Source organism: Pantoea septica, from assembly GCF_002095575.1.
In the GTDB taxonomy this organism is placed as follows: domain Bacteria; phylum Pseudomonadota; class Gammaproteobacteria; order Enterobacterales; family Enterobacteriaceae; genus Pantoea; species Pantoea septica.
The window spans coordinates 115343-164058 of sequence record NZ_MLJJ01000004.1 but is presented as its reverse complement, the minus strand read 5'-3'; the positions used below and the strand labels follow the sequence as shown (position 1 = coordinate 164058).

Annotated in this window: 51 protein-coding genes and 1 tRNA gene; 12 read left to right on the top strand and 40 right to left on the bottom strand. The window is 54.4% G+C overall.

The genetic code is table 11. The features are described from left to right. Nucleotides 1-7 precede the first annotated feature (7 nt). The 7 genes from HA46_RS03630 to tam all read right to left on the bottom strand — a co-directional run bounded on the left by HA46_RS03630 (nucleotide 8) and on the right by tam (nucleotide 6772). Nucleotides 8-100, bottom strand: a tRNA-Ser gene (locus tag HA46_RS03630). A gap of 305 nt (nucleotides 101-405) precedes the next feature. Further along, nucleotides 406-591 carry a carbon storage regulator CsrA gene (gene csrA / locus HA46_RS03625; RefSeq protein WP_004155916.1) on the bottom strand — a complete coding sequence of 62 codons (186 nt, stop codon included), beginning with the start codon at nucleotides 589-591 and terminating at the stop codon, nucleotides 406-408. A gap of 250 nt (nucleotides 592-841) precedes the next feature. After that, nucleotides 842-3469 (bottom strand): alanine--tRNA ligase, encoded by a 2628-nt coding sequence (gene alaS / locus HA46_RS03620; protein WP_084882199.1) that lies wholly within the window; start codon nucleotides 3467-3469, stop codon nucleotides 842-844. Between the two features lie 135 nt (nucleotides 3470-3604). Next, nucleotides 3605-4117, bottom strand: coding sequence for a regulatory protein RecX (locus HA46_RS03615; protein ID WP_084882198.1), 513 nt, complete (start codon nucleotides 4115-4117; stop codon nucleotides 3605-3607). 112 nt (nucleotides 4118-4229) lie between these two features. After that, nucleotides 4230-5303: a recombinase RecA gene (gene recA / locus HA46_RS03610; protein WP_084882197.1), complete on the bottom strand. Its 1074-nt coding sequence runs from the start codon at nucleotides 5301-5303 to the stop codon at nucleotides 4230-4232. Nucleotides 5304-5398: 95 nt separating this feature from the next. Next, a complete protein-coding gene (pncC, locus tag HA46_RS03605; RefSeq protein WP_033752054.1) occupies nucleotides 5399-5893 on the bottom strand; it encodes a nicotinamide-nucleotide amidase in 495 nt (164 codons plus the stop codon). Between the two features lie 99 nt (nucleotides 5894-5992). Further along, the gene (gene tam / locus HA46_RS03600; protein WP_084882196.1) at nucleotides 5993-6772 is read right to left on the bottom strand and encodes a trans-aconitate 2-methyltransferase; all 780 of its coding nucleotides are present in this window, start codon (nucleotides 6770-6772) and stop codon (nucleotides 5993-5995) included. A 145-nt stretch (nucleotides 6773-6917) separates the two neighbouring features. Here tam and HA46_RS03595 point away from each other — a divergent pair, with 145 nt between their 5' ends. Continuing rightward, entirely contained in the window at nucleotides 6918-7805 is an 888-nt protein-coding gene (locus HA46_RS03595; protein ID WP_084882195.1) for a dihydrodipicolinate synthase family protein, read from the top strand. Nucleotides 7806-7838: 33 nt separating this feature from the next. Here the strand turns inward: HA46_RS03595 and HA46_RS03590 are convergent, their stop codons facing one another. Together HA46_RS03590 and mltB are read right to left on the bottom strand one after the other, a co-directional pair. Then, nucleotides 7839-8177: a zinc ribbon domain-containing protein YjdM gene (locus HA46_RS03590; RefSeq protein ID WP_033752063.1), complete on the bottom strand. Its 339-nt coding sequence runs from the start codon at nucleotides 8175-8177 to the stop codon at nucleotides 7839-7841. A 77-nt stretch (nucleotides 8178-8254) separates the two neighbouring features. Beyond that, nucleotides 8255-9337 (bottom strand): lytic murein transglycosylase B, encoded by a 1083-nt coding sequence (gene mltB / locus HA46_RS03585; protein WP_084882194.1) that lies wholly within the window; start codon nucleotides 9335-9337, stop codon nucleotides 8255-8257. 290 nt (nucleotides 9338-9627) lie between these two features. Here mltB and HA46_RS03580 point away from each other — a divergent pair, with 290 nt between their 5' ends. Together HA46_RS03580 and mutS are read left to right on the top strand one after the other, a co-directional pair. Then, nucleotides 9628-10413: a prepilin peptidase gene (locus HA46_RS03580; protein ID WP_033791987.1), complete on the top strand. Its 786-nt coding sequence runs from the start codon at nucleotides 9628-9630 to the stop codon at nucleotides 10411-10413. Nucleotides 10414-10772: 359 nt separating this feature from the next. Beyond that, the gene (gene mutS, locus HA46_RS03575; protein ID WP_084882193.1) at nucleotides 10773-13334 is read left to right on the top strand and encodes a DNA mismatch repair protein MutS; all 2562 of its coding nucleotides are present in this window, start codon (nucleotides 10773-10775) and stop codon (nucleotides 13332-13334) included. A 101-nt stretch (nucleotides 13335-13435) separates the two neighbouring features. Here mutS and rpoS read toward each other — a convergent pair whose 3' ends face one another. From rpoS to fliF, 22 genes are all read right to left on the bottom strand, one after another. Beyond that, complete coding sequence (rpoS, locus tag HA46_RS03570; protein ID WP_048783701.1) at nucleotides 13436-14428, bottom strand: RNA polymerase sigma factor RpoS; 993 nt, start codon at nucleotides 14426-14428, stop codon at nucleotides 13436-13438. Between the two features lie 50 nt (nucleotides 14429-14478). Next, nucleotides 14479-15570 carry a murein hydrolase activator NlpD gene (nlpD, locus tag HA46_RS03565; RefSeq protein WP_033791991.1) on the bottom strand — a complete coding sequence of 364 codons (1092 nt, stop codon included), beginning with the start codon at nucleotides 15568-15570 and terminating at the stop codon, nucleotides 14479-14481. A 164-nt stretch (nucleotides 15571-15734) separates the two neighbouring features. Then, entirely contained in the window at nucleotides 15735-16361 is a 627-nt protein-coding gene (locus HA46_RS03560) for a protein-L-isoaspartate(D-aspartate) O-methyltransferase (RefSeq protein ID WP_084882192.1), read from the bottom strand. Continuing rightward, nucleotides 16355-17116: a 5'/3'-nucleotidase SurE gene (gene surE / locus HA46_RS03555; protein ID WP_033791995.1), complete on the bottom strand. Its 762-nt coding sequence runs from the start codon at nucleotides 17114-17116 to the stop codon at nucleotides 16355-16357. Before surE ends, HA46_RS03560 begins: the two co-directional genes overlap by 7 nt. Continuing rightward, complete coding sequence (gene truD, locus HA46_RS03550) at nucleotides 17097-18146, bottom strand: tRNA pseudouridine(13) synthase TruD (RefSeq protein WP_084882191.1); 1050 nt, start codon at nucleotides 18144-18146, stop codon at nucleotides 17097-17099. The genes surE and truD overlap by 20 nt, the downstream gene beginning before the upstream one ends. Further along, nucleotides 18143-18625 carry a 2-C-methyl-D-erythritol 2,4-cyclodiphosphate synthase gene (ispF, locus tag HA46_RS03545; protein WP_033792059.1) on the bottom strand — a complete coding sequence of 161 codons (483 nt, stop codon included), beginning with the start codon at nucleotides 18623-18625 and terminating at the stop codon, nucleotides 18143-18145. The genes truD and ispF overlap by 4 nt, the downstream gene beginning before the upstream one ends. Then, the gene (gene ispD, locus HA46_RS03540; protein ID WP_084882190.1) at nucleotides 18625-19341 is read right to left on the bottom strand and encodes a 2-C-methyl-D-erythritol 4-phosphate cytidylyltransferase; all 717 of its coding nucleotides are present in this window, start codon (nucleotides 19339-19341) and stop codon (nucleotides 18625-18627) included. The genes ispF and ispD overlap by 1 nt, the downstream gene beginning before the upstream one ends. Before the next feature lie 3 nt (nucleotides 19342-19344). After that, a complete protein-coding gene (ftsB, locus tag HA46_RS03535; protein WP_033752087.1) occupies nucleotides 19345-19659 on the bottom strand; it encodes a cell division protein FtsB in 315 nt (104 codons plus the stop codon). Between the two features lie 154 nt (nucleotides 19660-19813). Beyond that, the gene (locus tag HA46_RS03530) at nucleotides 19814-20152 is read right to left on the bottom strand and encodes a DUF3561 family protein (RefSeq protein WP_376746389.1); all 339 of its coding nucleotides are present in this window, start codon (nucleotides 20150-20152) and stop codon (nucleotides 19814-19816) included. Between the two features lie 126 nt (nucleotides 20153-20278). Next, complete coding sequence (gene fliR, locus HA46_RS03525; protein ID WP_033792001.1) at nucleotides 20279-21055, bottom strand: flagellar biosynthetic protein FliR; 777 nt, start codon at nucleotides 21053-21055, stop codon at nucleotides 20279-20281. Nucleotide 21056: 1 nt separating this feature from the next. Further along, a complete protein-coding gene (gene fliQ, locus HA46_RS03520) occupies nucleotides 21057-21326 on the bottom strand; it encodes a flagellar biosynthesis protein FliQ (RefSeq protein ID WP_084882189.1) in 270 nt (89 codons plus the stop codon). Between the two features lie 10 nt (nucleotides 21327-21336). Beyond that, on the bottom strand, nucleotides 21337-22053 hold the full coding sequence (gene fliP / locus HA46_RS03515; RefSeq protein ID WP_376746390.1) for a flagellar type III secretion system pore protein FliP: 717 nt from the start codon (nucleotides 22051-22053) through the stop codon (nucleotides 21337-21339). Between the two features lie 32 nt (nucleotides 22054-22085). Beyond that, nucleotides 22086-22484 (bottom strand): flagellar biosynthetic protein FliO, encoded by a 399-nt coding sequence (gene fliO / locus HA46_RS03510; RefSeq protein ID WP_084882188.1) that lies wholly within the window; start codon nucleotides 22482-22484, stop codon nucleotides 22086-22088. After that, nucleotides 22484-22861, bottom strand: a complete 378-nt coding sequence (fliN, locus tag HA46_RS03505; RefSeq protein ID WP_084882187.1) for a flagellar motor switch protein FliN — start codon at nucleotides 22859-22861, stop codon at nucleotides 22484-22486. Before fliN ends, fliO begins: the two co-directional genes overlap by 1 nt. Nucleotides 22862-22868: 7 nt before the next feature. Continuing rightward, nucleotides 22869-23861, bottom strand: a complete 993-nt coding sequence (gene fliM, locus HA46_RS03500; RefSeq protein ID WP_084882186.1) for a flagellar motor switch protein FliM — start codon at nucleotides 23859-23861, stop codon at nucleotides 22869-22871. Between the two features lie 5 nt (nucleotides 23862-23866). After that, a complete protein-coding gene (gene fliL, locus HA46_RS03495) occupies nucleotides 23867-24370 on the bottom strand; it encodes a flagellar basal body-associated protein FliL (protein WP_084882185.1) in 504 nt (167 codons plus the stop codon). 142 nt (nucleotides 24371-24512) lie between these two features. Then, nucleotides 24513-25889 (bottom strand): flagellar hook-length control protein FliK, encoded by a 1377-nt coding sequence (locus HA46_RS03490; RefSeq protein ID WP_244277498.1) that lies wholly within the window; start codon nucleotides 25887-25889, stop codon nucleotides 24513-24515. Continuing rightward, complete coding sequence (fliJ, locus tag HA46_RS03485) at nucleotides 25886-26335, bottom strand: flagellar export protein FliJ (protein ID WP_084882184.1); 450 nt, start codon at nucleotides 26333-26335, stop codon at nucleotides 25886-25888. The genes HA46_RS03490 and fliJ overlap by 4 nt, the downstream gene beginning before the upstream one ends. Nucleotides 26336-26346: 11 nt before the next feature. Next, nucleotides 26347-27723, bottom strand: a complete 1377-nt coding sequence (gene fliI / locus HA46_RS03480; RefSeq protein WP_084882183.1) for a flagellar protein export ATPase FliI — start codon at nucleotides 27721-27723, stop codon at nucleotides 26347-26349. A gap of 3 nt (nucleotides 27724-27726) precedes the next feature. Then, the gene (locus tag HA46_RS03475; protein WP_084882210.1) at nucleotides 27727-28431 is read right to left on the bottom strand and encodes a flagellar assembly protein FliH; all 705 of its coding nucleotides are present in this window, start codon (nucleotides 28429-28431) and stop codon (nucleotides 27727-27729) included. Beyond that, nucleotides 28424-29410: a flagellar motor switch protein FliG gene (fliG, locus tag HA46_RS03470; protein WP_084882182.1), complete on the bottom strand. Its 987-nt coding sequence runs from the start codon at nucleotides 29408-29410 to the stop codon at nucleotides 28424-28426. The genes HA46_RS03475 and fliG overlap by 8 nt, the downstream gene beginning before the upstream one ends. After that, complete coding sequence (gene fliF / locus HA46_RS03465) at nucleotides 29407-31023, bottom strand: flagellar basal-body MS-ring/collar protein FliF (RefSeq protein ID WP_244277500.1); 1617 nt, start codon at nucleotides 31021-31023, stop codon at nucleotides 29407-29409. The genes fliG and fliF overlap by 4 nt, the downstream gene beginning before the upstream one ends. Nucleotides 31024-31361: 338 nt before the next feature. Here fliF and fliE point away from each other — a divergent pair, with 338 nt between their 5' ends. From fliE to HA46_RS03425, 8 genes are all read left to right on the top strand, one after another. Beyond that, nucleotides 31362-31697: a flagellar hook-basal body complex protein FliE gene (fliE, locus tag HA46_RS03460; protein ID WP_084882180.1), complete on the top strand. Its 336-nt coding sequence runs from the start codon at nucleotides 31362-31364 to the stop codon at nucleotides 31695-31697. A gap of 137 nt (nucleotides 31698-31834) precedes the next feature. Beyond that, on the top strand, nucleotides 31835-32701 hold the full coding sequence (locus HA46_RS03455; RefSeq protein WP_084882179.1) for a CheR family methyltransferase: 867 nt from the start codon (nucleotides 31835-31837) through the stop codon (nucleotides 32699-32701). Continuing rightward, entirely contained in the window at nucleotides 32698-33735 is a 1038-nt protein-coding gene (locus HA46_RS03450) for a protein-glutamate methylesterase/protein-glutamine glutaminase (RefSeq protein WP_084882178.1), read from the top strand. The genes HA46_RS03455 and HA46_RS03450 overlap by 4 nt, the downstream gene beginning before the upstream one ends. A gap of 67 nt (nucleotides 33736-33802) precedes the next feature. Continuing rightward, nucleotides 33803-34192 (top strand): chemotaxis response regulator CheY, encoded by a 390-nt coding sequence (cheY, locus tag HA46_RS03445; protein WP_033792015.1) that lies wholly within the window; start codon nucleotides 33803-33805, stop codon nucleotides 34190-34192. 4 nt (nucleotides 34193-34196) lie between these two features. Next, nucleotides 34197-34838: a protein phosphatase CheZ gene (gene cheZ / locus HA46_RS03440; RefSeq protein WP_084882209.1), complete on the top strand. Its 642-nt coding sequence runs from the start codon at nucleotides 34197-34199 to the stop codon at nucleotides 34836-34838. A gap of 61 nt (nucleotides 34839-34899) precedes the next feature. Continuing rightward, nucleotides 34900-36051: a flagellar biosynthesis protein FlhB gene (gene flhB, locus HA46_RS03435; RefSeq protein ID WP_084882177.1), complete on the top strand. Its 1152-nt coding sequence runs from the start codon at nucleotides 34900-34902 to the stop codon at nucleotides 36049-36051. Then, nucleotides 36041-38146 carry a flagellar biosynthesis protein FlhA gene (gene flhA / locus HA46_RS03430; RefSeq protein WP_425298741.1) on the top strand — a complete coding sequence of 702 codons (2106 nt, stop codon included), beginning with the start codon at nucleotides 36041-36043 and terminating at the stop codon, nucleotides 38144-38146. The genes flhB and flhA overlap by 11 nt, the downstream gene beginning before the upstream one ends. Continuing rightward, the gene (locus HA46_RS03425; RefSeq protein ID WP_084882176.1) at nucleotides 38143-38562 is read left to right on the top strand and encodes a flagellar protein FlhE; all 420 of its coding nucleotides are present in this window, start codon (nucleotides 38143-38145) and stop codon (nucleotides 38560-38562) included. Before flhA ends, HA46_RS03425 begins: the two co-directional genes overlap by 4 nt. Before the next feature lie 60 nt (nucleotides 38563-38622). Here HA46_RS03425 and HA46_RS03420 read toward each other — a convergent pair whose 3' ends face one another. The 3 genes from HA46_RS03420 to fliD are packed head-to-tail and all read right to left on the bottom strand — an operon-like array spanning nucleotide 38623 to nucleotide 40887. Then, nucleotides 38623-38961 (bottom strand): flagellar protein FliT, encoded by a 339-nt coding sequence (locus HA46_RS03420; RefSeq protein WP_084882175.1) that lies wholly within the window; start codon nucleotides 38959-38961, stop codon nucleotides 38623-38625. A gap of 16 nt (nucleotides 38962-38977) precedes the next feature. Beyond that, complete coding sequence (gene fliS, locus HA46_RS03415) at nucleotides 38978-39358, bottom strand: flagellar export chaperone FliS (RefSeq protein WP_084882174.1); 381 nt, start codon at nucleotides 39356-39358, stop codon at nucleotides 38978-38980. Nucleotides 39359-39411: 53 nt separating this feature from the next. After that, nucleotides 39412-40887: a flagellar filament capping protein FliD gene (gene fliD, locus HA46_RS03410; RefSeq protein ID WP_084882173.1), complete on the bottom strand. Its 1476-nt coding sequence runs from the start codon at nucleotides 40885-40887 to the stop codon at nucleotides 39412-39414. A gap of 622 nt (nucleotides 40888-41509) precedes the next feature. Between fliD and HA46_RS03405 the strand changes: the two genes are divergently transcribed. Then, nucleotides 41510-42640, top strand: a complete 1131-nt coding sequence (locus tag HA46_RS03405; RefSeq protein ID WP_084882172.1) for a FliC/FljB family flagellin — start codon at nucleotides 41510-41512, stop codon at nucleotides 42638-42640. Nucleotides 42641-43105: 465 nt separating this feature from the next. Here HA46_RS03405 and HA46_RS03400 read toward each other — a convergent pair whose 3' ends face one another. The 6 genes from HA46_RS03400 to flhD all read right to left on the bottom strand — a co-directional run bounded on the left by HA46_RS03400 (nucleotide 43106) and on the right by flhD (nucleotide 48428). Next, nucleotides 43106-43612, bottom strand: a complete 507-nt coding sequence (locus HA46_RS03400) for a chemotaxis protein CheW (protein WP_084882171.1) — start codon at nucleotides 43610-43612, stop codon at nucleotides 43106-43108. A gap of 15 nt (nucleotides 43613-43627) precedes the next feature. Further along, nucleotides 43628-45565, bottom strand: coding sequence for a chemotaxis protein CheA (gene cheA, locus HA46_RS03395; RefSeq protein ID WP_084882170.1), 1938 nt, complete (start codon nucleotides 45563-45565; stop codon nucleotides 43628-43630). Beyond that, nucleotides 45565-46518: a flagellar motor protein MotB gene (gene motB, locus HA46_RS03390; protein WP_084882169.1), complete on the bottom strand. Its 954-nt coding sequence runs from the start codon at nucleotides 46516-46518 to the stop codon at nucleotides 45565-45567. The genes cheA and motB overlap by 1 nt, the downstream gene beginning before the upstream one ends. Continuing rightward, nucleotides 46518-47396 carry a flagellar motor stator protein MotA gene (motA, locus tag HA46_RS03385; RefSeq protein ID WP_084882207.1) on the bottom strand — a complete coding sequence of 293 codons (879 nt, stop codon included), beginning with the start codon at nucleotides 47394-47396 and terminating at the stop codon, nucleotides 46518-46520. Before motA ends, motB begins: the two co-directional genes overlap by 1 nt. A 116-nt stretch (nucleotides 47397-47512) precedes the next feature. After that, nucleotides 47513-48067 carry a flagellar transcriptional regulator FlhC gene (gene flhC, locus HA46_RS03380; protein ID WP_071997452.1) on the bottom strand — a complete coding sequence of 185 codons (555 nt, stop codon included), beginning with the start codon at nucleotides 48065-48067 and terminating at the stop codon, nucleotides 47513-47515. Continuing rightward, nucleotides 48060-48428, bottom strand: a complete 369-nt coding sequence (gene flhD, locus HA46_RS03375) for a flagellar transcriptional regulator FlhD (protein ID WP_084882168.1) — start codon at nucleotides 48426-48428, stop codon at nucleotides 48060-48062. The genes flhC and flhD overlap by 8 nt, the downstream gene beginning before the upstream one ends. Nucleotides 48429-48716 lie beyond the last annotated feature (288 nt).

Here is a 48716-nt window from a genome sequence, read left to right as displayed (position 1 = left end):
CGGAAAATGGCGGTGAGGCGGGGATTCGAACCCCGGATGCAGCTTTTGACCGCATACTCCCTTAGCAGGGGAGCGCCTTCAGCCTCTCGGCCACCTCACCTTACGCGTTCTTCCGAACTGTGCGTCTGAACGTTGTATCTGCTCATCGGCACTGCGTGGCGCACATATTACTTTCCCGCACTTATAAGTCAAACAATTTTTCCCACCGATCGATCGTTTGCACAAATGACGCTCAACTGGCCTAATTTCCCGGCAAAAAGAGTGAATTATCAACAGTAAAAGCGGGCAGTAAAGAAAATATTCGCAAAGACGAAGCGGGGAAAAATAAGGCGAAGCAGGGAGATGAAGAGGGGAAATGGGGAAAAGCGGTCGCGCCTCGCACAATCCTGCGAGGCGCTGAATCCGTTAGTAACTCGTTTGCTGAGTTTTTTCGGCCTGAATGCGCTGATAAATCTCTTCGCGATGCACTGAGACCTCTTTTGGCGCGTTCACACCAATACGAACCTGGTTACCTTTCACACCCAGCACCGTTACAGTCACCTCATCGCCAATCATGAGGGTTTCACCAACTCGACGAGTTAGAATAAGCATTCTTTGCTCCTTGAAAGATTAAAAGAGTCGGGCTCTGTTTGGGCTCCCGGCATTATCCATCATTTAACGCTGCACATTGACTATGACAAATACATCAATGCACGTCGCTACGCCAATACATTCTGCTGATAGTTAGTTTAGCCGAAATACACTACATCGACCTGACTTTGTCATTACCTGATGCACATCGTATTAAAAAGCGCCGGACCCTCAGGCCCTGGCGCTTTTCACGATGCATTGTTCTGTTTCGTTACAGGCGGCTGCTGACCCAGTTTTCAACGCCCGCCAGTGCGCCTTTCAGCGCCTGCGCATCGGTGCCGCCGGCCTGCGCCATATCAGGACGCCCGCCGCCTTTGCCGCCTACCTGCTGCGCCAGCTCGCCCACCAGTTCGCCCGCTTTCACACGGTCCGTAAGATCTTTGGTCACGCCGGCAATTAACGACACTTTCCCTTCCGCTACGGTCGCCAGCACAATCACCGCCGAACCCAGCTGATTTTTCAGATCGTCTACCATGGTGCGCAACATCTTCGGCTCTACGTTGTTCAGTTCGCTAACCAGCAGCTTCACGCCTTGAATGTCGATCGCTTTACTGCTCAAAGAAGCGCTCTCAAGCGCAGCCTGCTGATCGCGCAGCTGCTGCAGCTCTTTCTCCAGCGAACGCACGTGATCGACCAGTCCGCGCACCTTGTCATTCAGATTGCTGCTGTTGGCTTTCACCAACTGCGCGATCTCGTTCAGCTGACTGCTCTGCGCATAAACCTGCGCCAGCGCGCCCTCGCCGGTTACGGCTTCGATACGGCGTACGCCTGCTGCCGTGCCGGACTCGCTCAAAATGCGGAACAAGCCAATATCGCCCGTGCGCGCTGCGTGGGTACCGCCACACAGTTCAATTGAGAAATCGCCCATGGTCAGCACGCGCACGCGCTGATCGTACTTCTCGCCGAACAGCGCCATCGCGCCCTTGCCTTTCGCCGCGTCAATATCCATCACTTCGGTTTCGACCGGCAGGTTGCGGCGGATCTGCGCGTTGACAATCTCTTCGACCTGATGAAGCTCCTGCGGTTTCATCGCCTCAAAATGAGAGAAGTCGAAACGCAGATACTTATCATTGACCAGCGATCCCTTCTGCGCCACATGTTCACCGAGAACTTCACGCAGCGCCGCGTGCAGCAGATGCGTTGCAGAGTGGTTCAGACGAATGCGCGCGCGGCGCGCTTCGTCGACCTGCGCCTCAACGCGATCGTTGATACGCAGATGACCGGCCGTCAGCTTACCGATATGGCCGATAGCCTGACCATATTTTTGTGTATCCTGAACGCTAAATTCAGCATTCTTCCCTTTAAGCTGGCCCGTATCGCCTACCTGGCCGCCAGACTCGCCATAAAACGGCGTTTCGTCCAGCACTACGACCGCTTCCTGACCTGCGGCCACTTCCTCTACCGCGACGCCGTCAACGTAGATTGCCTTCACGCTAGCCGCCAGATCGAGCTGGTCGTAGCCTTTAAAGGCGGAAGCCGCATCGATGCTGATGACGTTGCTGTAATCAGCGCCGAACCCGCTGGCCTCGCGCGCGCGCTGGCGCTGTTGCTCCATCGCTTTTTCAAAGCCGGCTTCGTCGATTTTCAGGTTGCGCTCGCGGCAGACGTCGGCCGTAAGATCGGCCGGAAAGCCGAAAGTATCGTACAGACGGAAGACGGTCTCGCCGTCCAGCGTATCGCCCTGCAGTTTGGCCAGTTCGTCGTCCAGCAGCGCCAGACCGCGCTCCAGCGTTTTCGCGAACTGCTCTTCTTCAGTTTTGAGTACTGTTTCCACCTGGCTTTGCTGACGTTTAAGATCGTCGCCCGCAGCGCCCATCACCTCGACCAGCGGGGCGACCAGCTTGTAGAAGAACGCCTCTTTCGCGCCCAGCATGTTGCCGTGGCGCACCGCGCGACGAATGATGCGGCGCAGTACGTAGCCGCGGTTCTCGTTCGACGGAATAACGCCGTCGGCGATGAGAAACGCGCACGAACGGATATGGTCGGCGATAACGCGCAGCGACTTGTTGCTGAGGTCAGTCGCGCCGGTGACGTTGGCTACGGCTTTGATCAGCTTGTCGAAGAGATCGATTTCATAGTTGGAATTAACGTGCTGCAGCACGGCGGAGATACGCTCCAGGCCCATGCCGGTATCGACCGACGGCTTCGGCAGCGGCAGCATGGTGCCGTCCGGCTGACGGTTGAACTGCATAAAGACGATATTCCAGATCTCGATATAGCGATCGCCATCTTCTTCCGGGCTTCCCGGCGGTCCGCCCCAGATATGATCGCCATGATCGTAGAAAATTTCGCTGCAGGGTCCGCAAGGACCGGTATCGCCCATCTGCCAGAAGTTGTCAGAGGCGTACGCGCTGCCTTTGTTGTCGCCGATACGAATAATGCGCTCGCGCGGCACGCCGATATCGTTGGCCCAGATGTCGTAGGCTTCGTCATCGGTCTCATAAACGGTGACCCACAAACGCTCTTTCGGCAGAGCGAACCAGGTTTCTCCCGTCAGCAGTTCCCAGGCATAGGCAATTGCCTCTTTCTTGAAATAGTCGCCAAAGCTGAAGTTGCCCAGCATTTCAAAGAAGGTGTGGTGACGTGCGGTATAACCGACGTTTTCCAGATCGTTGTGCTTGCCGCCAGCGCGCACGCAGCGCTGCGACGTGGTCGCACGCGAATAGTTGCGCTTGTCCTGCCCAAGGAAAACATCCTTGAACTGAACCATGCCGGCGTTGGTGAACAGCAGCGTCGGGTCGTTATTCGGTACGAGGGAGCTACTGGCTACAACCTGATGTCCCTTGCTATGGAAAAAGTCGAGAAACGCTTGACGGATCTCAGCAGTGCTCTTGCTCATATATATCCTGGAATCACGCTAACGAAAGTTCCGTCCGGCCAGACAAGCCGCATCTGCGCAGTTGTCCGTCTAGTGGAACAAAAAGTGGGAATAAGATAAATTTTCTTCACTGGGAAGTAAAACCCCGTGCGGCTTTCAGTCATCAAAATTTCTGAAAACGAGCTGAATATCCTCCATGAAAAAGCCTTTTGCCTGCAAAAAGCGCTGAACTTTGGCTTTTGCCTTCCATTCCGTGGGCAAAGGAAGGCCGAATTTGCGCTCCGCCAGCTGTGCGGCGCAGGCGCCCCAGTCAATCTCACAGGCTTCCATCGCCATGTCGATTTCTGGCCGCGCGATGCCTTTTTGTCCCAGCTCCAGCCGGATGCGCTGCGGGCCGTACCCTTTGCGGCTGCGGCTCTGGATAAAGCGCCCAGTAAAGCGCGCCTCATTAAGCCAGCCGTTTTCCTGGCACCAGCCGATCACTTTATCCAGCTGCGCGTCGGTAATGATTTCAGGGTCGTTCTGCTGGATAAAGGCCGCTCGCTGCACTGACTGTTGCAGCTTTCTGCGCAGTTCGGCCTCGCTGTGATCGCGCTGCGCCAGAATGCGCATAGCGCGGTCGAGCAGTCGCGGAAAAGCGATTTCCTTAGGTTGCGGTTGGTCAGTCATAGCGGTCACCTTGCTCAATCAGAAGGGAATTATGGCGGCAGAACGAGGGGGAAGAAAAGAGAGGGTCGTTAAAACGAAAAACGGGAGTGGATTGCCCACTCCCGTTACAGGGTTAGAAATCTTCGTTCGTCTCGCTGGCTGCGTCTTCCAACGCGCCTGCTGGCGCATCAGCGGCGCCCGCTTCGGCGTTCGCGCTGTTCAGCAGCATCTCACGCAGTTTAACGTCCAGCTCGTTGGCGATCGCCGGGTTTTCCTTAAGGAAATTGGTCGCGTTCGCTTTACCCTGACCAATCTTGTCGCCGTTGTAGCTATACCAGGCGCCTGCTTTTTCCACCAGCTTGTACTTCACGCCCAGGTCGACCAGCTCGCCGAAGGTGTTGATACCTTCGCCGTACATGATCTGGAACTCTGCCTGCTTAAAGGGTGCAGCGATTTTGTTTTTCACGACTTTAACGCGGGTTTCGCTGCCGACCACTTCGTCGCCCTCTTTAATCGCGCCGATACGACGGATATCAAGACGAACGGAAGCGTAGAACTTCAGCGCGTTACCACCGGTAGTAGTTTCCGGGTTACCGAACATCACGCCGATCTTCATACGGATCTGGTTGATGAAGATCAGCAGCGTGTTGGACTGCTTCAGGTTACCCGCCAGCTTACGCATCGCCTGGCTCATCATACGCGCCGCAAGGCCCATATGAGAGTCGCCGATCTCGCCTTCGATTTCCGCTTTCGGCGTCAGCGCCGCGACGGAGTCGACGATGATAACGTCCACTGCGCCTGAACGGGCCAGCGCGTCACAGATTTCCAGCGCCTGCTCGCCGGTGTCCGGCTGAGAGCAGAGCAGATTGTCGATGTCTACGCCGAGCTTCTTGGCATAAACCGGATCCAGCGCGTGTTCAGCATCGATAAAGGCACAGGTTTTGCCTTTGCGCTGTGCTGAAGCGATAACCTGCAGCGTCAGCGTAGTTTTACCAGAAGATTCCGGACCATAGATTTCAACCATACGGCCCATCGGCAAACCGCCGGCGCCCAGCGCGATATCCAGAGAAAGCGAACCGGTAGAAATGGTTTCCACGTCCATTGAGCGGTCTTCACCCAGACGCATGATGGAGCCTTTACCGAATTGCTTCTCAATCTGGCCCAGCGCAGCAGCTAAAGCCTTCTGTTTGTTTTCGTCAATTGCCATTTCTACTCCTGACTCATACGGGGGTAAGCACGCTACAAATGCCTGCTCGCTTTCTGTTGCCGCTAATTATACTGTATAGTCATACAGTATCAAGCTTAATTTGCCAAAAAATCGTCCTGTAATGTCTGTAGCGCAAAGGCGACGGACTGCCGACGTACCGCCTCGCGATCCCCTTGAAATTGCTGACGTTTCGCGACCACCTTTCCGCCTGGCGCCGCGAAGCCGAACCACACGGTGCCGACCGGTTTTTCCGCGCTGCCGCCGTCCGGTCCGGCGATGCCGCTGACTGATAGCGCATAGTCCGCCTGCGCAGCACGCTGCGCGCCCTGCGCCATCTCGCGCACCACGGCTTCGCTCACCGCGCCGTGCTGGGCAAGCGAAGCCGCGGCGACCCCCACCAGCTCCTGCTTGGCCTCATTGCTGTAGGTGACGAAACCGCGTTCGAACCAGGCGGAACTGCCGCTGATGTCGGTAAATACTTTGGCGATCCAGCCGCCCGTACAGGACTCGGCGCAGGTTACCGTCGCGCTTGCCGCCTGAAGGCGTTTGCCTATTGCCGCGCTTAAGCGCTGCAGTTCCAGATCATTCATCGCCACTCATCCTTTTAGCCCGGTTAAGAGAACATGGTGCAGAAGCGGGATATTTTCAACCCGTCCCGCACATTGCCTGCTCGCTTTGCGCAACGCCTCTCAGCGCGAAGTCCCCTTTTTCACCGCTACGATAAAAAGACGCGGGAAGGCGAGCAAAATGCGGCCGTCGGCGCGCGGCGGATAGGCCAGCCGCAACGCCTGATGATACTGCTCCAGAAAATACGGCCGCTCGTCAGGTTCCAGCGCGTTGAGAAACGGCCGTAGTCCGGTCGCTTTCAGCCACAGGACAATCGCCTGCGCATCGGGCATCACGTGATAATAAGTGGTGCGCCAGAGATCCACTTCGCAGCCCGCCTGCGCCAGCAAATCGTAATAACGCTCGCTGCTAAGCGGCTTTTCCCGCTCTACGTCGCCGATACGCTGACGCCAGGGATCGCAGGCGGCGATTTCGCGCATCAGACGATGCGAAGGCTCCTGCAGATTATCCGGCATCTGTATCGCCAGCGCGCCGCCGCTCTCCAGCTGACTCGCCAGCTGCGGCAACAGGCTGTCGTGCGCGTCAAGCCACTGCAGCGAAGCATTAGCATAAATTACCTGCTGCGGCTCAGCGGCGCGCCAGCGTCGAATATCCCTTTTAAGGAAAGTGCAGTGCGGTAGCCGTTCGCGCGCCTGCGTCAGCATCGCTTCGGAACTGTCCAGCCCGATAATCCGCGCGTCGGGCCAGGCGTGAGCGAGCAGCTCGGTGCTGTTGCCCGGACCGCAGCCTAAATCCGTGACGAAACGCACGTCGGTAACGGGAATGCGCGCCAGCAGCTCATGCGCAGGCCGCGTTCTTTCCGATTCAAACTGTCGATAAAGTTGGGGATCCCAGTCCTGCATCTTGAGCCTCTGTGTGAGTGAGTTTGAATACGCTGCGAAGCGGAAAAATGCGATGCGCTGCCCAATTTTACGCGCTGCGCTGGCAGAGCGTCACGCCGCGCATTAGGTTAAAACAGTGTTTCATTTTTCACGTTCAGGAGCGATTATGATCTCGCAACCCGCATTTTCCGGCGTGTGGTGCCCCTCCGTAACGCCTTTTACGCCGCAAGGAGAGCCAGATATCGACGCGCTGGGTCGCCACTTCGCCCGATTAAACGCGTCAGGCATTGATACCTTACTGCTGATGGGCAGCATTGGCGAATTTGCCTCACTGACGCAGCAGGAGCGATTGTTGCTGATTCGCGAGGCGCGACAGCTCTCGCCGCTCAGCATGGTCGCTAATATCTCCAGCACTTGCGTGCCGGATATGCTGGCGCTGGCCGAGGCCGCCTGGCAAAACGACTTCGACGCGGTGATGGTGCTGCCGCCCTACTACTACGGCCAGACGCCGCGTCAGCTGCTCAGCTACTTCCGCGCGCTGGATAAGCAGATCGGCGGCAGGTGGTTCGCCTATAATTTTCCGGCGCGCACCGGCTGCGATTTGACGCCGACGCTGGTCAGCGAGCTGGCGGCCGAACTGCCTAATTTCATCGGCATAAAAGATACGGTCGACTGCCTGTCGCACAATCGCGCGCTGATTGAGGAGACGAAAAAAGTGCGCGACGATTTCGCCGTGCTGTCCGGCTATGACGAATATCTGGTGCCGAACCTGCTGGCAGGCGGCGCGGGCGTGATTTCAGGCCTGAATAACATCGTACCGGAGCTGTTCGCCGCGGCGATGGAGGCGTGGCGCGAGCAGGATCTGAAGGCGCTGACGCGCATTCAGCAGCGCATCGGCAGGATGATGGCGATTTACGTCATTGGAGAGGATTTCGTCACTACCATTAAAACCGCGGTGTCGCGCCGGTTCGATTCGATGACCAGCCAGTCGCGCAACTACGAAGGCGCGCTGAGCGCAGAGCAGTGCGAGGCGCTCGACCGGCTGTTCGACTGAGGCGCTGACGCGGGCGCGACGCGCCCGCCTGCGTTATCCGCGCTTTACGAACTCCGATTTCAGCTTCATCGGGCCGAAACCGTCGATCTTGCAGTCGATATTATGATCGCCCTCAACCAGACGGATCCCTTTCACGCGGGTGCCGATCTTCAGCGTGGAAGAGCTGCCCTTCACTTTGAGATCTTTAATCACGGTCACCGTATCGCCATCTTCCAGCAGATTGCCGTTGGCGTCGCGCACCACAAGACGATCCGCAGTGCTTTCGCCTTCGCCCGGCGACCAGATATGACCGCAGGCGGGACAGTTGAGGTTGTCGCCATCCTGCCAGCTGTAATCAGCCTGACAAAGAGGACATGCGGGAAGTGATTGCATAACAGCTCCTGAAACAACAGATATGATGACGCCAGAGGGGCGCCATCATATACCCGCACTATTGATAAGGGCAACTATCAGAACATCGCGCCGCTGCGCGCTTTGCTAACCGCCTCGCCCAGTTGCCATACCGCCATCGCGTAGTGCGTGCTGTGGTTGTAGCGGGTAATGACGTAGAAGTTAGGCAGCCCGTACCAGTACTGATAGCTGGTGCCCATATCCAGACGCAGCAGGCTGACCTGATTATTGCCGTCGAGCGAACCTTGCGGAGAGAGGCCGGACGCCGCCAGCATCTGCGGCGTATAGCTGGTTTTGAAGCCGTTCTCCAGCAGCGGCGCCTGGCCGCTGGCGGGAACGGCGACGCCCTCTCCGCTGCGCCAGCCATGCTCTTTGAAGTAGTGCGCGACGCTGCCGATGGCATCCACCGGATCCCACAGATTGACGTGACCGTCGCCGTTGAAATCCACCGCATACTGCTGATAAGAAGAAGGCATAAACTGACCGTAACCCATCGCGCCGGCGAACGATCCCTTCAGATCCAGCGGATCGTCCTCTTCGTTGCGCGCCGTAAGCAGAAAGGTTTCCAGCTCGCTGCTGAAGTAGCTGGCACGGCGCGGATAGTTAAACGACAGCGTGGCGAGCGCGTCGAGAATGCGCGTTTTCCCCATGACGCGGCCCCAGCGCGTCTCTACGCCGATAATGCCGACGATGATCTCCGGCGGCACGCCGTAGACCTGCTGGGCGCGCGTTAAGGCGTCCTGATACTGGTTCCAGAAGGCGACGCCGTTCTGCACGTTGTCCGGCGTAATGAACTGCTTGCGATAGCGGATCCACGCGCCGTTGGGCCCGGCGGGCGGCGTATAGGCGGGCGCCTGACGATCCATCAGGCGCAGCACGTAGTCCAGCCGTTTCGCCTGGCCGATAACCGCATGCAGCTGCTGGCGGTCGAAGCCATGCTTCTCCACCATCTGGTCGATGAATTTCTCGGCGGCCGGATTACCGGCAAAGTCGCCGAGCACAGGCTGCACGGCGTGGGACTGTTCCAGCAGGAAGCCCCCTTTCGGCGCCGCCAGCGTAGCGGCCTGCGGCGCGGATTCAGGTTTACTGCTGCAGGCGGCAAGTAAGGCAACAAGCGGAAGCAAGGTGATCTTAAAACGCATTTGATATCCATAAGCATGCAGTGAAGGTAACCAATTATGGTAAACATTCACTCACGGAATAGACAGGGCGAAACGCAAAAATAGCGCCAGCGCATAGCTGTGAACTGGCGCGTGAAGCGCGGCAAACGGCTGCGCTGTTTCAGCGTCATCCTGCGGCACGGGACGCAAGGTTCGCAGAAAACAGCAGGTTATGCTGTACGCCGACAGCGATAAAGATAGAGTGCGTTCAGACCCTGGCGGTTAAGCCGGTTGCTTAAAACCGGCGTATCAAGGAAGAGGAACCGAAAACGATGAGCTATGACCTCTTATGCTGGTTGCTGCTGGCCGCCGCCGCGCTCTGCGTCGGCAGCTTTCTCAACGTGGTGATCTATCGCCTGCCGCTGATGGTGCTGCAGCCGCAGCCTGGATTCTCGCTGCTGGTGCCTCGTTCCCACTGCCCGCGCTGTAAAACGCCGGTGCGCGCAGGCGACTGCCTTCCGCTGCTCGGCTGGCTGCGGCTGCGCGGCCGCTGCCGCTACTGCAGCCATCTTATTTCATGGCGTTACCCGGCGATCGAGATCGCCGCGCTGGCGATAAGCCTGCTGCTTGCCTGGCAACTGCCGTGGAACGGCGCGCTGCTGGCGGCGCTGGTGATGAGCGGCTTTTTGCTGGCGTTATCGCTGATCGACCTGCGCGTCCAGCTGCTGCCCGATGCGCTGACGCTACCGCTGCTCTGGCTCGGGCTGCTGTTTCAGGCCCTGGGCGTTCTGCCGCGCAGCAGCCCGGCGGATGCGATTCTCGGCGCCGCCAGCGGCTATTTGCTGTTCCGGCTGCTGGCCTGGACCTGGCGTTTGTTCCGTCATCGGGAAGCGCTGGGCGGCGGCGACGCCCTGCTGCTGGCGGCGCTGGGTGCCTGGCTGGGCTGGCAGCCGCTTCCCCTGCTGCTGCTGATCGCCTCCTGCGCCGGTTTAAGCGCCGCGCTGCTGGCACGCCTTTGTATGCAGCGTCCGCTGCACCTGCCCTTGCCTTTCGGCCCCTGCCTGGCGCTGGCGGGCGAAGCACTGCTGCTGGATCGGCTGACGTCCTGCTACGGTTGAGCGCTTTTTGCGTAGCGTCTCGCAACGGTTCGCTGTCAGGCAGGGATCCGTTGGGCTTTTAGGGCGCAGCCTGATAACGTCATGCGCATTAACCCAGGTTTTCGCTAACGCGGGCGGCGCTCGCCTTATTCCCCCGCGGCCCGAAGCGCTTTTGTCCTGGCGTTGAAAAGCGGCAGCCTTGATGTTCAGCAGGCAACTTTTCATAATGGCTTTCAGACGCAGCTTATCTCACAGCCAGGGCCGCATTTTTCCGTGCATCCTCTCTGTTTTTGAATGGGTTGATCCCGTTGCATACGCCAGATCGCGCAGTCCGATGCAAGGCTTGCCCAATAACCGAATGATTTAAGAGCTAATTATTTATGAACAAATCAGTCGATAAGGACATCACCGCTCATACGCCCATGATGCAGCAATATCTGCGCCTCAAGGCAGAACACCCTGACATCCTGCTGTTTTACCGCATGGGCGACTTCTACGAGCTGTTCTATGACGACGCGAAGCGCGCCTCGCAGCTGCTGGAGATTTCGCTGACAAAACGCGGCGCCTCGGCGGGTGAACCGATCCCGATGGCGGGCGTGCCCTACCATGCGGTAGAGAGCTATCTGGCGAAACTGGTGCAGCTGGGCGAGTCTGTGGCGATTTGCGAGCAAATCGGCGATCCGGCGCTCAGCAAAGGGCCGGTTGAACGCAAAGTGGTACGCATCGTCACCCCGGGCACCATTAGCGACGAAGCGCTGCTGCAGGAGCGTCACGACAACCTGCTTGCCGCCATCGTGCAAAGCCCGCAAGGGTTCGGCTACGCCACGCTCGATATCAGCTCCGGCCGTTTTCGCCTGAGCGAACCGGCGGACGCCGAAACCATGGCCGCCGAGCTGCAGCGCACCAATCCAGCCGAACTGCTCTATCCGGAAGATCTGCAGGCGATGTCGCTGATTGACCAGCGTCGCGGCCTGCGCCGTCGTCCGCTGTGGGAATTCGAGATCGCGACCGCTCGTCAGCAGTTGAATATGCAGTTCGGCACCCGCGATCTTAATGGATTCGGCGTCGAGCAGGCGCATCAGGCGCTGCGCGCGGCTGGCTGCCTGCTGCAGTACGTGAAGGATACGCAGCGCACCAGCCTGCCGCATATCCGCTCGCTCAGCATGGAGCGGCAGCAGGACAGCATCATCATGGATGCCGCCACGCGCCGCAATCTGGAAATTACTCAGAATCTCGCCGGCGGCACGGAGAACACGCTGGCGGCGGTGCTGGATCGAACCGTGACGCCGATGGGCAGCCGCATGCTCAAGCGCTGGCTGCATATGCCGCTGCGCGACGCGCAGACGATCGGCCAGCGCCAGGATGCCATCGCCGAGCTTCAGCCGCTGAGCGATACGCTACAGCCCGTGCTGCGCCAGGTGGGCGACCTGGAGCGTATTCTGGCGCGTCTCGCGCTGCGTACCGCGCGTCCGCGCGATTTAGCCCGCATGCGTCACGCTTTTCAGCAGCTGCCGGAGCTGAACGCTCTGCTGGCCAACGTCGAATCGACGGCGCTGCTCCGTCTGCGCGCGCAGATGGGCGAGTTCACCGAGCTGCGCGAGCTGCTTGAAGCGGCGATTATTGAGGCGCCGCCGGTGCTGATCCGCGACGGCGGCGTTATTGCGCCGGGATACAACGCGGAGCTGGATGAGTGGCGCGCGCTGGCGGACGGCGCTACCGACTATTTGGACCGGCTGGAGATCCGCGAGCGCGAAAAGCTCGGCCTCGACACGCTCAAGGTCGGCTACAACGCGATCCACGGCTACTACATTCAGGTCAGCCGCGGCCAGAGCGATCATGTGCCGATTCACTACGTGCGCCGCCAGACGCTGAAAAACGCCGAGCGCTATATCATCCCGGAACTTAAAGAGTACGAGGATAAGGTGCTGACCTCGAAGGGCAAGGCGCTGGCGCTAGAGAAAAGCCTCTACGAGTCGCTTTTCGACCAGCTGCTGCCCCATCTGGAAGCGCTGCAGCTCAGCGCCGCCGCGCTCGCCGAGCTGGACGTGCTGAGCAACCTGGCGGAACGCGCCTGGACGTTGAACTACTGCCGCCCCACGCTGCAGCAGAAACCCGGCATTAAAATCGCCGGCGGCCGCCATCCGGTGGTTGAGCAGGTGCTGAAAGAGCCGTTTATCGCCAACCCGCTATCGCTAACGCCGCAGCGCCGCATGCTGATCATCACCGGCCCCAATATGGGCGGTAAGAGTACCTACATGCGTCAGGCGGCGCTGATCGCGCTGATGACCTGGATTGGCAGCTTTGTGCCGGCGGAAGAGGCGGTGACCGGTCCGCTGGATCGTATCTTTACCCGTATCGGCGCGGCGGACGATCTCGCTTCAGGCCGTTCGACCTTTATGGTGGAGATGACGGAAACCGCCAATATCCTGCATAACGCCACTGAAAACAGCCTGGTGCTGATGGATGAAATCGGGCGCGGCACCTCGACCTATGACGGCCTGTCGCTGGCCTGGGCGTGCGCGGAGAGCCTGGCGAACCGCATCAAGGCGATGACGCTGTTTGCTACCCACTATTTCGAGCTGACCACGCTGCCGGAGAAAATGGAAGGCGTGTTCAACGTTCATCTGGACGCGGTCGAACACGGGGACACCATCGCCTTTATGCACAGCGTGCAGGAAGGGGCCGCCAGCAAAAGCTACGGTCTGGCAGTTGCGGCGCTGGCGGGCGTGCCGAAAGAGGTGATCAAGCGCGCGCGCAACAAGCTGAAGGAGCTGGAGACGTTGTCGAACCACTCCGCCTCTTCGACTATCGACGGCTCGCAGCTACCGCTGCTGGTGGAAGAGAGTTCGCCAGCCGTGGAAGCGCTTGAAGCGCTGGATCCCGATACCCTGACGCCGCGTCAGGCGCTGGAGTGGATTTACCGACTGAAATCGCTCGTGTAGCGCACTCTGGCGGCAGGCCTTGCCGGCCCTGCCGCCGCTGTCACAGCAAAAAAAAAGCGGAGGCCCACGGCCACCGCTTCTTTGTGCTTACAACTTGTCAGTTACTCACGAAACAGCGCTTCAATGTTCAGACCCTGCGCCTGCAGGATTTCACGCAGACGACGCAGGCCTTCAACCTGAATCTGGCGTACGCGCTCGCGGGTCAGACCGATTTCGCGGCCCACATCTTCAAGCGTTGCCGCTTCATAGCCTAACAGGCCGAAACGACGCGCCAGCACCTCACGCTGCTTGGCGTTCAGTTCGAACAGCCACTTAACGATACTCTGCTTCATATCGTCATCCTGCGTGGTGTCTTCCGGACCGTTGTCTTTTTCATCGGCCAGAATATCCAGCAGCGCTTTTTCGGAGTCTCCGCCTAACGGCGTATCAACCGAGGTGATGCGTTCGTTAAGACGCAGCATACGGCTGACGTCGTCAACGGGCTTATCCAGCTGCTCCGCGATCTCTTCTGCACTCGGCTCATGATCGAGCTTGTGAGAGAGTTCACGCGCGGTGCGCAGATAAACGTTCAGCTCTTTAACAATGTGAATCGGCAGGCGGATGGTACGGGTTTGATTCATGATCGCCCGTTCAATCGTCTGACGAATCCACCAGGTAGCATAAGTTGAGAAACGGAACCCACGCTCTGGGTCAAACTTCTCAACGGCACGGATTAAACCGAGATTACCCTCTTCAATCAGGTCAAGCAGGGCAAGACCACGATTGCTGTAGCGGCGGGCAATCTTCACTACCAGTCGTAAGTTACTTTCAATCATGCGGCGACGAGAAGGAATATCGCCTCGTAATGCGCGGCGAGCGAAGAACACTTCTTCCTCTGCCGTTAACAACGGAGAATAGCCAATCTCCCCGAGATAGAGCTGCGTCGCATCCAAAACGCGCTGCGTCGCACCCTGTGACAACAACTCTTCTTCCGCTACGTCGTTATCACTGGGTTCGTTTTCAACAAGAGCCTTCTCATCAAAAACCTCAGCTCCGTTCTCCTCGAATTCCGCATCTTCATGTAACTCGTTTACTTTCAGCGTATTCTGGCTCATAAGCGGCTCCTACCCGTGATCCCAGGGCAGAACAGCAGGGTTCTGCCGGTTTATCGCTGCGGCAAATAACGCAACGGGTTTACGGATTTCCCCTTGTAACGAATTTCAAAATGTAATCTAACTGAACTGGTTCCGGTGCTACCCATGGTAGCGATCTTTTGCCCCGCCTTAACTTCCTGTTGTTCCCGGACCAGCATTGTATCGTTATGGGCGTAGGCACTGAGATAATCATCATTGTGCTTAATGATGATCAGGTTGCCGTAACCTCGGAGCGCGTTGCCTGCGTACACTACTCTTCCTGAGGCGGTAGCGACGACAGGTTGTCCACGCGAACCAGCGATATCGATTCCTTTATTCCCCCCTTCAGAGGCGGAGAAGTTATCGATAATCTTCCCATCGGTCGGCCAACGCCAGCTTCCAACCGGCGTCGAACTGTTCGTTGTACTGCTAACCGTAGGCGGTGCGGCAACCACGGGGGGAGCTGTTGTCGTTGCAACATTTGTCCCTCTCGACGGCAACAATTTGCTACCAGACGAGTTACCCGAATCATCAGAATACGTAATAACTGGTTGCTGTGCAACAGGCGCTGGTTTAATTTGCGGCGCGGTCGGAACGCCGCCCTGCGTTGCGTCGGCTGCGGTAATCGCATTGCCGCCCGTAATCGGCTGGCCGGAGCCGTTGCCAACCTGCAGCGTCTGGCCAACATTCAGGCCGTACGGGGCCTGCACGTTGTTGCGCTGCGCCAGATCGCGGAAATCGTTGCCGGTAATCCAGGCGATATAGAACAGCGTGTCGCCGCGTTTAACGGTATAGGTATCGCCGGCGTAACTACCTTTCGGAATATTCTGATAACTGCGGTTGTACACGATGCGGCCGTTTTGCGTCTGAACATTATCATTGCCGCTAATCATTGCACCGCTGCTGGGCGCGGAAGGTACAGTGTTGCTAATCATACCGCCCTGACGCGGCGTGGCAGGAACGCCGCCTGACGCGCTAAGCATGCCGCCGCTGCTGCCGTTATCTCCAACCTGGCTAATGGGTGCTTGTGTGTTGTCGCCTGAACTACAGCCTGCCAGCCAAAATCCAACCAGAGAAAGCGCCGCAAGGCGGCGTAACTGAAATATTGGGCTTCCCGTGCTCATTGTTCCCCCGTGATGGCAAACCTGAATAACGCTTCTTGCTAACGCACCAGCACAAAGCTCTGTGAGGCGTATTAAAGCCTGCGTATAACGCATGAAAATGGATAGTAACAAGATCAAAAGGATGGTGCTATGAAACAGTTGTGAAGAAATACGTAGGGTAAATCTCAGGCCAAATCGCCCTGCACCAGCGGAACGAACCGCACCGGCTCGATAGTTTCTTCTACTATATCGCCACCCTGGCGGCGCAGACGTTTCAGCACCTGCTGATCGTCGCCCACCGGCAGCACCATAATGCCGCCCTCGTCGAGCTGCGCAATCAGCGCAATCGGAATTTCCGGCGGCGCGGCGGTGACGATGATGGCATCGAAGGGACCGCGCGCGGGCCAGCCCTGCCAGCCGTCGCCGTGGCGCGTCGAAACGTTATGCAGGTCGAGCTGTTTAAGGCGGCGTTTTGCCTGCCACTGTAGTCCCTTAATGCGTTCGACGGAGTAAACGTGATCGACCAGATGCGCCAGAATGGCGGTCTGATAGCCGGAACCGGTGCCGATCTCCAGCACGCGCGAATGGGGTTGCAGCTCCAGCAGCGCGGTCATGCGCGCCACCATATAGGGCTGCGAAATCGTCTGCCCGGAACCGATGGGCAGCGCCACATTGTCCCAGGCCTTATGCTCGAAGGCTTCATCGATAAAACGTTCGCGCGGCACGTCCGCGATGGCCTTTAACAGGATCTCATCATGGATGCCCTGCTGGCGCAGCTGCGCCAGCAACGCTTCGATACGCCGGTTCACCATACGAGACTGACCTCCGACTTCTCAAGCCAGTCAATCAGCACATCCTGCGCGCTGTGCGCGGTGAGGTCCACATGCAGAGCGGTAACGGAGACGTAGCCCTGATCCACAGCGGCAAAATCAGTATCCGGGCCGGCATCAAACTTTTCGCCCGGCGGTCCAATCCAGTAAAGCGTATTGCCGCGCGGATCCTGCTGCGCGATCACCTGATCGGCGGGATGACGGCTGCCGCAGCGCGTTACGCGAATGCCTTTGATCTCTTCCAGCGGCAGATCCGGCACGTTGATATTGAGAATACGTCCGGTGCGCAGCGGCTCACGCGTCAGCGCCTGCAGCAGCGCGCAGGTGACCGCCGCCGCCGTATCGTAATGCTGCTGCCCGTTGAGCGATACCGCCAGCGCGGGCAGGCCGAGATGACGCCCTTCCATCGCCGCCGCCACAGTGCCTGAGTAAATAACGTCGTCGCCCAGATTAGGGCCGGCGTTAATGCCGGAAACCACGATATCCGGGCGCGGCTGCATTAGCGCATTGACGCCAAGGTAGACGCAGTCCGTTGGCGTGCCCATCTGCACGGCGATATCGCCGTTTTCGTGGGTAAAGGTGCGCAGCGGCGTCTCCAGCGTCAGGGAGTTGGACGCGCCGCTGCGGTTGCGGTCAGGCGCGACGACCTGCACCTCGGCGATATGGCGCAGCGCCTTTGCCAGCGTCTGAATGCCCGGCGCATGAATTCCGTCGTCATTACTCAGCAATATCCGCATCGTCACCTTCCTGTTGCAGAAGTTCCCGAATCACGCTGGTAGCGAAACTGCCTGCCGGCAGCCAGAACTGCATCTCCAGCGTGACGTCGTCCCACCAGTTCCAGCGCAGATCGCGCGGCACCACCAGCATCGCGCGCCGCGCCGCATCCACTCGCTCTCGCTCAAGCAGTGTAACCAATTCTGCTGCGCCCGCCAGAGATTGCTGCTCAAAGGCGAGCGCCTCTGCCTGCGGGCCCGGCTCGCCACGTCCCGGCAGCGGTGCGGTAATGCGCAGTTCATGAAGATCGACGCGGGTCTGCAGCTCGTTCAGCTCCTCCGCCTGCGCGACAAACCAGCTGCCGCGGCCGGTGAGCTGCAGCGCGTCTCCCTCAATCACCTGCGTTAGCGAGCCCTGCTGTTGCAGGCGCGCGCTGGTGACCTGATTAAACAGCGCGCTGCGCGCCGCCGAGAGGATCAGGCTGCGCTTGTTGCGATCGCGCAGGCTGATTTCGCCGCGCGCCCACTGCTGCGCCATGGTCAGGTTATTGCCGCCGCGGCCAAAGCGCTGCGTGCCGAAGTAGTTGGGCGCGCCGGCGTCGCGGATCAGCGCCAGGCGCGACTCCACCGCGTCGCGGTCGCTGATGTGGCGCACCACGAGACGAAAGGCGTTACCCGCCAGCGCGCCGACGCGCAGCTTGCGCTTGTGGCGCGTCGCCTCGAGAATATCGACCCCTTCCAGCGAAAAGCCGCTCAGGTCGGGCATCGCATTGCCCGGCATTCGGAAACAGAGCGTCTGCTCGGTCACCGCATGGCGGTCTTTCATCCCTGCGTAACTCATATCGCGCTGATGCACGCCAAGGAACTTCGCCAGCGCTTCCGCCACAAAACGGGTATTGGCGCCGGTTTTACGAATGCGCACCAGCAGATGCTCTCCCTCGCCGTCGGCGCCGTACCCGAGATCCTCCACCACCACGAAATCTTCGGGGTTCGCTTTGATCATGCCGCGCGCGGTCGGCTTGCCGTGCAGAAAAGCCATGTTCTCCAGCGTCATGCCGCATCCGCCTTCAGCAGCAGCGCGACCGCTTCGCAGGCGATGCCTTCGCCGCGGCCGGTAAAGCCCAGCTTCTCGGTAGTGGTTGCTTTGACATTAACCTGATCCATATGGCAGCCCAGATCTTCAGCGATATTGACGCGCATCTGCGGCACGTGGGGCAGCATTTTCGGCGCCTGAGCGATGATGGTGACGTCAACGTTGCCGATGCGGTAGCCCTTTTCCGCGATGCGTCGCCAGGCTTCGCGCAGCAGGCCGCGGCTGTCCGCGCCCTTATAGGCGGGATCGGTATCGGGAAACAGCTTGCCGATATCGCCCATCGCCACCGCGCCAAGCAGCGCGTCGGTAAGCGCATGCAGCGCTACGTCGCCGTCGGAATGGGCGAGAAAACCCTGCTCAAACGGGATCCGCACGCCGCCAATCACCAGCGGACCTTCGCCGCCGAAAGCGTGAACGTCAAAACCGTGACCGATACGCATCATGCGCTCTCCTTTAACTGAATCTGGGTTAAGTAAAATGCCGCCAGCGCCAGATCTTCCGGCCGGGTGACTTTGATGTTATCACTGCGTCCGCTGACCAGCAGCGGATGATAGCCGCAATATTCGAGCGCCGACGCTTCGTCGGTTATGGTCGCGCCTTCCGCCAGCGCGCGCGTCAGGCAGGCGGTCAGCAGCGGGTGAGGAAAAAACTGCGGCGTCAGCGCGTGCCAGAGATCTTCACGCTCGACGGTATGCGCCACGGCGGCGACGCCCGGCTCGCCGCGCTTCATGGTGTCGCGCACCGGCGCCGCCAGAATGCCGCCAACGCGGCTGGTTTCCCGCACCTGCAGCAAACGCGCGAGATCGTCAGGGTGCAGGCAAGGACGCGCCGCGTCGTGCACCAGCACCCAGTCTGCGCCCTGCGCGGCATGCAGCCCCGCCAGCACCGACTCCGCGCGCGTCTCGCCGCCCGTCACGCTGAGCACGCGCGGATCGCGCGCCACCGGCAGCGACGCGAACTGCGTGTCGTCCGGGCTGAGCGCCACGATCACCTGTTTGACTGCGGAATGGGAAAACAGACGCGCGATGCTGTGTTCCAGAAGCGTCTGCTGACCAATGGTCAGATACTGCTTAGGACAGGTCGCCTGCATGCGGCTGCCGATACCGGCAGCGGGCACCACGGCGATCACCCCCGCAGGGAGAGAGTGCATGTTCATGAGTTATCGTTGTTGGTTTTGCGCAGCCTGCGCGTTGCGTTTGTTCTGATCCGGCACCAGACGATAGAAGGTCTCACCGGGCTTAATCATGCCCAGCTCATTGCGCGCGCGTTCCTCGATCGCTTCTGAGCCGCCATTGAGATCGTCAATTTCGGCAAACAGCTGATCGTTACGCGCTTTAAGTTTGGCGTTGTTCGCCTGTTGCACCGCGACGTCGTCATTGACGCGCGTATAGTCGTGAATACCGTTTTTGCCCAGCCACAGCGAATATTGCAGCCAGCCGAGCAACACCAGTAGCAGTAACGTCAGTTTTCCCATCCCCGCCCCCTGAAAAACGGCCCAATCATCCCATAACTTTTCTTTCGACTCCACTCTGGTGGTTAAATAGCGGGGACAAAGAGAGGGGCAGTAAAGTTTCGTAACTAAACGCCAGATATTAACCAGGGCAATAAAGAGGGAAACGCAAACGATCCTACAGGCCGGTCAGCAAGCTAAATAACAGCCAGAAAAGCATAGCTGCGATAACCACCGTGACGAGAAAGGTCCAGATAAGGTGACCACGCAGCAGCACGCTAACGGCAACGCCGGTAAATACGCAGATCGGCAGCAGTGCCAGAAAGAAAGGCCAGGTATAAAGCAGCAGGAACAGCAGATTGGCGCCGTAAAATATAAAGGGTAAGGCGAGCGCCAGCGTCCAGGCGAGAAAACCCATTACGCCGGCAGGAAAAGGCTTTAACGCTGGCGGCAGGTTTCTATCCTCATGACAGGCGGGCAATGACGTCATGTTATGGTATTTAACTATCCTGTTCACAGGCATCTCACTATCTTCTTTTATCTGTGATGCTGTTGAATTGGCCTTTGATGATATCGCGCCTGTGCTGTAGATCGATCGGCTCCGCGCCGGATATTGTTACGAATTGTTCAGCGCGAAAGCGGTTCAGATAAACATCATGAGCATCTCATCAAGCCCATCAAATAAGAGACGCAATAGATTTTCTAAAAAAGGCGTCAGGGTTCGCATCAGCATTGAGAGCGACAGCATTCCTACGGTCAGGGTTAGCGGAAATCCTATTACGAAAATAGAGAGCTGAGGCGTCAGGCGATTCAGCAGCCCCAGCGCCAGGTTGATAGCCAGCAGTAGCGTTACAACAGGCAAGCCCAGCATTAGCCCATAACTGAAAATAATGCCCGCGTGCTCTACCAGAGCATAGAAGCCATCACGTAACAGCGGCGCATCATCAATCGGCAGGCGCTCAAAGCTTTGCACCACAATAGCTATCAGCCACAGGTGGCCGTTAAAGGAGAGAAACAGCAGCGTAACAAACAGATTAAGCAGGCGCGACAGCACCGGCATGTTTTGACCGCCGGCAGGATCGAAAAAAGTGGCAAAGGAAAGCCCCATCTGTAAGCCGATAATTTCGCCTGCGGTACGCACCGCCACAAACGCCATCTGAATAGTCAGGCCGATACTGACGCCAATAATTAATTGCTTCGCCCCTGTCCAGACGCCCGCAGCAGAGAAAACTGGAATAGCCACCGCAGGAAGCGATGGCGCGACCAGCAGAGTTATCAGCACCGCAAGCGCAATTTTGACCTTTTTGCCCGGCTGCTTTTCGCTGAAAACCGGCGCGGCGCTGAAGAGCGCCAGCAATCTCAGCCATGGCCAGAAATAATGATTAAGCAGTGCCTGGAGATCGGCCCACGCAATATTCATGCTATCTCACCAGCTGCGGCAGGCTAACAAAAAGATTGTGCATATAGTCCAGCAACAGGGTCAGCATCCAGGGCCCCAACAGCACCATGACCCCAACCAGTACCAGAATCTTAGGGATAAAGGAGAGCGTCATCTCATTGATCTGGGTACAGGCCTGCAGCAAACTGACGATCAGCCCACTGAAAAGGGCCGCCAGCAGCAGCGGTGCGGCGATCGTCAGGCCGATACGTATTGCCTGGAAGCCCAGTGTCATTACGCTTTCAGGCGTCATTGCTTACCCCTCAGAAGAAACTTTGTGCCAGCGATCCCATCAGCAGCTGCCAGCCGTCCACCAGCACAAACAGCATCAGCTTGAAGGGAAGCGAAATTGAGGCGGGCGGCACCATCATCATGCCCAGCGCCATCAGCACGCTGGCAATGACCAGATCGATGATCAGAAAGGGGATGAAAATGGTAAAACCGATTTGAAAGCCGGTTTTCAGCTCGCTAGTAACAAATGCGGGCAGCAGGATGCTCAGTGGAACGTCTTGCTGCGTGGCAAAGGTCTCCTTATGCGCCAGACGGGTAAAAAGCGCCAGGTCAGCTTCGCGCGTCTGCTTCATCATAAAAGCGTGCAGCGGTTTTACGCCGGTCTCAATCGCCGTTTGCATGGTAATTTTGTCCTGCGACAGCGGCAGCCAGGCATCATCATAAATCTGGCTAAACACGGGCGACATCACAAAAAAGGTGAGGAACAGTGCCAGTCCCAGCAATACCTGATTGGGCGGCGATGAAGCGGTGCCAAGCGCATTGCGCAGCAGCCCCAGCACAATAATGATTCGGGTAAACCCCGTCATCATCAGCAGTGCTGCAGGCAACAGCGTCAGTGATGTCAGTAGCACCAGCGTCTGGAGCGATAAAGTCCAGTTTTGACCATTGCCCATCTGGCCTAACACGATATCGCTGTTGGCCGCGACAGCGTAGCCGGGCAGCAGCAGTGACGAGACCGCCAGCGCCAGGCGCGCGGCGCCAGCGCGGACATTACGTATTTTCACGATTTGTCCCCAGAGCGGTGACGTTGCATAGCCGCCTTTATCAGCGATGAAAACGCGTTTGGCGATGCCGGCGCAGAGAAGGTGTCATCGATGACGGTTTTTTCAAACTGTGACAGCAGGTTGATATGATGTGCCGTTACGCCCAACACCAGACAGTGCTCTCCCGCCTCCACCACCACTACGCGTTCTTTTTGTCCGACAGGTACACTAGCCCTGACTGCAAGCAGTCTGCTGCTTTTACCTTTTGGCGTACCAATGCCCAAAAAAGGCGCAACCTTGACAACCACGATGGCCAGCAGCAGTACCAGTGCCAGAGCGCCGCCCAACGTAAGTAACAGCGAGCCAGCGACAGGCTCGGAAGGAGTTTGGATCAAGGGTTGTTGCAGCGTGTTCATTATCGGCTCAGGCGTTGCATGCGTTCAGATGGCGTAATAATGTCCGTAATACGTATGCCAAATTTATCGGAAATGACCACTACCTCTCCCTGAGCGATGAGAAAATCATTAACCAGAATGTCCAGGGGTTCGCCCGCCAGGCCATCGAGCGCCACGACAGAGCCTTGACTCAGTGCGAGCAGCTCTTTGATCGTCATTTTGGTGCGACCTAGCTCAACGGTGATCTTGACCGGAATATCCAGAATCAGATTAAGATCTTCGGCAAAATTATGTTGATTACCGCTTGCAGAGGCAGTGAACTGTTCATTCAGTGCCTCTCCCCAGAGTTCGTCTGAAGCAGCGCCGTCAGCGCCAGACGAAGATTTGGTATCGCTCATCGAGACGTTACTCCTTCTTTAAAGACATGAGGGCCGCGCTGATTAATTTCTCAACCTTGAGCGCGTACTGATTATTCACTGCACCGTATTTGCCGGTCAGTATGGGAACACCATCAACTTTGGCTTCGACGTATTCAATTTTATCGAGCGGGATGACGTCCCCTTTGCGTAGCTTGACGATTTGCGACAGTCGCAACGAGGTTTCAGCAAACTGCGTCACGAGTTCAAGCTCGGTTTCTTTCACCTGATGAGCCAGTATTTTGCGCCACGCTGAATCTTCCTGGCGGGTGCTCTCTCTGGGCGGGTTAGTGAGTAATTCACGCAAAGGCTCTATCATGCTAAATGGAATACAGATATCGAATTCGCCGCTGTGCGCGCCGATATCAACATAAAAAGGCGTTGTGACCACAATATCGTTAGGCGAGGAGGTAATATTGGTAAATTTCACCTGTATCTCTGCCCTGACGTATTCGGTTTGCAATTTAAAAATAGAACTCCAGGCATAGTCATATGCCTCCAGAGCCATTTTCAACATCCTGTTAATAACGCGCTGTTCGGTTGGGGTAAATTCCCGGCCTTCAACTTTAGTAGGAAAACGACCCTCGCCGCCAAACAGGTTATCTACTGACATGAAGACAAAATTTGGCGAAAAAACAAAAAGCGCGGTGCCGCGTAACGGATGCATGTGCACTAAATTCAGGTTGGTCGGCACAGGTAAATTACGTGCAAACTCGTGATAGGGCTCAACTTTAATATTGCCAACCGTAATATCAGGACTGCGACGCAAGAGGTTAAACAACCCGATACGGAACTGGCGAGCAAAGCGCTCATTAATAATTTCCAGCGAATGAAGTCGTTCACGTACTACCCGCCGCTGGGTATTGGGATCGTAGGGTTTGATCGTTTCTTCGCTAAACCCAGATACGCCTTCACCCGGCGCACTGCTTCCACCGCTTAACAGGCGATCAATTTCATCCTGAGACAAACTGTTGGCAGACATAACATTTACCGTATGATAAAGGCATTAAATAAAACATCAGTGACGTTGGCACTTTGCTCAGGAGATAGCGGCTGACGGATAACCTCTTTGATTTGATTAATTAGCCGCACTTTGTCTGCATCACCCGATAACTCCCTTGCCTTTTGTTGGCTCAGCACCACTAACAGTCGGCTGCGCACCTCTGGCATGAACTGCTCTATCAGGGATTTTGATTCCTCATCAGCGAGACGCAGCGTTAAGCCAATATATAATACACGGTCTTCTTCATGCTCATCGGGTTGCAGGCTAACGGTAAAAGTTTCCATGGGTAAATAGACAGGAATAACAGGCTCATTTTTTTTCACCTCTTCCTTTTTTTCCACAGGATTCAAAGAGGCTTTAACCTCCTTCATTTCATACCAGGTATAAGCGGCCATTGCGCCGGAAAGCAGCGTGATAATCGTAAGCAGTAAAACAAGCAGCGGCTTTTTTTTCTTGCCTGCTTGCGCTGAAGCATTTTCTGATGACATGGTTAATTTAATCCTGACGTAAAACATCCAGCGTTAATTTTCTGGATGTTGTATAAGGCAGCTATGTTAATACAGACCGCCTCCGAAACAATTTGCGGATAAGCAGAAATTAGTGTCACTAACTCAAGCTCTAGCCCAGCCATCAGGCAAATATATTAACGCCGCCCGTCAGGACCACTCTGCTTGCGCTGAGAGGCGCTTCTCCCTCTATTTCTGGCGCTGCATGCCCTTCTGGCGTCAGGGAACGGTTCAGCTGGGTTTCCTGCCGGGAGGAGGCGTCCGAGTGCTGTTGCGATGCCTGGTTCCAGGCGGAAGCGTCACTGCCAACACTACTCTGCCCTAACGTAATACCTGATTCATCCAGCAGGGTACGCAAGTGCGGCATTGCCGCTTCCAGCGCGGCTTTGACCTGATGGTTGCCGGTGACAAAATGAAGTTGGGCCTGATCGTTATTAAGACGCAAATTGATTTGCAGCGCCCCCAGCTCTTTAGGGTTTAAGCGCAGCTCCGCATTGTGTATACCGTTACGTGTATAAAGCATCAACTGCTGTCCCAGCTCCTGCTGCCAGGCGGCGGTGCCCGGCGTTTGATGCAATGAGCCAGCGACGCTAACGCCGGATGCCGGTACGCTATGAGACACCTTCGCAGTCAGCGGAGCGACAGGCTCGATGAAACTGACGCTGTCATTCTGTACTGGCTGATGGTGGGTAATTTCGCCGTCTGTCGTCAGGTTTTTCTCCACGGCAGGGGATGACGCCGGGATAGTTACAGAAGGCGTGGCACCGGGTTCAGCCTGAGCACGTGGTGCGGGCGTCGCGCGCTCCGCTACCGCCGCTACGGCAGGGTACGGTACTTTTGCGGGTGTGCGATCGACAGGCAGCATAAGGCTCTTTTCTACTGGCGTATCTGACGCCTGCGTGACCAGCTGCCCGGCCGTTGATAACGGCGCTACGCGCTCTGAAGCCGGCGTACTCTTTATGGACTGGGCGGCATCGCTATGCCCGGAGTGGGTGTCCGATGAGGAGGATGCCGGAAGTGATAACGCAGCAGCCTCTTTTTCCGCTGCCGCTGCGGTAACCGCAGTCACGTCTGCGGTCGTGGTTGTGGTTGTGGTTGTGGTCGTGGTCGTGGTCGCTGACGCAATCGTGGAGGTAGCCCATTCAGGCCCTCTCTTAATGTTGGTATCCAGGACTGCCGTGTCCAGGGCTGCCGTATTCAGGGCTGCCGTATTCAGGGTGGCCGTAGTAACGGATATTGACTCATTCGAAATCAATGATAACGTCTGCGGCGCACTCTGCTGGGGCTGAACAGGCGTCATTGACGGAGGAAGCAGCAGCCCCCCTGTTAAAGCAGGCCCTGTATCCGTTGCCGGGTGCCTGCTTTTACGCTGCGGTTTGTCCATGCCAGGCGCCATTTTTTCCTGAAGCGTGGTGGCAAAACTGCTCTCGGGTTGCTCTGCATCAGCCTGGCTTGTTTTAGCCGATGGCTCAGCTAAGTGTGGCAAATTCTGGATAATCATAATCCCTCTTTTTTCATGCTGGCACGCTGGGCAAACTCATCCATCATTTTTTGCTCCTGTCGGGTTTGCTTAAGTGCCGTAACGGCATCAGCGCGCTCTTTTAACGTCGTGAAGGCGTTGAAACGTTTTTTATCGTTGCGCCAGGTGGCCAGGGAGCGTGAAACAGCCTGCTCACAGGCCCTAACGTGCCCTTGATGCTGTTTTGCCGCCTCCTCCAGAGAGCGTATAAAAGCGCTGTAGTTGAGCAAGTGCTGAACCGGAACACTTTTCGTAACGGCGCAATTCTGCAACTGCTGACGATACTCTCGTTCATAACCAAGCAGCTCATTATGCTGCCGGAGTGCGTCCTGATGCGCCTGCCGGGACTGCCCCAATGAACGAGTCGCCTCATCCAGCGTCTGCTCGGCAAGATTGCGTAATACATCCATTGGAGAATGATTAGCCATTAAATACCTGCTTATTGTCCGGAAGGTTCAGGGAAAAGTTGGTTGAGCCGCGCCAGCGCCTCCTCATAGCTAACGCTGTCATGAATATGCTGACGCAGGTAATTTTCCATCTGCGGAAACAGCGCGATCGCCTGATCTAGCAGCGGATCGCTTCCAGCGGCGTAGGCCCCTACGCTGATCAGATCGCGATTACGCTGATACGAGGAGAGCAGCTGTTTGAATGTTTGCACTTTACGATAGTGCTCGCGGTCAATCAGTTCCGTCATCGCCCTGCTGATTGAGGCCTCAATATCAATAGCGGGATAGTGACCGGCTTCAGCCAGCCGACGCGACAGCACAACGTGGCCATCAAGGATGGCGCGCGCGGAATCTGCGATAGGATCCTGCTGATCGTCGCCCTCGGTCAGTACCGTATAGAATGCCGTAATCGATCCGCCCCCTTTGATACCATTGCCCGCGCGCTCAACCAGCGCAGGCAATTTAGCGAAGACGGAAGGAGGGTAGCCCTTGGTTGCTGGCGGTTCCCCGATAGCCAGCGCGATCTCACGCTGCGCCATGGCGTATCGCGTCAGGGAGTCCATAATCAGCAGTACATTCAAGCCCTGCTCGCGAAAATCCTCTGCGATACGCGTTGCATAGGCCGCGCCCTGCATACGCAGTATCGGCGAGACGTCGGCAGGTGCCGCGATGACCACCGCGCGCCGGCGTCCCTCTTCCCCCAGGATATTCTCAATAAAATCTTTTACTTCGCGACCACGCTCACCAATCAAGCCAACAACGATAACGTCCGCTTTGGTATAACGCGCCATCATGCCCAGCAGCACGCTTTTACCGACGCCCGATCCGGCAAACAACCCCATACGCTGGCCCCGACCTACGGTAAGCAGGCCATTGATGGCAGTCACGCCGACGTCTAGCACCTGCTTGATGGGGTCACGTAACAGCGGGTTAAAAGGCGCGGTAAACAGCGAGCCTGGCGACGTACATAAAGGCGGAGGAAGGCCGTCCAGCGGCCGGGCACTGGCGTCCAGTACGCGTCCCAGCAGAGCGTTGCCCAGCGGCAGCACTTTTCCCTCTTCTGAGGTCGCGCCGTTGCTTGCCGGGTAAACACGGGCGCCGGGCAAAATGCCGTCAACATTTTCTAGCGGCATCAGAAACAGGGTCTGGCCGTTAAACCCGACGACTTCAGCTTCTACGTTATCTTTGCCACAGCCAATATTGCGTTCAATCAGACAGATAGTGCCAATCGAGAGCTTTAGCCCTACCGCCTCCATAACCAGACCTGTCGCACGCACCAGCCGGCCATAGTGTCGCCAGGGATTCAGCGCGTTGAGCTGCTTTTCGCGTCTGTCTAGCTGCGTCAGCCAGCCGCTCAGGAGAGAACTCATAGGCTAATCCTCACGACTCAGTTCGCAAAGCTGCTGCCAGCGGGTATCGATACTGGCATCCAGCTCCCCCTCCTCCGCGCTAATACGACAACCGCCAGGAGAAAGGGCCGCATCGCCATGCAGCGTCCAGCCCCGGCTCTCAAGCAGCACGCCAAACTCCGACTGCACTGTCGCCAGCTGAGAAGCGCTGACCCACAGATGTATATCGCCCTTAAATAGCGGCTCTTTCGCCAGCAGTTGCTGAATGTTTTCCAGCAAAATAGAGTGATCGCACTGGATCTGTTTTCCCACGATGCTGCGCGCAGCGGTTAATGCCAGCTGCATCAGGCGGGCCGGTATAACCCTGTCGAGCTGGTTTAGCGCCTCCTCAAAGCCATCAATAAGCTGACTGAGGCGCCCGTTAATCTGCTCCTGCCGCTCACGCGCCTCGCTCAGCGCCTGCTCGGCGCCCTGCTGTTGCCCCTGCAGTAACCCTTCCTGAAACCCCTGCGCCCGGCCTTCTTCATGGCCTTGCGCCAGCCCCTCGGCAAATCCCTGTTTTTTCGCCTGTTCACGGCATCGGTTTAGCTCAAGCTGAATATGTTCTTCGGAAAGAGGGCTTATCGCGTCACTAACAGGAAGCTGCGGCTCTGTTGGCAGACTGCTTTCTTCCAGCAAATTAGCGGGAACCCAGGTGCGCCACGCACCGACAGGATTCAACTCAGACATAGACATCTTCGCTGCCTCCTATCGTAATGTCGCCAGCTTCGGCCAGGCGACGAACGACCATCAGAATGTTTTTCTGTTCCGCCTCAACCTGGGACATGCGTACAGGGCCGCGCGACACGAGATCTTCCCGCATAATATCCGCCTGACGCTTCGACATATTTTTGAAGAATTTCTCGCGCAGTGCTGGCTCCGCTCCTTTTAGGGCGATCAGCAGCGACTCGTTGTTGATTTCCTGCAAAATACGCTGAATGCTGCGATCTTCGACCTCCACCAGCTTCTCGAACAGGAACATTTCGTCGATAATTTTTTGCGCCAGCTCTTGATCGAACTCGCGTACCGCTTCAATCGCCGCTTCTTCAAACTGCGATTTCATCAGGTTAAGTATTTCAGCAGCAGGACGTATGCCGCCCATTTTGCTGCGCTTGATGTTCTGACCATGCAACAGACTGTCGAGCACTTCTGTCAGCTCCTGCAGCGCGGCAGGCTGGACACCGCCGAAGGTGGCGATACGCAACATAATGTCGTTGCGCTCGCGCTCTTCAAATTTCGCCAGTACATCAGCAGCCTGGTTGCGCTTCAGATGCACCAGGATAGTGGCGATGATCTGCGGATGCTCTTCCCGGATCAGATCAAACACCGATACCGGATCCATCAGATTTAGCGTTTCAATACCATTGGCATTGCTCTGCGACTCCAGCAGATCTTCCAGCAGGCTGCTGGCGCGCTCTTCGCCCAGCGCTTTCACCAGTACGCTGCGCAGATAATCATTGGTATTAATGTTCAGCGCAGCGAATTCATCTGAGTCACGCTTAAAATCCTCAAGCACTTTTGAAAGTTGCTCGTGGGTAAAGCTGCTCATCGTGACCATTGAACCACTGATTTGTGTCACTTCGTGGGTACTTAAATGTTTGAAAACATCGGCAGCGCGCTCTTCCCCTAGCGTGAGCATTAAAATGGCGCTTTTTTCAAATGCATTCATGGTTTCTTTTGCTCCTGGTTCAGCCACTGACGGATAACAAGCGCAATAAGCTGAGGTTCGTTAGCGGCCAGATCGCGCAGCTGCTGCGTTCCTACCTCCATATCAACACGCTGCTGTGCCTTCTCCAGTCCGCGTTTTTCTTCCTGCGCCTTGCGGGCGTTGATTTCCGCTTCACGGGCTGCATCTTCCAGCTCATAGCGCTGACGAACAAATTCCTGATGTCTGAACCAGGCGGGCTGCACCAGCTTGCGCCAAAGCACGAGTCCCACAATGATCACCAGCAGATACCGCGCAGCCGATATCATCAGGTTGATAAACGCAGGCTGTTTCCAGAACTCAGGAATTTTGTCTGCGTGCTCATCAACTTTAAAGGCGGTGTTGACCACGTTAACCGAATCGCCCCGTGCGGCCGTGAAGCCTATCGTCTCTTTGACCAGCAATTCGATCTGCTTCAGCTGTTCTTCACTAATTGGCTGCGCTTTGCCTTCGCTGTCATTTTGATAGTTCACCACCACGGCCGCTGAAAGACGTACCAGCGTGCCGAGGTTACGACGGGTGTGGGTCAGCGTACGATCCAGCTCATAGTTAGTGGTTTCGCCTTTATCGCTGCTCCAGGGAACCAGCGTCGTATGGGTGCTGGCAGTGCTGGAGTCTGTGTTCTGCTTGTTATCTTTTGTAACAGGCGCTTTGGCAGGCGTGGGGGGTTGGTTAGAAAGCGCGCCCGGCACACCTTCAGGTCCTTTGCGTCCTCCCTGCTCGGTGACGTTGCTTTGACGACTGCGGATCGCCATCTGCTCAGGCGCCGTATTAGGCTGATACTGCTCCGATGTTTGCTCATGAAAGGTGAAATCAACTTGCGCGGTGACCTGTGCCCGCACATTGCCCGCGCCGACAACAGGTGCCAGAATCGCCTGGATACGACGCTGATAATCTTCTTCGATATCATGGGTGTATTTCAGCTGAGAGGTTTGAACAGCGCGTTCTCCGCTCTGCGAAAGCAGATGGCCGTTTTGGTCCAGAATGGTCACTTTATCGGCTGCAAGGCCAGACACCGCGCTAGAAACCAGATAGGCGATAGCGTTAGCCTGCTCCGCATCCAGCGTACGCCCAGACTGCAAATTCAGCGTCACTGACGCGGAGGGCGCCTTTTGCTCCTGAACAAATAGCGAAGGCTTAGGAATCGCCAGGTGAACCCGGGCATGCTGAACCGGCCCCAGCGTTTCGATAGTACGTGAAAGCTCGCCTTCAAGGCCGCGCTGATAGTTGATCTGCTCGCTGAACTGGCTGATACCGAATTTTTCGCGGTCGAGCAGCTCAAAACCGACCGCCCCGCCCTTTGGCAACCCCTGCTGAGCAAGTTTGAGGCGCACTTCGTACACCTTATCTTCCGGTACCATAAGGGCACCGCCCTGCTCGAAGCGATAGGGGATCTGCATCTGCTGAAGTTGTGCAATCACCGCTCCGCCATCCTGCTCGCTGATATTGCCATAGAGCACGCGATAATCTGGGGTTCTCGCCCAGAACAGCATTGCTATCAACAGGGTAATTAATAAGGTAGCGGAAAAGATCAGGGTGATTTTTGGATTAGCCCGGATACGCTCCAATGCAGCCATTACATTGACTGTATTGTTCGATGTTTTATCTTTTTTTTGGCAGTCATGCCGTAATCCTGTATCAGAAATTAAGTGACGCCCTGGAAACACAATCGCCCTTAGTCGCAATCTGGAAAGCAACATTGGTAACGCAGGCTAACAATTCACCGAGAATTTAAAGAGCGATTATTATCGGTTAATTTGGCGAAAAGCTAATGTCTGATAAGCTGAAATTTCTGTTAGCTTATTGCTGCATCCTGAATGGGCTTTTTTTGCTTATAATACCTCCACCAAATATATATAAAAAACTCAACCCCGTCTTAATGCTTCAGAGATAATTAACCAGAGAGAGAAAGCTGATGTCTATTCAGGCAATGAACACTGTGCTGCAAAAAATTAAGCAGCAGGCTGAAAGCAGCACATCTATCCATTCGTTTGGGAAAATTGACTTTGGCCAGCAGCCAGATGCCAGCCAAACGTTTTCAGGCATATTAGCAAACAGTATTAATGATGTTAATAATATGCAGCAGCAAGCGCGCACGCTCTCTCAGGATTATATTTCCGGGAAACCCGGCGTAGGCCTAAATGATGTGATGGTTTCTATGCAAAAGTCATCTATTGCCCTGAACTTTGGTATACAGATGCGTAACAAAATGGTCAGTGCTTATCAGGAAATTATGAGCATGCCAGTTTAACTCGACGGTTCGTCGCTGCCGTGATGTTCCAGCGTGTTCAGATCTGCACAATGTAACCTTGTCTGGCTTTGTGCGCATTTCCATGTCGGGCTGCAAACAGAGCAGTTCGCCCGCCGCTTGCCTTTGACTGGAATAATATGTTTAACCGCTATCACAACCCAGTGGAACCAGAATATACCAGCCGGTTCACAAAGCATTCACTTTCAGATCAAGAATTAGCAAAAGTCAGCAGGCTTATTTATCAACGTGCCGGTATTGTTTTGACTTCACAAAAGCGCGATATGGTGGTCAATCGGCTTTCACGTCGATTACGCGACCTTAATTTGTCAGATTTTAACGAATATATCGCGCTGCTGGAAGCCCATCCGACGGGTGAAGAATGGCAAACATTTATTAACGCCCTGACAACGAATCTGACATCTTTTTTCCGCGAAGCCTATCACTTCCCGGTATTAGCCGAACATGCGCGTCTGCGTGCAGCAGGGTATTGCGTCTGGTGTAACGCTGCTTCTACGGGTGAAGAGGCTTATTCGATTGCCATGACGCTTGAAGAGAGCCTGGGGCCGAATAACATTGGCCCGCGCGTATGGGCAACAGATATAGATACAGCCGTATTAGGTAAAGCGCAGATGGGTATTTACCGTCTGGCTGATATTGACTGTCTGACAAAGGATCAGAAAAAAAATCACTTTTTGCGCGGCACCGGCATTAACCAGGATCGTGTCAGGGTCAAACAATCCTTGCGATCGGCGGTCCATTTCAAACAACTTAATTTGCTGGATTGCAGCTGGGACGTTCCTGCGCCTTTTGACGCCATATTTTGCCGTAACGTCATGATCTATTTTGACAGGAAAACACAGCAACAGCTCTTAACGCGCTTTGCAAAAATGCTGAAGCCCGGCGGGCTCCTGTTCGTCGGTCATTCAGAGAATTTTGTCCATCTTGCCAGCCCGTTTCGCCTGCGCGGTCAGTCCGTCTACGCTCTGGAAGCCAAAAATCGATGAAAAAGATCAAAGTACTTAGCGTCGATGACTCAGCGCTAATTCGAAAAATCATACGTGAAATCGTCAATGATCAGCCTGATATGGAGATGGTTGCCGTCGCGCCCGATCCCCTGGCGGCGCGTGATTTAATCAAGCTACATAATCCTGACGTGCTAACGCTGGATGTAGAAATGCCGCATATGGACGGGCTCGACTTCCTTGAAAGGCTGATGCGTCTGCGTCCGATGCCCGTGGTGATGGTCTCTTCGCTCACCAGGCACAATTCTGACATTACGCTCTGCGCGCTCTCGCTGGGCGCCGTGGATTTTGTCACGAAGCCACAGCTTAGCCAGAATGAAAATCTTGGCCTGTTCAGCGAGATCATCACGGAAAAAATCCGCATCGCTTCTCAGAGCCGTTTACAACGATGCTTTACGCCCCCTAAGCCTGCACCCATGCAGCGCTTTGGCAGCAAAAAAATTATTGCGCTTGGTGCTTCCACCGGTGGCACCGAAGCGCTGACGCAGGTACTGCTTTCAATGCCTGCCACCTGTCCGCCTTTAGTGATTACACAGCATATGCCCCCGGGCTTCACCCGCTCTTTTGCTGACAGGCTGGATAAAATTTGCTCAATAAAAGTGAAGGAGAGCGAACAAGGCGAAAAAGTGCTGCCTGGTCACGCGTATATCGCGCCGGGAGGAATGCATATGGAGCTGGCTTCCGCCCCGCAGGGCTATCAGATCAGGCTCAGCGATGCGCCGCCGGTCAACCGTCATCGTCCTTCCGTCGATATGTTATTTAAATCGGTTGCATGTGCAGCGCGTAACCATGCGGCAGGCGCCATTTTAACCGGTATGGGAAACGACGGCGCGCAGGGAATGCTTGAAATGCGCCGGGCAGGCGCCTGGACACTGGCGCAGAGCGAAAAGAGCTGTGTGGTTTACGGCATGCCGCGAGAGGCCGTCAGGTTGGGTGCCGTCTGCGAAATTCTCGATCTCGAAAAAATAGGCCAACGCCTGTTAAGCGCATTATTAACGCAGGATCGCTGCGGTTAATTGCCCTTTGAAATAACACGTTATGCCGCATCAGCGGCAGGTTCAACTGTTTCAGGAACACAATGCTATGACTGATAAAAACTTGCGGTTTTTGGTTGTTGATGATTTTGCCACTATGCGCAGGATTGTACGCAATCTATTGAAAGATCTTGGTTTTACCAACGTTGAGGAAGCTGAAGACGGTGTCGATGCGCTGAATAAACTGCGCCGCTCAACGTGCGATTTCATTATCAGCGACTGGAATATGCCCAATATGGATGGCTTACAGCTGCTGACTGAAATTCGTAATCATGAAGTTTTCAGCAAATTGCCCGTGCTAATGGTTACGGCTGAAGCCAAAAAAGAGAACATTATCGCAGCCGCCCAGGCTGGCGCCAACGGCTATGTCGTGAAGCCTTTTACTGCCGCTACGCTGGAAGAGAAGCTAGGAAAGATCTTCGAGAAGCTTGGTTGGTAACACCATGAATCATAATACAAATTCCCATCAGGACGATAATTTTAAAGACGTTTTCTCCCGTATCGGCAGCCTTGCTCGCCTGCTGCGCGACAGCATGATTAATCTTGGACTCGATCGCGCCATTATGGACGCAGCGGAAGCGATCCCGGATGCGCGGGATCGACTTAACTACGTTGTCGGCAAAACGTCGCAAGCTGCCGATCGCGTGCTGACCTGCGTAGAAACCGCGCGCCCTCTTCAGGACCGGCTCACCCAATACGCGCAGCCGCTTGATCGGCGCTGGGATGACTGGTTTGCCGCTCCTGTAGATGCGTCGGTCGCCCAGCAGCTGGTGATCGATACCCGTCAGTTCATCAAAGAGGTGCCGCAGATCGCCTGCCAAACGAATGAGCAGCTGATGGAAATCATGATGGCGCAGGATTTTCAGGATCTTACCGGGCAGGTGATCAAACGCATGATGGCTTTGATCGGCGATATTGAGAAAGAGCTGATTCAGGTTTTAGTAGAAAACATGCCTGAACAACCACCGGCGGCGGAAAGCGTTAAAGATAGTCTGAAAAACGGCCCTCCAATCAATATGCATGAAGCTGGCGTGGTCGCATCCCAGGATCAAGTCGACGATCTGCTCGAAAGTCTGGGCTTTTAAGTCCTGCGATATTCCTTAATCACCTTAAAAAGAGAGTTGCCGTCAGGGCAATTAACAACGTATGGCAGAAGAGAGCGACGCAGAAAAAACTGAAGCCCCTACGCCCCACCGACTTGAAAAAGCACGTAAAGAGGGGCAAATCCCGCGTTCCAAAGAGCTTACGTCACTCTTGCTACTGCTGACCGGTTGGGCCCTGTTGAGCATGGCGGGTGAACACATGGTGCGTCAGCTGGCCCGGCTATTACGGCAGGGGCTGTCATTTGAGCATTCACTGCTGCTCGACCCCGGGCTTCTGCTCACTCGACTATGCACGCTGTTCCTTGAGGGCGTGACTGCTCTGCTGCCTTTTTCTGCGGGACTCTACCTGGTCGGCCTTACCGCCCCCATGCTTCTGGGCGGGCTTCTGCTCAGCGGTAAGTCGATCAAGTTTGATCTGAAGCGGCTTTCGCCGCTTGCCGGTCTCAAGCGCATCTACTCCGGGCAGCTCTTTTCAGAGCTGTTTAAAAGCGTGTTAAAGGTGATGCTGGTCGCAATGAGCTGTACGCTTTTTCTTCGATCCAATTGGGAGCATATGATCCAGCTCTCTGCCGAGCCCTCTAAAACCGCGATGAGCGACGCGGTAACGCTCATTCTGAAGTGCTCGCTGCTGGCGGCAGTTTCAATATTACCGATGGCTGCTTACGATGTGATTTATCAGATCTTTAGTCATATCAAGAAATTGCGTATGACGCGCCAGGAAATTCGCGATGAATTTAAAGAGCAGGAAGGAAACCCGCAGGTCAAAGGGAAAATACGCCAGATACAGCGTGCAGCCGCTAACAGACGCATGATGTCTGATGTCCCTCATGCCGACGTCATCGTCAATAACCCTACCCACTACTCTATCGCCATTCAATACAAAGAGGGCAACATGGCCGCGCCGGTCGTACTGGCAAAAGGAACGGGCCTCATTGCGTTACGCATTCGGCAAATAGCCAAGGAACATCATCTTCCTATGCTGGAAGCTCCGCCGCTGGCGCGCGCGCTCTATCGCCATTGTGAAATCGGCGAACCCATCCCCGCAGCGCTTTACAGTGCGGTAGCGGAAGTTCTCGCCTGGGTATACGGGTTAAGGCGCTGGCGTGCCAGTGGCGGCCTGAAGCCTAAGACCCCAGCTAACCTGCCGGTGCCTGCAGCACTGGACTTCAATCATGAGATTCAAAATGATAGGTAACATTACCACTAAACTTCGTTTGCCTGGACTAAAAGAGACGCAGTGGCAGATCCTTGCAGGCCCGGTCTTGATCATGATGATCCTGTCTATGATGGTGCTGCCTCTACCCGCATTCGTGCTGGATATGCTGTTCACCTTCAATATCGTACTGTCGCTGATGATCCTTCTGGTGGCGATGTTTACCCAGAAAACGCTGGAGTTTGCCGCCTTTCCAACCGTGCTGCTTTTTTCTACGCTGCTCAGGCTGGCGCTTAACGTCGCCTCTACCCGTATTATTTTGATGGACGGGCACACTGGCGCGGCGGCGGCAGGACAGGTGGTCGAGGCCTTCGGCCATTTTCTTGTCGGCGGTAACTTTGCCATCGGTATCGTGGTTTTCGCCATTCTGATCATCATCAACTTTATGGTTATTACCAAGGGCGCGGGTCGTATTGCGGAAGTGGGCGCGCGCTTTGTACTGGACGGCATGCCGGGTAAGCAGATGGCGATCGATGCCGATCTTAACGCTGGTCTGATTGGCGAGGAAGAGGCGAAACGACGTCGTAATGAGGTCACGCAAGAATCTGACTTTTACGGTTCAATGGACGGTGCCAGTAAGTTTGTGCGTGGCGACGCTATCGCGGGTTTACTGATCATGGGCGTCAACATTGTGGGCGGGCTGCTGGTGGGGGTTATCCAGCACGACATGTCTTTCGCTGAAGCCGGCTCCACCTACACGCTTCTAACGATTGGTGATGGACTGGTCGCGCAAATCCCGGCGCTTATTATCTCTACAGCCGCCGGCGTTATCGTAACGCGCGTTGCGACCGAGCAAGATGTTGGCGAACAGATCATTACCCAGCTGTTTACCAACCCACGCGTAATGGTGCTGGCCGCTGCTGTTATTGGCCTGCTTGGGATGATCCCTGGCATGCCCAATTTTGTGTTTCTGCTCTTTACCGGCGCCCTGCTGGGTCTGGCATGGTGGCTACGCGGTGACGGTAGCGCAGCCAGCGCCGCTCATCGGCATCATCTGAGCGCCGATGAGAACAGTGCTGCGCTGGCAGGTGCGTCGCAGGCAGTAGAAGCCTCCTGGTCAGACGTACAGATAGAGGATGTGATGGCGCTGGAGGTCGGCTATCGCCTGATCCCTATGGTGGATGCCGAACAAAACGGTGAACTGCTTACGCGTATTCGAGGTATCCGTAAAAAGTTTGCCCAGGATATGGGTTTTCTGCCCGCTGCGGTGCATATACGGGATAACCTCGACCTGGCGCCAGGGGACTATCGCATCCTGATGAAAGGGGTAGAAATCGGCCGCGGCAGCGTTCAGCCCGATCGCTGGATGGCCATTAACCCTGGCTGCGCCACCGGCGAGCTTGAAGGTGAACCCTGCCAGGATCCCGCATTTGGCTTACCTGCATGGTGGATAAACGAGGTTCAGCGTGAACAGGCGCAAATGCTGGGCTTTACGGTTGTTGATCCCAGTTCAGTGGTCGCAACGCATCTTAATCATCTTATTGGTACGCATATTGACGAGCTGTTTGGCCGCCAGGAGACGCAGGCGCTACTCGAGCGTCTCAGTAAAGAGATGCCTAAAATGGTTGAGGAGTTGATTCCTGAAATCATTACCCTTACCCAGTTCCATAAGGTACTGCAAAACCTGCTCGCCGAGCAGGTTTCCATCCGCGATATGCGCACCATCCTGGAGACGCTGGCAGAGTATGCACCGGTGCAGAAAGAGTGCGACGAACTGACGGCGCAGGTGCGTATTAAGCTGGGGCGCGCGATTACTCAACAGTGGTTCCAGAACAGCAACGAACTTGAAGTCATTGGTCTGGATACGGGCCTCGAGAAAGTGCTTATGCAGTCGCTGCAGACCGGCAGCGCGCTGGAGCCGGGCATCGCCGAAAACTTGCTGAGTCAGACGGAAATCGCTATTCAGAAACAGGAATCTTTCGGCTTGCCGCCTGTTTTACTGGTGAGTCAGCCGCTGCGTATGATGCTGTCGCGCTTTCTGCGCCGCACTTGTCCACAGCTGGTAGTGCTTTCTACTATGGAGATCAGCGGCAATCGCAGCGTTCGCATGAGCAATATAATAGGTGGAAGACAATGAGCGCGTCAGTCAGGATAAGCGCGCTGTTTTTTCTGCTGCCACTGCCGCTCCTGGCTGCCAGCGGTGCCTGGAGTGGTAAAAGTCATGGCGGCATCGTCAGCCGCGGGCAACAGATCCTGGTCAGTCATCCCCTTACGCCTCCAGCGGGGCTCAGCGCCCGCGCCACCACAACAGGTATTCAGTGGCGCATTACGCTGCTGTCCCCGCCGCCCCTGGCTCTGCGAATAAAGCTCTGTACCCCTGAACGTTGCCTACAGCTTCCCGGCCTGAGCGGCAAACTCAATCAGCAGCTTCAGCTCTCGCCGCATGGCCCTTTTCGTTTTATCTATTCTGTTCAGCATAAAGGACAGTTGATACCCGCATTAAACGTTGTGAGCAATCAATTAACCATTAGCTACCAGGAGAGCGGGCAATAAGCAGAGAGAACCGTGAGAGAAGAAGATGGGCCAGTCAGCGAAAGCGCTGGCCCATTATTATTAATGAAACGACTGCAAATTTTGAGCTGAATACGCCTGAGCGCATTTTTTCCCCTGTTTTAATAATGTCATTTTATTCGACAACACGTTCAGATGGCGTTGTAATCTTTGCACTATCTCTTCTTCATTCCGTAGCAGTTTCTGCAAGGTATGACGTAGTCTCTCTTTCTCGCCCTCCCCATCGATTTCGGCTTGTCTTTTGATGAAATCATGCAGATAAATGATATATTTTTCGACCATTTCCATAAAATCATCCCATTTCTCCTCACGCGCGAGGTTCAACAGCATCTCGTTGGATGCCATAATCTTTTTAAGGCTTACCGTTTCAACCGTATGCATTTAACATTTACTCACGTTATTCAATTTCTTTCCAGGCGCTGGCGATATTCATCAGGAGTTCGTCAACGTGATCAATAAGGGCCGGATCGTTATGCAGGTTTGCCTGAAGAAGCGTGCGCGAAAAATAGTCATACAATGTGTCAAGCTCCTCGGCGATATGCGCACCTTTTTCACGGTCCAGCGCGCCGCGTAGTCCACTCTCAATGATGTTAATCGCTTTAGAGATCATTTCACCTCGTTCAGCAATCTTGCCCTGCGCTATACAGAGTTTGGCTCTGATCAACGCATTATGCGCACCGTCAAACAACATGGTGATCAGCTGATGAGGCGTGGCGCCGCTTAATTTACTTTGCAGGCTAACCTGAGCGTAAGCCTGAATTCCTTTTGCGGAATACATGATTATCTCTGTGTAAGTTTAAAGGGGCGCTATATCGCCCCGTGTGGTTATCTTCAGGAGAGCGAGGTCATCAGGCTAGTCAATGCATTGCTCATGCTGGTCATTTTAGACATGGTGGCATCCAGATTCTGGAACTGAACGCGATAGCGTTCTACCTGTGCATCCACCAGCTTCTGCATTTTATCGATTTGTCCCTTAACGATTTTTACCTGATCGTCGAGGCTGTCGGTGGTGCTTTTGATCTGACCGTCAATTTTGCTGTCTTCATCGCCGATAAAGCTGACGATAATATCGTTTAGCGTGTTGGCCATGCCTTTCTGGCCGTTATGATCCTGAAAAATATTGGCAATCTGATCGGGATTATCAGCGATAGCTTCGTCCAGTTTGCTGTCATTCAGCGTCATTTGTCCGGTTGTCGCATCAATAGTAATCCCGATATCGGCCAGTGAAGCGTAATCCGCGCCGCTGTCACCAAAGACACCGTTAACGGTAGAGCGAATATCGCCGACCATGCCACGCAGCATTGAGTCGCCCACCAGTGCACCATTGCTGCTGTTCGGTTTTGCAATATCTTCATCTGTCAGGCCAGAAGTGTCGTTAGGCACATACTTGGCTGCATCATTCGTGGTCGAAAGCAATGCGTTATACTGCTTAACAAAATCTTGCAGACTCTTTTTGATAGCAGAACTATCTTTCGTCAGCGTCAGCTGCTCAGATTTATAACTGTCCCCCTCTTTTTCAGACACCGCCTTCAGATTCAGGGTAACGCCAGTGATAATATCGGAAATATCATTGCTGGAGTGGGTATAGTTACTGCCGTCAACGCGTAATTTTGCATCCTGCGCTTCGGTTACAACCTGCATGGCATCCCCGTTAGTGGGATTACCATTTTCATCAACAGATGAGCCGCCATTATGACAGTTCAGGATGCCGGCAAGATCCTCATCGCCTTCCACGTCTACCGAAATGGCGCCATCGCTACCGGTGGTTTTCGAGCTGAGCATCAGCTGATAACCCTCATCAGTGCGCTGAACCGTGGCTTTGACATCCCCGCCCTGCTTGTTGATCGCCTTGGCGATATCATTAAGCGAGGTTTCATCCTGCTTCAGGGTCACCTCAATCTCTTTACCGTTTCCCTGCGTGATTTTAATGGTGCGCTCGTCGCTGCTGCTTCCGAGATCGTCATCCGCGCTGGGTTTTGTGGCGGTTTTGATTTTATGCGCGGTTGCCAGCTGCATAACCGTAATCTCATGGCTGTCGGCACTCGCCTCTGAGGTCGCGGTAGCGCTAAACGCATTATTACTACTGATGCTTAAGGTGTTAAACGCATCTTTCTGAAGGGTTTCGACACTCTTTTTCAGGCTGGATAAACCGCTGGAGATTTTGCCCCAGGTAGAAATTTTAGACTCGTAGCTCTTTTGTAGTGAAGTATAAGGACTCAGGCGTGTTTGCTCAGCGGCCTGCAGCTGGGTTAGCATGGTTTGCAAATCAAGACCAGAACCGATACCCAATGACGTCATAGTCGTCATTTTTTACTCCTTCGTCAGTTATTTGAAAGATTGCCTCTTAAAATAACGGTCAGCAACAATAAAATAATAAAAATTTCTGCCGCTGGCAGAATGAAAAAACGTCAAAAGCGCAGACATCGTCTTGTGACTTATCCGAAAGCCTAATTAAATTTACACTTCCACAAAGTTTATAACATTAATATCTCATTCCTTCCCCACCGTTACTATATGAGATTATCTTGCTCAATGCGCGCTCTTTTTCTACGTTCTATTTAGGCATCTCTCAGGCAGCCGGATTAGGCTTAAATAAAAACCAAAACTTATCAACCAATTAAAAAGCTCTTCGCATCCCTATTTTGCTGCAGCGGGTCAAACGACCGTTATAGCTGCATTAATTCAAGGTTATCGAGCATTTGATACCTGCCGATATTCTCTAACGGTAAAGAGGATGGCCAGTCTATGTGCTCTGCCTCTTTATATTGCCCGCCCTCTCCCTGCTTATTTTCTGAACAATCAGAAAAAAAACCGATTTAAAATTTTAGAAAAAAAAAGAACGCACCGATATTTTCAATGTGAGCGGAACGAAAGATAAATAGTTATCGACGTTTTTAAACATGAGTTATACCAATAAGAGGAAATCATCATGGCACAGGTAATTAATACCAACTCATTAAGTCTGGTTGCGCAAAACAACCTGAACAAATCTCAGTCTTCTCTGGGCACCGCAATTGAGCGTCTCTCTTCAGGTCTGCGTATCAATAGCGCAAAAGATGACGCTGCAGGTCAGGCAATCAGCAACCGCTTTACCGCAAGCATCACCGGCCTGACTCAGGCTTCACGCAACGCAAACGACGGTATCTCCATTGCGCAGACTACCGAAGGTGCGCTGAATGAAGTGAACGACAACCTGCAGAATATCCGCCGTCTGGCTGTTCAGGCTGCTAACGGCACCAACTCTGATTCTGACCGCCAGTCAATTCAGGACGAAATCAATGCGCGCCTGGAAGAGATTAACCGCATCTCTGACCAGACTGAATTCAACGGCGTGAAAGTCCTGAGCAAAGATCAGACCATGACTATCCAGGTGGGTTCAAACGATGGTGAAACTATCGAACTTGACCTGAATAAAATTAACGCGGATACGCTGGGCCTGGCTGACTTTGACGTCGCCGATGCAGTAGGTACAGGTTTCGGTGCTAAAGTAGGCGCAAACACCACTATTGATGATGGTACCAACAAAGTAAAAATCAGCGATGCAGATTTTGCTAAAGCTAAAGAAGATCTGTTTGGCGCAGGTGGTAAGGGTGACATCTATGCGAAAACGGCTGATGACGGTACTGTAAGCTATATCGCTATTGGTGCTAAATCAGACGGTACTAAAGTACAGACCACCGTGACCGCGACTGTTACTCCTGAGGATACCGCCAACGGTACACCGGCATCCGTCGCTTTTGCCGCAGGCACCGATCTGTCAGATGATGAGGTTGCTGCAATGAAGGGCAAACCGATGACAGAGGTTATCGATGCCGCGCTGGCCCAGGTTGACAAACTGCGCTCAGGTCTGGGTGCTGCCCAGAACCGCTTTGACTCTGTTATCAGCAACCTGAACAGCACCGTGAACAACCTGACTGAATCACGTTCACGCATCCTGGACGCTGACTACGCGACCGAAGTTTCCAACATGAGCCGCGCTAATATCCTGCAGTCTGCTGGTACGACCGTACTGGCTCAGGCAAACCAGGTTCCGCAGAACGTCCTGTCTCTGCTGCGCTAAGTACGACTCCCATATCCTTTAGATGCAAACGCCCAGCCGCCTCGGCCGGGCGTTTTTTTTGCCGCAGCACACTCGGTCATGATTACTGGCGGACAGATCTGGCGGCCGCGCAGGAATCACCTGCTGTAAGAATAAAACATCGGCTCCCTTCTCCTCCTGTCGCACAGCTATTTTTCCTTGAAAGAACAAATGAATGTCTCAACCGCAAAAAAGCCAGGATGCAAGCGTACTGAACAGCGTAAAGCAGAACCGGTAGCCTTCATGGGAGCCGCTGAGACCAGCGTTAATAAGCCGGTAGCTGTATGCGGGCATGAGAAATAGAGGCGGGATAGCGTGACAGCGGGCCTGTTGATTATGATCGAGATTAGAGACAGGAGTTAAGAGAGGATTTAGCTGAGGACCCTGCTCCGGTATTCAACCAGACCAGGGTAAATAACGTAACAACCGCAGTAGGGACATTCGCGCTTATGCGCCTGCCGTCTCGCCCAGATGTTCAACCAGCGCCATATCTTTGCTATTCAGCAGCCGCTCGATATCAACCAGAATCAGCATCTGATCATCCAGCGTGCCCAGCCCGATCATATATTCAGTGGAAAGCGTAGGTGAAAACTCCGGGGCAGGACGAATTTGATCGGTTGTCAGCGCCAGCACGTCTGAAACGCCATCAACCACGATACCTACGACGCGGTTCGCCAGATTGACAACAATTACCACTGTACTGTCACCAATAGCCGTGGATTCCAGCGCAAACTTAATGCGCAGATCGATAATAGGAACAATAACGCCACGCAGATTGGTCACGCCTCGAATAAAATCGGGTGTATTGGCGATACGCGTAACGCGATCGTAGTTTCGTATCTCCTGAACCTTCAGGATTTCAATGCCATAATCTTCTTCGCCAAGGCGAAAAAGGAGATATTCATGCCGGTTATCATCTTCGGCTAGCGCGCTGCTGCTACCTGAAAAATTCATCTGATTTACCTTAGTTTAATCATTAAAAAAGCCGTCTGTCGCGGCCATTTCCTGATACATAGCTGGCAACGCACCTACATCAAGAATCAGCGCGACCCTGCCATCTCCCAAAATAGTTGCCGCCGATATGCCCGCCACCTTGCGATAGTTGAGCTCGAGATTTTTTACTACCACCTGGTGCTGTCCAATCAGCTGGTCAATAAGCAACGCGTAACGAGAGCCGGCGGTTTGCAAAATGACAGCAATTCCCGCGCTGGCCTGGCGGGCGGTGCAAGGAATATTGAAAAGCTGCCCGAGCTTGACTAACGGCAGATATTCGCCGCGCACCTGCAGCATCTCTCCTCCCCCGGTGATGCGGTGCAGGGCGCTTTCAGAAGGCTGAAGCGACTCCATCACGGTATTGAGAGGCAAAACAAAAAGTTCGTCGCCTACGCGCACTGACATGCCGTCAAGGATAGCCAGCGTCAGCGGCAGAATAATGTTGATGGTTGAGCCTTCGCCAGGCTTCGAACAGAGCGCTATCCGCCCGCCCATAGCCTGAATGTTGCGGCGCACTACATCCATGCCCACGCCACGCCCTGAAACATCAGTAACGGTTTCAGCCGTGGAGAAGCCAGGGGCAAAAATCAGCTGCCAGACCTCATCGTCATCCATTTTGTCATCAACGGCGAGCCCCTGAGCTTTTGCACGCTCAAGGATCTTTTCTCTGTTTAGCCCGGCGCCGTCATCGGTTACCTGAATGATAATATTACCGCCTTGATGCTCGGCACTGAGGGTAAGCACCCCGCACTCTGGCTTGCCTTTCTGACGCCGCACCTCAGGCAACTCAATGCCATGATCAAGGCTGTTGCGCACCAGATGCGTTAACGGATCGATAATGCGCTCGATCAGGCTTTTATCGAGTTCGGCAGAAGCGCCTTTCTGTACCAGCTCAACTTTTTTTCCGAGTTTGCCCGCCAGATCGTGCACCAGCCGCGGGAAGCGGCTGAACACATACTCCATTGGCATCATGCGGATTGACATCACAGCTTCCTGTAAATCACGGGCGTTGCGTTCTAACTGGATCACGCTGTTATTGATAGCCTCATGCTGACCAGGCTCAAACGCACCGGCAAGCTGGCTTAACATCGACTGTGTGATAATGAGTTCACCGACCAGATTGATGATCTGATCGACCTTCTCAACAGAAACGCGAATACTGCTTGACTCTGCGCCCTGTACTGCACCAACACTTCTCGCTGATGCTTCAGCTTGCGCCGGCTTCTTTACCACATCCGCACGCTTTGGTGTCGTAACGGCTGGCGTGATGGCAATCTGTTCTGGGTTAAGAATAAAGCAAAGCACGGCGCTGATATCATCAGGCGTCGCCGTGGTTTGCAGCTGTGCATATAGTCGATCCTTCTGATTTTCAATTTTCAGTACTTCGCCGAGGTTTTTAAGCTCCTCGCTCAACAGCTCTTGTTCTTCGCAAGCCGCGACATTGAGCAAAACGTCATAAATCTTCGTTACCCCTGATGCTGCGGGTTCAGCAGCAACGTGCTGGGGAAGTTCAAGCGGCTTGCCAGGGTGGCTCTCAAGTGCTATTTGCCGCAATGCCTCGCAGATCCAGGCAAAACTATCTAAATCTGGCTCTGCAGAATGCTTACAGGCGTCAAGCTGCTCTTGCATAATATCTTTGGTTCTCAGAAAAAGATCGATATGTTCGCTGGTGATATTCAACATACCGCAGCGCGCTTCGTCGAGCAGGTTCTCCAGGAGGTGGGTGGTTTCCTGCAATATGTCAAAACCGAAGGTACCTGCTCCTCCCTTGATCGAGTGTGCGGCACGAAAAATGGCGTTAAGCTTCTCCTGGTCAGGTTGGTGCGGATTAAGCTCCAGCAGATTTTTCTCCATATCCGCCAGCAGTTCATGCGCCTCATCAAAAAAGGTTTGGTAAAATTCGGTCATATCCATCATTTTTCCACCCCTGATTCAGGCTGAGCGGCGGGTAACTGATGAAGCTCTTCCGCCGTAACGGGCCGCATGTTCAAAATCGCCTTGAGCTTTTCGTCCTCATCACTCGCCGCCATATTTTGTACCAGGGTGTCTTCGTTCAAAATCGACTCTTCTTTGTTCCGACTCAGTACCAGAATGCTGATACGGCGGTTGACAGGATCGTCCGCGCTGGAATTTTCCACGTTCATCGTATCTGCCGTGCCAATGACGCGAAGGAACTTATTCCCAGGCATCCCCCCAGCAATAAGCGCCCGGCGCAGGGCATTGGCGCGATCGGCAGAAAGCTCCCAGTTGCTGTAGCCAATATCGCCATTGGCATAGCGAAGCGAATCAGTATGGCCAGTCAGGGTAATGCGGTTAGGTAACGTGTTAAGCACGGGTACCAGTGCTTTAAGAATGTCGTTTAGGTAGGGTTCCAGCGTTTTACTGCCTACTTTAAACATTGGGCGATCGTTACTGTCGATAATTTGAATCAGCAGGCCATCTTCGGTCAGCGAAAGACGTAAGTTGGCTTGATAATTTTTTAAGCGCGCATCGTTACGAATGAGCTTATCGAGCTCCTCTCGTGCATCCGCCAGCTTGCGCTTATCTTTTTTACCTTCAATCTTTTTTAAATTGGCTTTGTTCACTTCGCCATCATTCTTGACAGGATCGGCACCGCCACCTGGAATAACGCTATCGCTCAGACTACTTTTCTCGCCATTGGAGAGCGCGACTTTGAGCGGCGTTTTAAAGTATTCGGCAATTTGCTCACGCTGAAGCGGCGTCGAGGTTGAAAGCAGCCACATCACCAGAAAAAAAGCCATCATCGCGGTCATGAAGTCAGCATAAGCAATCTTCCACGAGCCGCCATGATGCCCTCCGCCGTGGCCTTTTTTCTTGCGGATAACAATAATATGCTTTTGGCTCATTAACTTGCTCCAGAGCCTTTGTCAGCCTTAGCCTGACGCACATGTTCCTCCAGCTCCGTGAAAGAAGGACGCTCAGTAGAGAAAAGCGATTTACGTCCATATTCAACGGCAATTTGCGGCGCGTAACCGTTGATTGCAGCCAGCAAAGTGACCTTGATGCACTGCAACATTTTAATTTGCTCGCTGCTTTTCTGGCGCAGAAGGGTAGCAAGAGGCAGAATAAAACCATACGCCAGCAAAATACCCAGGAAGGTACCAACCATGGCATGAGCAATAAGTTCCCCTAGCTCAGCGGCCGGACGATCCGCGGCTGCCAGTGCGTTTACAACCCCCATGACCGCAGCGACGATGCCGAAAGCGGGAAAAGCATCCCCGACGCCGTTCAGGCTACTTGCCGGTATTTCATGCTCGTGTTCACAGGTTTCAATCTCAACGTCCATCAGCGCTTCGATTTCAAAGGCGTTCATATTTCCGCTGATCATCAGGCGTAAATAATCGACCACGAAGCAGAGCAGCACCTTATCTGCCAGCAAGCGTGGATAGGCTGAAAAAATGGGGCTATTTTGCGGATCTTCAATATCTGCTTCCAGCGACATCAAGCCGCTTTGCCGGCTTTTATTGAGCAGTAAAAACATCATCGCCATCAGGTCCATATAGAGCGCTTTGGTATAGTGCGATCCCCGAAACATATGGGGGAACGCCTTCATTGTCGCTTTGATGGCGTTACCATTATTGCCTACAATAAAAGCGCCTACGCCTGCTCCGCCGATAATAAGCAACTCAGTAGGCTGATAAAGCGCCCCTAGCTTTCCACCACTTATGACAAAGCCACCAAAAACAGTGGCGCACACCGTTAAATAACCTAAAAGTATTAGCACATGCATTCCTTAATAAAGACAATATTGCGATGGCTCCAGCAGCTGGCTTATTGCGTTCGTATAAGGAAAGCTCGCACCCTTTAAAAAGGCGCGAGTTCAAACATGACAATTCGGCCTTAGTTAGCTGCTGCCTGTAACTGTGCGCCTGCAAAAAAATTATTTTTTTTGCTGGCGCGCGAAGGCGGGCAGCACAAACTGCAAGTGAACGATTCGTTCGCAAACTCACTCGTAGTAACAAAGCCTCCTTTACAGCTGCTGCAGATTGTACGCGCGATCATTCCACAATCTATAAACCGTAATAGCGTCCAGGCCCGGGTCAGACCTAATACCGGCTTTTCTCCCGCGCTGATTGGACATTGTTCCAGATATAAGCGGTAAGCCTTAATCATGGTTTCGATTGAGCTTTGCCGTGTCGTTTTCTGAAGATAAAGATAGATATTGTAAAACATGGAAGAGTGTATATTGCGCTCCCACGCCATAAACCAGTCTGCAGAGAAAGGCAGCATTCCTTTTGGCGGCGAGCAGCCACGCAGTTCTTTATATAGCTTCAGTAAACGACGACGGCTCAGGCTGGTTTCAGTTTCAAGCACCTGAATCCGGGCGCCAAACGAAATAAGTTCTATAGCAATTTTTACATCTTTTATTTCATCCAGAATACTTTTTTCACACATTACCTACTTCTCCCCCTGATTCGAGACCGTTATGCTCATTCATTAAACTGAGCAAATCTGTTGAGAGCAAAATCCCCGTATGGATCTGCTGTAGAGCATCAACTCGAGAATCCTTAGTCAGACACTCAATGACCGCCTCATTATCCAGACGAAGCCGGAGAATAAGCTGGCTGGTTGAAGACAGCTTAATAAGCTGCGGAAGTGACAGCTCTTTTAGCATATCGATCGTCTCTTCAGGCAGCCCTAGCCTGAAGCCGGCACTGATTTGATCTTCTCGTATCAGCTGCTGAGCTAAGATCAAGTAAGATAAGTTAATATTGTGAATACTTTGCAGATAATCTTCTTTATTCGTTGCGTTCATATTATCCGTTCGCACATGCTGACGAGCTATCGCCAGGCGTGCCAAATTCAGGAGTTAAAAGGAATATTCATGCGACTATTAGTCAGCCATCATCATCGCAAGTGAATATCAGTTGAGGTGGGAAATTATCCAACATGATTCATAAACAATCAAAGTTTATTTCCGTGACGAATTATCTCAACTATTACCCTGCTAAAAAATAGAAATATATAACCTGAATTTAATAACGTATATTACTACCTTCGATATCTATAACGTCAAAACATGAACTTGCTAAATTGATTTGCG

Bases quoted from the DNA above. Each gene is read 5' to 3' on its own strand.
- csrA (WP_004155916.1), bottom strand. From the start codon at position 591: ATGCTTATTCTAACTCGTCGAGTTGGTGAAACCCTCATGATTGGCGAT.
- alaS (WP_084882199.1), bottom strand. From the start codon at position 3,469: ATGAGCAAGAGCACTGCTGAGATCCGTCAAGCGTTTCTCGACTTTTTC.
- HA46_RS03615 (WP_084882198.1), bottom strand. From the start codon at position 4,117: ATGACTGACCAACCGCAACCTAAGGAAATCGCTTTTCCGCGACTGCTC.
- recA (WP_084882197.1), bottom strand. From the start codon at position 5,303: ATGGCAATTGACGAAAACAAACAGAAGGCTTTAGCTGCTGCGCTGGGC.
- pncC (WP_033752054.1), bottom strand. From the start codon at position 5,893: ATGAATGATCTGGAACTGCAGCGCTTAAGCGCGGCAATAGGCAAACGC.
- tam (WP_084882196.1), bottom strand. From the start codon at position 6,772: ATGCAGGACTGGGATCCCCAACTTTATCGACAGTTTGAATCGGAAAGA.
- HA46_RS03595 (WP_084882195.1), top strand. From the start codon at position 6,918: ATGATCTCGCAACCCGCATTTTCCGGCGTGTGGTGCCCCTCCGTAACG.
- HA46_RS03590 (WP_033752063.1), bottom strand. From the start codon at position 8,177: ATGCAATCACTTCCCGCATGTCCTCTTTGTCAGGCTGATTACAGCTGG.
- mltB (WP_084882194.1), bottom strand. From the start codon at position 9,337: ATGCGTTTTAAGATCACCTTGCTTCCGCTTGTTGCCTTACTTGCCGCC.
- HA46_RS03580 (WP_033791987.1), top strand. From the start codon at position 9,628: ATGAGCTATGACCTCTTATGCTGGTTGCTGCTGGCCGCCGCCGCGCTC.
- mutS (WP_084882193.1), top strand. From the start codon at position 10,773: ATGAACAAATCAGTCGATAAGGACATCACCGCTCATACGCCCATGATG.
- rpoS (WP_048783701.1), bottom strand. From the start codon at position 14,428: ATGAGCCAGAATACGCTGAAAGTAAACGAGTTACATGAAGATGCGGAA.
- nlpD (WP_033791991.1), bottom strand. From the start codon at position 15,570: ATGAGCACGGGAAGCCCAATATTTCAGTTACGCCGCCTTGCGGCGCTT.
- HA46_RS03560 (WP_084882192.1), bottom strand. From the start codon at position 16,361: ATGGTGAACCGGCGTATCGAAGCGTTGCTGGCGCAGCTGCGCCAGCAG.
- surE (WP_033791995.1), bottom strand. From the start codon at position 17,116: ATGCGGATATTGCTGAGTAATGACGACGGAATTCATGCGCCGGGCATT.
- truD (WP_084882191.1), bottom strand. From the start codon at position 18,146: ATGACGCTGGAGAACATGGCTTTTCTGCACGGCAAGCCGACCGCGCGC.
- ispF (WP_033792059.1), bottom strand. From the start codon at position 18,625: ATGCGTATCGGTCACGGTTTTGACGTTCACGCTTTCGGCGGCGAAGGT.
- ispD (WP_084882190.1), bottom strand. From the start codon at position 19,341: ATGAACATGCACTCTCTCCCTGCGGGGGTGATCGCCGTGGTGCCCGCT.
- ftsB (WP_033752087.1), bottom strand. From the start codon at position 19,659: ATGGGAAAACTGACGTTACTGCTACTGGTGTTGCTCGGCTGGCTGCAA.
- fliR (WP_033792001.1), bottom strand. From the start codon at position 21,055: ATGAATATTGCGTGGGCCGATCTCCAGGCACTGCTTAATCATTATTTC.
- fliQ (WP_084882189.1), bottom strand. From the start codon at position 21,326: ATGACGCCTGAAAGCGTAATGACACTGGGCTTCCAGGCAATACGTATC.
- fliO (WP_084882188.1), bottom strand. From the start codon at position 22,484: ATGAACACGCTGCAACAACCCTTGATCCAAACTCCTTCCGAGCCTGTC.
- fliN (WP_084882187.1), bottom strand. From the start codon at position 22,861: ATGAGCGATACCAAATCTTCGTCTGGCGCTGACGGCGCTGCTTCAGAC.
- fliM (WP_084882186.1), bottom strand. From the start codon at position 23,861: ATGTCTGCCAACAGTTTGTCTCAGGATGAAATTGATCGCCTGTTAAGC.
- fliL (WP_084882185.1), bottom strand. From the start codon at position 24,370: ATGTCATCAGAAAATGCTTCAGCGCAAGCAGGCAAGAAAAAAAAGCCG.
- HA46_RS03490 (WP_244277498.1), bottom strand. From the start codon at position 25,889: ATGATTATCCAGAATTTGCCACACTTAGCTGAGCCATCGGCTAAAACA.
- fliJ (WP_084882184.1), bottom strand. From the start codon at position 26,335: ATGGCTAATCATTCTCCAATGGATGTATTACGCAATCTTGCCGAGCAG.
- fliI (WP_084882183.1), bottom strand. From the start codon at position 27,723: ATGAGTTCTCTCCTGAGCGGCTGGCTGACGCAGCTAGACAGACGCGAA.
- HA46_RS03475 (WP_084882210.1), bottom strand. From the start codon at position 28,431: ATGTCTGAGTTGAATCCTGTCGGTGCGTGGCGCACCTGGGTTCCCGCT.
- fliG (WP_084882182.1), bottom strand. From the start codon at position 29,410: ATGAATGCATTTGAAAAAAGCGCCATTTTAATGCTCACGCTAGGGGAA.
- fliF (WP_244277500.1), bottom strand. From the start codon at position 31,023: ATGGCTGCATTGGAGCGTATCCGGGCTAATCCAAAAATCACCCTGATC.
- fliE (WP_084882180.1), top strand. From the start codon at position 31,362: ATGTCTATTCAGGCAATGAACACTGTGCTGCAAAAAATTAAGCAGCAG.
- HA46_RS03455 (WP_084882179.1), top strand. From the start codon at position 31,835: ATGTTTAACCGCTATCACAACCCAGTGGAACCAGAATATACCAGCCGG.
- HA46_RS03450 (WP_084882178.1), top strand. From the start codon at position 32,698: ATGAAAAAGATCAAAGTACTTAGCGTCGATGACTCAGCGCTAATTCGA.
- cheY (WP_033792015.1), top strand. From the start codon at position 33,803: ATGACTGATAAAAACTTGCGGTTTTTGGTTGTTGATGATTTTGCCACT.
- cheZ (WP_084882209.1), top strand. From the start codon at position 34,197: ATGAATCATAATACAAATTCCCATCAGGACGATAATTTTAAAGACGTT.
- flhB (WP_084882177.1), top strand. From the start codon at position 34,900: ATGGCAGAAGAGAGCGACGCAGAAAAAACTGAAGCCCCTACGCCCCAC.
- flhA (WP_425298741.1), top strand. From the start codon at position 36,041: ATGATAGGTAACATTACCACTAAACTTCGTTTGCCTGGACTAAAAGAG.
- HA46_RS03425 (WP_084882176.1), top strand. From the start codon at position 38,143: ATGAGCGCGTCAGTCAGGATAAGCGCGCTGTTTTTTCTGCTGCCACTG.
- HA46_RS03420 (WP_084882175.1), bottom strand. From the start codon at position 38,961: ATGCATACGGTTGAAACGGTAAGCCTTAAAAAGATTATGGCATCCAAC.
- fliS (WP_084882174.1), bottom strand. From the start codon at position 39,358: ATGTATTCCGCAAAAGGAATTCAGGCTTACGCTCAGGTTAGCCTGCAA.
- fliD (WP_084882173.1), bottom strand. From the start codon at position 40,887: ATGACGACTATGACGTCATTGGGTATCGGTTCTGGTCTTGATTTGCAA.
- HA46_RS03405 (WP_084882172.1), top strand. From the start codon at position 41,510: ATGGCACAGGTAATTAATACCAACTCATTAAGTCTGGTTGCGCAAAAC.
- HA46_RS03400 (WP_084882171.1), bottom strand. From the start codon at position 43,612: ATGAATTTTTCAGGTAGCAGCAGCGCGCTAGCCGAAGATGATAACCGG.
- cheA (WP_084882170.1), bottom strand. From the start codon at position 45,565: ATGGATATGACCGAATTTTACCAAACCTTTTTTGATGAGGCGCATGAA.
- motB (WP_084882169.1), bottom strand. From the start codon at position 46,518: ATGAGCCAAAAGCATATTATTGTTATCCGCAAGAAAAAAGGCCACGGC.
- flhC (WP_071997452.1), bottom strand. From the start codon at position 48,067: ATGTGTGAAAAAAGTATTCTGGATGAAATAAAAGATGTAAAAATTGCT.
- flhD (WP_084882168.1), bottom strand. From the start codon at position 48,428: ATGAACGCAACGAATAAAGAAGATTATCTGCAAAGTATTCACAATATT.